Source organism: Pseudomonas sp. CVAP#3 (assembly GCF_018986375.1).
Taxonomy (GTDB): Bacteria; Pseudomonadota; Gammaproteobacteria; order Pseudomonadales; family Pseudomonadaceae; genus Aquipseudomonas; species Aquipseudomonas helvetica.
The window spans coordinates 1-56,552 of the sequence record NZ_JAHMSC010000022.1 but is presented as its reverse complement, the minus strand read 5'-3'; the positions used below and the strand labels follow the sequence as shown (position 1 = coordinate 56,552).

The following is a 56,552-nucleotide window of genomic DNA, read 5'->3' as shown; positions in this document are numbered from 1 at the left end:
GCATTTAGGGCCGCTCCGCGCCCCAGCGGGAGCAAGCTCCCTCGCCACAGATTTGATGTAGCACTCAGACTATGTGCTTTCATTTCCTGAACCCTCCCTGATCCCTCGATGTCGACTAGGCTCTAATCACTGCTTGATTGGCCTTGTGACGTTTTGTCCATTTTTTACCCGCGGGGGCGGGTGCCGCATCCTTTCCTGTCACTCGTCGACTATTCAAACAGAACCCTGGAGCCTGCCCACTGATTTGAGAGGTGCCCCATGAGTCTGCTGCTTGAACCGTATACTCTTCGTCAATTGACCCTGCTCAACCGCATCGCGGTGTCGCCGATGTGCCAATACTCCAGCGTCGATGGACTGGCCAATGACTGGCACCTGGTCCACCTCGGTAGCCGTGCCGTGGGTGGGGCCGGCCTGATATTTACCGAAGCCACGGCAGTCACCGCCGAGGGGCGGATCACCGCTCAGGACCTGGGCCTGTGGAACGACGAACAGATCGAACCACTGCAACGCATCACCCGCTTTATCACCGCCCAAGGCGCCGTTGCCGGTATTCAACTGGCCCACGCCGGACGCAAGGCCAGCACCCACCGGCCGTGGCTGGGCAAACATGGCAGTGTCAAACCGGCGGATGGCGGCTGGACCCCGGTCGGCCCTTCGCCGATCGCCTTCGACCCTCAACACACCCCCCCCACACCACTGACCGAAGCGCAGATCGCCGAGGTGATTCAGGCGTTTGTCGAGTCGGCCAAGCGTGCGCTGACCGCAGGCTTCAAAGTGGTTGAAGTGCATGCGGCTCACGGCTATCTGCTGCATCAGTTTTTGTCACCGTTGAGCAATCAGCGCCGAGATCAGTACGGCGGGTCTTTCGAAAACCGCATTCGTCTGGTGCTGCAAGTGACCGAGGCGGTGCGTGCGGTCTGGCCTGAAGAGTTGCCATTGTTCGTTCGCGTATCGGCTACCGATTGGGTCGAAGATGGCTGGAACCCGGATGAAACCGTGGAACTGGCGCGGCGCTTGAAAGCGTTGGGGGTCGATCTGATCGACGTGTCATCAGGCGGCACTGCGGCGAATGCGGAGATCCCGACCGGGCCGGGCTATCAGACGCGGTTTGCCGAGCGTGTGCGCAAGGAGTCAGGGATTGCCACTGGCACCGTCGGATTGATTACCGAACCTGCGCAAGCCGAACACATTCTGCGCACCTGTCAGGCCGACATTATCCTGCTGGCTCGCGAACTGTTGCGCGATCCCTATTGGCCACTGCACGCCGACGATGACCTGGGTGGTCGCAAAGCTATCTGGCCGGCGCAGTATCAACGGGCGACAAGCCGCGATCAGCCGATTCATGAGTCGGATTTGCGGGACTGAGTGACGCTACATGATCGTTCCCACGCGGGAGCGTGGGAACGATCAGTCCTTTAAGCAGCAGGCCAATCCGGGTACTTGCGCTTGTCCGGCGCTGGCGGGAAATACTGGTACAGCCAGGTTTCGCTCAACGTTCGGTCATGGGTGCGGATGAACAACCGCAGTTCTACCGGCGCCACGCTGTCATTGGTCGGGACCCAGTCAAAGGTGATTCGATAGCCTTTGATGTCATCCAGCGCCAGCACGTTGAAATCCTTGACCTGACCGCTCGACGCCGTGACCACCGGTTCGATGCCGGTGCCTTCAGGCAAGCGATCCAGTCCGCCGCCGGTAAAGTCGACCGCAAAACGCCGCGCCCAGACTTTCGGATAGTGCTCGCCGGGGGCCCAGCCTTCGACGAAGCCGCCCATGCCCGAACGCGTGGCATTGACCCGCGCCAGCGGCGTGCCTACCGGCGGCAGGGCACTCCAATAGAGCTTGTAGCCGTAGTTCAGCGAGTCGCCTGCGGCCACCGGTTTTTTCGGGGTCCAGAAGGCCACGATGTTGTCCAGGGTTTCGCCTGTGGTAGGAATTTCCAACAGATCGACAGAGCCTTCGCCCCAGGCAGTGGTCGGCTCGACCCACAGGCTCGGGCGCTTGCTGTACCAATCGACGGTGTCCTGATAGCTGTCGAATTCATGGTCGGTCTGCACCAGTCCAAAGCCTTTCGGGTCCGTGTCGGCGAAGGCGTTGAATTGCAGGGTCGCCGGGTTATTCAGCGGGCGGCAGATCCACTCGCCATTGCCACGCCACATCGCCAGCCGATCCGAGTCGTGGATCTGCGGGTGAAGGGTGTCGCACATGCGCCGCTCGTGAGTACCGCAGCTGAACATGCTGGTCATCGGCGCGATGCCGAGTTGCTCGATGGCCGTGCGCGCGTTGACGTGCGCGTCGATGGCCATCACCACCTGATTGGCCTGACAGTCAATGTCAAAGCGGTAGGCACCGGTGGCACTCGGTGAGTCGAGCAGGGCATAGACCACGAAACGGGTGCTGTCCTTGTCCGGGGTTTCGAACCAGAACTTGGTGAAGTCCGGAAATTCTTCGCGCTTCTTCGCGTAGGTGTCGATCGCCAGGCCACGGGCCGACAAACCGTACTGGCCAGTGTTATCCACAGCGCGGAAGTAGCTGGCGCCGAGGAACGACACCACGTCGTGTTTATCCAGCTCCGGGGCCTTGAACAGCTTGAACCCGGCAAAACCCAAGTCACCCTTGAGCTGCGCAGTATCAACGTTGGAGTTCTGGTAATTGAACAGCGAAGGGTGGAAATGCACTTCCCGCGCTTGACGGGTCTTGGGGTCGACGCTGTACATGCGCACCGGTTGCTTAAAGCCCATGCCGACATGGAAGAACTGCACGTCGAGTTGCCCGTTCAGGTCATTCCACAGCGAATGTCTGGCGTCGTACTGAATCGCGTTGAACTGCTGCGGCGTCATGTTCGCCAGCGTCGGCGGCAACACCTGCTTGGTGTCGGCATAACCACTGCTGGCCAGTTGCTTGGCTTGTGCCTGCAACGCCTCGAAGTCGAAGGTCTGGGCCTCGCCATCCGCCGTCCCGGCCCAGGCCCGAGCGGCCAGCAATCCAGTGGCCGAAAGGCCGGTGTAGGCAGCGATGGCCATGGAGGCTTTGAGCAAATTCCTGCGGTGCATAGGACAACCTGTGGTGGACGATCCCGCGGCGTTCCTGGCTGCGTTCTGGATCAAAATGTGTGGTTCGGACAAGCCTTCGGCCAAACGCGTCGGATTCTAAACAGATGCCCAATAAGATAAAGCGTTCGAAATAACTCGAAAATGATTAGTGTGCGCTTCCTGGAAAATTCCCACAGGCCGTGCCAGGGCTGCGTGTTACTCGCAACGCCAGGCGTGCAACTGCATGAGCTGGCCCCCGAGGATATTCAGCTGTCGTTCAAACCGACTTAGTGTTTCAAATAAGCGTTTTCATTTATTTGACTAATTACTCTAAAAACAGCTCGCAAACGTTTTTATTGTCCCTATTCTTAGGCTCATGACCGGCCTTTGCCCTTGAGGCCGGTAAACGTTCAGCAGCAGTCTGGCAGGTGCCGGTCGCTGCTGAAGAAGGAGCAGGGCGATGAGGTATCTGAAGTTTCAGTTCACGTGCAGAGGGACATCGTCCATGGCAAAAGCGCAAGGCATCATCGGGTTTTTGGGGCTTTTTCCAGGCTTGAGCATCTCGCGAAGGTCGCGCCGGCTCAGTTCAGAGGAGGTGAAACTCGTCGAGCAATACCGCGAGTTATCGGAGAGTGACCGCATTGCAATGCGCTATCTGGTGGACGCGATGCGCAGTGTTTCGCGGTTTTGAAGGCTGAGTTGGCCGCAGGAGTTGGATTCGTCCGACTCCTGCATTGCCATGCTCTTACAAACAGCTGATTCCGGGTTGGGGAACCTGACCTTCTTTGGCGTACCAGGTCAGTGGCGTCAGTGCATGTGCATAATCTCGAGTGGCGGCTGCCTGGTAACAGGCCAACGCACGCGGAATGTCAGCCTGACCCCATTTTCCGTCGGCGTAGCCACGGCCCAGGCCGTAGTAGGCCATACCAGAGTCGAACTGTTGGGCTGCCTGCTGCATGATCGTTTCGGATTTACGCGGATCAAGACAAGGCTTTTCGAAAACATCATCACCTTGGTTGCAATAGAAGTCTGACAGCAGGACTTTGGCTTGTGGATCAGATTCTGCGTAGGTCAGTAGCAGCTTTTCAATACGCGCTGGCTCCAGGGCCGGCGACATCCCGGAGTAACCCAGGATAATGGCCCGCGTAGCCCCGGCGGCGGAACCCTGTTCGGCGGCATGCAAGTCAATCTGCTGGGCCAGGACGAAGAAGTACTGGGTCAGTGGAAACTCCTCCCGCGAGCCGTAGCGTTCATAGATCGAGGCTTTGCGTACTTCGCGCTCCAGCGGTGTTTCGTTGGCAGGCACGTGCTCATTGAGCAAGTCTTCGACCGACCACTGTTCAATTTGCACCAGGTTCCAGCAGGTGTTTTTCTCGAATACGAAGGCCTGCAAGACATTGCCCAGTTCGTCGTGGACCGCCAACGTGACTTCATCGACCCAGAAGGTTTTCAAGCCGGCCTTGGCCTGCGCTTGGGGATCGAGCAGTGCCAGGGCATCGGGTTTCAAATCGAATAACTTGCGGCGGATCACGACCGGGTAGGACTTTTCGTCGTAAGCAGGGAGTTGTTCCGTCACCGGCGTGGCAGTGTAGGTTTTTTGCAGCTCGGGGCTGACGGAAAAGGCTTTGACGAAGGTCGGCAAATCCTCGGACGGGCAGGTTGGTTCAACGGCGTTGTTTGCATTCACCCACGTGCACCATAAGCACAGAAGGGTGAGTGGCAGATATTTGAGAAAGGCATGACTGTTCATTGAGGATCCATCGCTCTTAAAAGGGAAGTTACTGACTGTCTTGATCGCAATAGATCACCGAACCCAACGGGCTGTTGAGTGTTTTGATCAAGGTAGACGTCTTGGATGTTACAGGTGCTCATGCCCCAGAATTGCTCTTCCAGGGTCATCGCGATACAGGTGTTGGCAGTGAGTGCCAGCAGGGCAAACAAGCCGAACATGGAAAAAACGGTACGACGGGGCATTCACGCGTCCTTGCGAGGAGAGTCAAAGAGGATGTTGATCCAATCAAGCGCTTGTCAGTACGCAATAGTGTTCATGGATGGTGTTTAAGTCACTCTCAAATTGCTCGGTCAGCACGGCTCTCTGCACGATTTTCCCACTTGGCCTTCAAGGTATTCAAGTCGGTGGGTTTGCCAACGTCAGCATCGGCTATTCCTGCGTTGATCGCTTGCTGACGTATCAAATTCTCTTCCTGCTGCTCCAGTGCCTGGCGCAGATAGTCTTCTGCAAACGCGCTATTGCTTGGGATCATTCCCTCAATCGTTCGGTTCTTGGTGAAGGTTTGATCGCACGAATACCTGTGGCGAGGGGGCTTGTCGGAACGCCGCACGGCCCCGTTGGGCTGCGCAGCGGCCCCAAAACCTGCAATCGGGTTTCGTCCGAGACTCCGCGCTTGCCGGGTTTGCGACCGCTTCGCGCTCGAACGGGGGCAAGCCCCCTCGCCACAAAGAGTGCTCAGCCGCTGACGTGTTTAATCCTTCCCCAAAGCTTAGGTCCGAGGCTACGTTGCCTTGCGTCGCTGCCTACAACTTCACCAGAACTCCCCGGCTTGTACGCTTTGTTGCCCATCTCTATTGTTTCCGGGTCGCTGCTTATTCAGCGGCCGGGCCTGGAAACCCGTGAGCAAAAGGGCGCAACAGCGCGCCACATGACATACTGCGGCGTTTTTTTGTGCTCGCAGTTCTGCGTTATGGCGGCTGTGCGTGGGAGACCTTCGGGTCTGCCGGGTACCTTTTGCCTCGGTTTTCCAGCCCGCGTACAGCTGCCACCCTTTCGCCTGGAAACGAAAACGGCAGCTCCTCAACGCAAAAGGAGCATCACCATGTTCAAAGCCACGCCCAATCCACCCGAAACCGACCCCGTTTCCCCCTACGCCTCCCTCGATTCAAAAGAACTCCACGCCGCCGCGCACCGTGCGCTCGATCATTACCTGGTGTTGCCCGAGACCAAGACATTGTTAGCCGACCGACGCCCCGGCTGCATTTTCGTCATCGCCCCCGACGTCGACTCTGAAACCCTGCTGGCCCATGCCTGCGAGACCCTAGCGTCGGTGAATGTCATGGCCAGCGATCTGGCGTTCGAACTCGAAGGCCCCAAACGCAATACCGCGCTGGCAATTCAGCAGATGATTTCCCTGGCCGAGTTGGCGGTGAATCGGGTGCTGGATCACCTCGACCCACCGGACTCACCAAAGTAGCGGCCATCACACTGATCGTTCCCACGCTCCGCGTGGGAATGCAGCCCGTGACGCTCCGCGTCACTGGACGCGGAGCGTCCCCAGAGGCATTCCCACGCGGGAGCGTGGGAACGATCAAACATTGTCATCGCCAGTATTGGGAGCGCTACGCGCTCCAGCGGGAGCAAGCTCCCTCGCCACAGGTGTTTCGTTGCTACTTGAGATGCACTGCTTATAAAACGCAACGTACCCTCGGCTATACTCCCCTCCATTTGAACCGCCCCGAGGACTGACTGTGAAGAACTGGACGTTGCGCCAACGCATTTTGGCGAGCTTTGCGGTAATTATCGCCATCATGCTGCTGATGGTCATGGTCTCGTTCTCGAGTCTGCTGAAGATTGAATCCAGTGAGGAAACGGTCCAGACGGATGCCGTTCCGGGGCTGTATTACAGCTCGATGATTCGCGGCGCCTGGGTCGACACTTACGTTTTGACCCAACGGATCGTTGGCCTCTCGGAACATCGCGACATGAGTGCCGCTGACCTGGAGCTGTACAAGGGCGCCGAGGCGCACCTGAAAGACGAGATGGGCAACTATCGGAAAACGATCTTCACTGCCGAGGATCGGGCCGATTTCGAAGCGTTCGAGGCTCGTTATCAAACGTACAATCAGACGTTGGCTAAAGTCGTCGGTCTGTATCAGCAAAAACAATACGAACAGGCTCGTCTGGCGCTGGAGCAGGAGTTGACGCCCGCGTGGGTCGATGGCCGCAAGCAGTTGAATGTTGTGATTGATAGCAATCGTGATCAGTCCAATGCCGCTACCGAGGCCATCCGCCAAGCGGTCACAGCAGCAAAAGTCAGCATGGGCGTGTCTTTGCTGGTGGCGGTCATCGCTGCCGGTCTCTGCGGCCTGCTGTTGATGCGCGCGATCATGGCGCCGATGAACCGCATCGTGCAGATCCTCGACATCATGCGCACCGGCGATCTCAGCAGCCGCCTGAACCTGGATCGCAAAGACGAATTCGGTGCGGTGGAAACCGGCTTCAACGACATGATGACCGAGCTGACCTCGCTGGTGTCCCAGGCGCAGCGTTCCTCGGTACAGGTCACGACCTCGGTGACCGAAATCGCCGCCACCTCCAAACAGCAGCAGGCGACCGCCACTGAAACGGCGGCCACCACCACCGAAATCGGCGCCACTTCGCGCGAAATCGCTGCCACCTCGCGGGACCTGGTGCGCACCATGACGGAAGTCTCCACTGCCGCCGATCAGGCCTCGGTGCTGGCCGGTTCCGGTCAGCAGGGCCTGGCGCGGATGGAAGAGACCATGCACTCGGTGATGGGCGCGGCCGACCTGGTCAACGCCAAACTGGCGATCCTCAACGAGAAGGCCGGCAACATCAATCAGGTGGTGGTGACCATCGTCAAGGTCGCGGACCAGACCAACCTGCTGTCATTGAACGCCGCCATCGAGGCCGAGAAGGCCGGTGAGTACGGTCGCGGTTTTGCCGTGGTCGCCACCGAAGTTCGACGTCTGGCAGACCAGACCGCCGTCGCCACCTACGACATCGAGCAGATGGTTCGCGAGATTCAGTCGGCGGTGTCGGCCGGCGTCATGGGCATGGACAAATTCTCTGAAGAAGTCCGCCGTGGCATGTCCGAAGTGCAGCAGGTCGGTGAGCAGCTGTCGCAAATCATCCACCAGGTTCAGGCGCTGGCGCCGCGGGTGTTGATGGTCAACGAGGGCATGCAGGCCCAGGCCACGGGCGCCGAACAGATCAACCATGCGCTGGTGCAGTTGGGCGATGCCAGCAGCCAGACGGTCGAGTCCTTGCGTCAGGCCAGTTCCGCCATCGACGAGCTGAGCCAGGTGGCCGTGGGGCTGCGCAGCGGCGTCTCGCGATTCAAAGTCTGATGAGCGAACTCGTGGCGAAACGCGGCGCAGGCATGGCGCCCAGGCAGTCATTGTTTCTGGTGTTTCGTATCGGCGACGAGCGCTATGCATTGCAAGCCATTGAAGTGGCCGAGGTGCTGCCGCGTCTGCCGCTCAAGCCGATTGCCGGGACACCGTCATGGGTCGCGGGGGTGTTTGCCTATCGCGGCGCGGTGGTGCCGGTGATCGATGTCGGCGAGCTGGCATTCGGTCAGCCGGCCCAGGCGCGCACCAGCACTCGATTGGTGCTGGTGCATTATCAGCCGGATGACGCCACGCCCGGGCAATTGCTCGGGCTGATTCTTGAGCAGGCGACCGATACCCTGCGTTGCAACCCGGCGGACTTCCAGCCCTATGGTCTGGATAACCGTCAGGCGCCGTATTTGGGGCCGGTGCGTGAAGACGCCCAAGGGCTGCTGCAATGGGTGCGTGTCGCAGACTTGCTGGACGCCCAGGTGCGGGCGCTGCTGTTCCCGTCGCCGCCGCTGGACCTGGCGATGCTTGAGGAGCGCCCATGAGCAGCGACCAGCGCTTTTTCGATTTCCTCAAAGAGCGTATCGGCCTGGACGTGAACTCTGTCGGTCCGGCGATCATCGAGCGGGCCGTGCGCCAGCGCATGACCGCGCAGCAGGTGGAAACGGCCGACGAGTACTGGCTGCGGCTGCAAGGCTCGGCAGACGAACAACAGGCATTGATCGAAGGCGTGATCGTCCCGGAAACCTGGTTTTTCCGTTACCCGGAATCCTTTGCCACGCTGGCCAGGCTGGCGCTCAAGCGCCTGGCGGAGATCAAGGGTATGCGTGCGCTGCGGATTCTCAGCCTGCCGTGCTCGACTGGCGAAGAACCGTATTCGATTGCCATGGCGTTATTCGATGGCGGGCTTGCGCCGCACCAGTTCAAGGTCGACGGGGTGGACGTCAGTCCGCTGTCGGTCGAGCGAGCCAAGCGTGCGCTGTACGGCAAGAACTCCTTTCGTGGGCAGCAAACCGATTTCCGCGAGCGCTACTTCAGCATCGAAGACGACGGCTATCGCGTCAGCGACCGGGTACGCGAACAGGTGCGTTTGCAGGTGGGCAACCTGCTGGCCCCGACCTTGCTGGCCAATGAGCCAGCCTACGATTTCGTGTTTTGTCGCAACCTGCTGATCTATTTTGATCAGCCTACCCAGCAGCAGGTTCTGGAAGTGCTCAAACGCCTGACCCACGTGGACGGCGTGCTGTTTATCGGCCCGGCCGAAGGCAGTTTGCTGGGGCGTCTGGGGATGCGTTCGATCGGTATCCCACAATCCTTCGCCTTCAGCCGTCACAGCGAGCCTGAACCCGCACCGCCCCCCGTGTTGAGTGCACCGCCGTTGCCCCTGAGTTTGCCGGTGCGCAGCGTTCCAGCACCCGCGTTGCGCAGCCGACCTTTTGCCGCCGTTGCACCGGCGCCGCGTGCGAGCCTTGAGAAAGCACCGAATACCGATGCGGCCGCGCTGCTGGCAAGCATTGCAACCCTCGCCAACGAAGGTAAAAGCCTCGAAGCGCGGGCCGCCTGTGAGGAGTACCTGCGCAACCATGAGCCGGTGGCGCAGGTGTTTTACTGGCTGGGGCTGCTCAGTGATGTCGCCGGCAACGTGCTGGAAGCCCAGGGCTTTTATCGCAAGGCGCTGTATTTGCAGCCGCAGCATCCCGAAGCACTGATGCACCTGTCGGTGTTACTGGCGTCCCAGGGGGATGCGTCCGGCGCCCGTCGATTGCAGCAACGCGCTGCTCGTAATGAGCGCACCGCTGACAGTGAGCGTAAACGATGACCGGTACTGTTTCGCTGAACGTGACCCATGAAGATGCCCAGGCTATCGACGACTGCTGGAACCGTATCGGTATCCACGGCGACAAGTCCTGCCCGCTGCTGATCGAGCATGTTCACTGTCGCAATTGCGCGGTGTATTCCGCGGCGGCGACACGTTTGCTGGATCGCTACGCCTTGCAGCAGGACGACCGCGCGCAAGTGTCCACTGCCGTTGAAGCGGACGTGGTCACGCGCTCGCTGTTGATGTTCCGCCTCGGCGAAGAATGGCTCGCCCTGGCCACCCGCAGCCTGGTGGAAGTGGCGCCGATGCAGGCGATTCATTCGCTGCCGCATCAGCGTTCGCGAGCGCTGCTGGGGGTGGCGAATGTGCGTGGCGCGCTGGTGGCGTGCCTGTCGCTGGTGGAATTGCTCGGGCTGGAAGCGACCACAGGTGTTGCCTCGGGCGTGCGGATTATGCCGCGCATGTTGATCATTGCTGCTCACGGCGGCCCGGTGGTGGTGCCGGTGGATGAGGTGGACGGGATTCATGCCATTGATGAGCGGATTCTCGACGCCGCGTCCCGGTCAGGCGAGCAGGCCAGCGCCAAATACACCCGTGGCGTATTGCAATTCAGAGGTCGCAGCCTGCGCTGGCTGGATGAAGAGCAGTTGTTGTCCGCCGTGACCCGGAGCCTGACATGACCCCCGATCAAATGCGCGACGCGTCACTGCTGGAACTCTTCAGTCTTGAAGCCGAGGCCCAGACCCAGGTGCTCAGCGCCGGGTTGCTGGCGCTGGAGCGTGACCCGACCCAGGCCGATCAGCTGGAAGCCTGCATGCGCGCCGCGCATTCGCTCAAGGGCGCGGCGCGGATCGTCGGTGTGGATGCTGGAGTCAGCGTTTCTCATGTGATGGAAGATTGCCTGGTCAGCGCGCAGGAGGGTCGACTTTTTCTGCGCCCCGAACACATTGATGCGCTGCTGCAAGGCACGGACTTGCTGATGCGCATCGCCACGCCAGGCAGTGCCAACGTGGGGTCAGGCGACATCGAAGCCTACGTGGCGCTGATGGGGTGTTTGCTCGATCCCCTGGCGGTTGCAGCACCTGCCGTGGCTCAGCCCTCATTGCCGCCCGAGCCAGCGGCACCGCAAGTCGAGCCGCCGGACCTGGTGTCGGAACTCGAGTCGTCGCTGGCGGCCTCGGTCGAGGCGTCGCGTAAAGCCAAGCGCGTCACCGAAGGCGGCGAGCGGGTGTTGCGGGTGACCGCCGAGCGCTTGAACAGTCTGCTCGATCTGTCGAGCAAGTCGCTGGTGGAAACCCTGCGTCTCAAGCCTTACCTGGCAACAATGCAGCGTCTCAAACGCACGCAGAGCAACAGTCTGCGCGCCCTGGAAAACCTCAACGTTCACCTCAAAGAGCAAGACCTGGGCCTTGAAGCCCTGGAGGCGCTCGGCGATGCGCGGCGGCTGTTGGCCGAGTCGCAGCAGTTGCTGGCTGAGAAAACCGCTGAGCTTGATGAGTTTGCCTGGCAGGCGAGTCAGCGCGCTCAGGTGCTGTATGACACGGCGCTGGCCTGTCGCATGCGGCCGTTTGCCGATGTGCTGACCGGGCAGGCGCGGATGGTTCGCGATCTGGGACGTAGTCTGGGCAAGCAAGTGCGGCTGGAAATCGAGGGTGAAAAGACCCAGGTCGACCGCGACGTGCTGGAGAAACTCGAAGCGCCGCTGACCCATTTGTTGCGCAATGCGGTAGACCACGGCATCGAAACACCCGAGCAACGCCTGCTGGCCGGCAAGCCTGCCGAAGGGCTGATTCGCTTGCGCGCGTCCAACCAGGCCGGGCTGCTGTTGCTGGAATTGAGCGACGATGGCCATGGCGTGGACCTGGAACAAGTGCGCGCCAGTATCGTCGAACGTCAACTGTCACCGGCCGAGACCGCGGCGCAGCTCAGCGAAGAAGAGCTGCTGACATTCCTCTTCCTGCCGGGCTTCAGCCTGCGCGACAAGGTTACCGAGGTGTCCGGTCGTGGCGTAGGCCTGGATGCGGTTCAGCACATGGTCCGCCAGTTACGCGGCGCCGTGGTGCTGGAGCAGAAGGCCGGCGAGGGCAGTCGTTTCCAGCTTGAGGTGCCGTTGACGTTGTCGGTGGTGCGCAGTCTGGTGGTGGAAGTAGGCGAGGAGGCGTATGCCTTTCCACTGGCGCACATCGAGCGCATGTGCGATTTGGCGTCGGACGACATCGTCCAGGTGGAAGGTCGTCAGCACTTCTGGCACGAAGGTCGACACGTTGGCCTCGTCGCGGCCAGCCAGTTGCTCAACCGCCCGGCGAGTCAGAACAGCCCGGCGACCCTTAAAGTCGTGGTTATCCGTGACCGCGACACGGTGTATGGCGTGGCCGTCGAGCGTTTTATCGGCGAGCGCACGTTGGTGGTGCTGCCGCTGGATGAGCGGCTGGGCAAGGTCCAGGACATTTCTGCCGGGGCCTTGCTCGATGACGGGTCGGTGGTGTTGATCGTCGACGTCGAAGACCTGCTCCGTTCGGTGGACAAACTGCTCAATACCGGTCGCCTGGAACGGATCGCCCGGCACAGCCAACAGGCCGCCATCGTTGCGCGCAAACGTATTCTGGTGGTCGATGACTCGCTGACGGTTCGAGAGTTGCAACGCAAGCTGCTGCTCAATCGGGGTTATGACGTGGCCGTTGCGGTTGATGGCATGGACGGCTGGAACGCGCTGCGTGCCGAGGATTTCGACCTGCTGATTACCGACATTGATATGCCGCGCATGGACGGGATCGAACTGGTTTCGTTGTTGCGCCGTGACAATCGGCTGCAATCGCTGCCGGTGATGGTGGTGTCCTACAAGGATCGTGAAGAAGACCGTCGTCGTGGACTGGACGCTGGAGCCGACTACTATCTAGCCAAGGCCAGCTTTCATGACGATGCGCTGCTCGATGCAGTGGTTGAGCTCATAGGAGGAGCGCGGACATGAAGATCGCTATCGTCAACGATATGCCCATGGCCGTGGAGGCCCTGCGTCGAGCCTTGGCGTTCGAGCCGGCGCATGAGGTGGTCTGGGTTGCCAGAAACGGCGCCGAGGCGGTGCAACGTTGCGCCGAGTTCACCCCGGACCTGATCCTGATGGACCTGATCATGCCGGTCATGGATGGCGTCGAAGCCACGCGCCGGATCATGGCCGAGACCCCATGCGCTATCGTCATTGTCACGGTGGACCGGCAGCAGAATGTCCATCGGGTGTTCGAGGCCATGGGCCACGGCGCGCTGGATGTGGTCGATACCCCGGCCCTCGGCGCGGGCGATCCGAAAGAAGCCGCAGCGCCACTGCTGCGCAAGATCATGAATATCGGCTGGCTGATCGGCGAACGCGGTAACCGCGTGCAATCAGCGCCGGCCCTTCCTCGTATTTTCGGGCAACGCCAGAGCCTGGTGGCCATCGGTTCTTCTGCCGGCGGGCCGGCGGCGCTGGAAGTCTTGCTCAAGGGCCTGCCGCGTGATTTTGCGCCGGCCATCGTGCTGGTTCAGCACGTTGACCAGGTGTTCGCGGCCGGTATGGCTGAATGGCTCGGCAGCGCCAGCGGTCTGGACGTGCGCCTGGCTCAGGAAGGCGAGCCGCCGCAAAGCGGGACGGTGTTGCTGGCGGGCACCAATCACCACATTCGTTTATTGAAGAACGGTACGCTGGCCTACACCGCCGAGCCGGTCAACGAGATCTATCGCCCCTCGATCGACGTTTTTTTTGAAAGCGTGGCCACTTACTGGAACGGTGATGCAGTCGGTGTACTGCTGACTGGCATGGGGCGCGATGGTGCTCAGGGACTTAAATCGATGCGCCAACAAGGCTACTTGACCATTGCTCAGGATCAGCGCAGCAGTGCGGTATATGGCATGCCGAAAGCGGCCGCCGCCCTCGACGCCGCTGTAGAAATTCACCCGTTGGACAAGATAGCGCCACGATTGCTGGAGATCTTTGCAAAATGACTCATCATTGCAGCTGTACTTGCCTTATTCAGGTGCCCGCACATGGATGATTTACAGCTCGACGCCTTTAAAACCGATGAAAACGCCGCGATGGTCCTGCTAGTCGACGACCAGGCAATGATCGGCGAAGCCGTACGCCGCGGGCTGGCGAACGAGGAGAACATCGACTTCCATTTCTGCGCGGATCCGCACCAGGCCATCGCCCAGGCGATTCGCATCAAACCGACAGTGATCCTGCAGGACCTGGTCATGCCGGGTCTGGACGGCCTGTCGCTGGTGCGCGAATACCGCAACCACCCGGCGACCAAGGACATTCCGATCATTGTGCTGTCGACCAAGGAAGACCCACTGATCAAGAGCGCGGCGTTTGCTGCGGGAGCCAACGATTACCTGGTGAAGCTGCCGGACAACATCGAACTGGTCGCGCGCATTCGTTATCACTCGCGCTCCTACATGACCCTGATCCAGCGCGACGCGGCCTACCGGGCGCTGCGGGTCAGTCAACAACAGCTGCTCGACACCAACCTGGTGCTGCAACGCCTGATGAACTCCGACGGCCTGACCGGGCTGTCGAATCGCCGCCATTTCGATGAATACCTCGAGCTGGAATGGCGTCGGGCCATGCGTGACCAGGCGCAACTGTCGTTGTTGATGATCGATGTCGACCACTTCAAGTTGTACAACGACAACTTCGGCCATCTGGAGGGCGACGAAGCCCTGCGCAAAGTCGCCACGGCGATCCGCGACGCCAGCAGCCGGCCTTCCGATCTGCCGGCGCGCTATGGTGGTGAAGAGTTCGTCCTGGTATTGCCCAATACCTCGCCGGGCGGGGCACGCCTGGTCGCTGAAAAACTCCGGCAGACCGTGGCCGGAATGAACATCCCGCATGTTGTTCCGGCCGAAGGTGCGAGCCTGACCATCAGCATTGGCCTCTCCACCATCACCCCGCAGCCGGGCAGTGATTACCGTCAATTGATCTCGGCGGCGGACAAGGGGTTGTACCTGGCGAAGAACAATGGGCGTAATCAGGTCGGCATCGAATGAACCAGCACGTTCATTCGCCGTTAAAGCCGCCAGGCGGGCTGCCGTGACAGCGTGATTACGTTATACTCGCCGGCTTTCAAAAGTTCGCCAACGAGTGCTGCCCGCCATGGAAATCAACCCGATCCTTAACAGTATCAAGGACCTGTCCGAGCGCTCCGAAACTATTCGGGGGTATCTTTGACTACGATCAAAAGCATGAGCGTCTGACCGAAGTCAATCGCGAGCTTGAAGATCCGAATGTCTGGAACAACCCGTCGTACGCTCAGGAACTGGGCCGCGAGCGGTCTCTGCTGGCGCAGATCGTCGAAACCCTCGACCAGATGCACAGCGGCCTTGCCGACGCCAAAGACCTGCTGCTGATGTCCGCAGAGGAAGAAGACCAGGCCGCCGTCGATGACGTCGCTGCCGAAGTCGAGCGTCTGCGCGAGGCCCTGGAAAAACTCGAATTCCGTCGCATGTTCAGCGGTGAAATGGACGCCAACAACGCCTACCTGGACATCCAGGCCGGCTCCGGCGGTACCGAGGCCCAGGACTGGGCCAACATCCTGCTGCGCATGTACCTGCGTTGGGCGGACAAACGCGGTTTCGACGCGACCATCATGGAACTCTCCGCCGGTGAAGTCGCCGGGATCAAGGGCGCGACCGTGCACATCAAGGGTGAATACGCCTTTGGCTGGCTGCGGACCGAGATCGGCGTGCACCGTCTGGTGCGCAAGAGCCCGTACGACTCCGGTAACCGTCGCCATACCTCGTTCTCGGCCGTGTTCGTGTCGCCGGAAATCGATGACAACATCGAAATCGACATCAACCCGTCGGACCTGCGCATCGACACCTACCGCTCCTCGGGCGCCGGTGGTCAGCACGTAAACACCACCGACTCGGCCGTACGTATCACCCACGTACCGACCAACACCGTGGTCAGCTGCCAGAACGAACGTTCCCAGCACGCCAACAAAGACACCGCGATGAAAATGTTGCGGGCGCGCTTGTACGAGCAGGAAGTGCAGAAACGCAACGCTGCTTCCCAAGCCCTGGAAGACACCAAGTCGGACATCGGCTGGGGTCACCAGATTCGCTCGTATGTGCTCGACCAGTCGCGAATCAAGGATTTGCGTACTAACGTCGAACGCAGCGACTGCGACAAGGTGCTCGACGGCGACATCGACGAATACCTGGTGGCGAGCCTGAAACAAGGGCTGTAAACCGCCAGTCAAGACCTTAAGTCCCCTGTCATCGGCGGGGGCAACGAACCTGTGATGGAAAATTTAAAGACATGAGCGACCTAGAACTCGATCCGCAAGCCCTGCAACAGGAAGAAAACTCCCTGATCGCCCTGCGCAAGGAAAAGCTTGCTGCCGAGCGCGCCAAGGGCCAGGCCTTCCCGAATGACTTCCGCCGCGACGCCTACTGCGAAGACTTGCAGAAGCAGTACGCTTCCAAGACTAAGGAAGAGCTGGCAGAGGCTGCGATCCCGGTCAAGGTTGCCGGCCGTCTCATGCTCAACCGTGGCTCGTTCATGGTGATCCAGGACATGTCCGGGCGCATTCAGGTTTACGTCAACCGTAAAACCCTGTCCGAAGAAACCCTGGCCGCCGTGAAAACCTGGGACCTGGGCGACATCATCGCCGCCGAAGGCACCCTGGCCCGTTCCGGCAAGGGCGACCTGTACGTTGAAATGACCAACGTACGTCTGCTGACCAAATCCCTGCGCCCGTTGCCGGACAAGCACCATGGCCTGTCCGACACCGAGCAGCGCTATCGCCAGCGTTACGTTGACCTGATCGTCAACGAAGACGTGCGCCAGACCTTCCGCGTGCGTTCGCAAGTGATTGCGCACATTCGCAGCTTCCTGATGAAGCGCGACTTCCTGGAAGTCGAAACGCCGATGCTGCAAACCATCCCGGGCGGTGCGGCGGCCAAGCCGTTCGAGACTCACCACAATGCGCTGGATATGCAGATGTTCTTGCGTATCGCGCCGGAGCTGTACCTCAAGCGTCTGGTGGTAGGTGGTTTCGAGAAAGTGTTCGAGATCAACCGCAACTTCCGTAACGAAGGTGTTTCGACTCGTCACAACCCTGAATTCACCATGTTGGAGTTCTACCAGGCCCACGCCGACTACGAAGACAACATGGACCTGACCGAAGAACTGTTCCGTGAACTGGCGCAACTGGTTCTGGGCAGCACCGACGTGCCGTACGGCGACAAGGTGTTCCACTTCGGCGAACCGTTCGTGCGTCTCTCGGTGTTCGACTCGATCCTCAAGTACAACCCCGAGCTGACCGCTGACGACCTGACTGACATCGACAAGGCTCGCGCCATCGCCAAGAAGGCTGGCGCCAAAGTGTTGGGCTTCGAAGGTCTGGGCAAGCTTCAGGTAATGATTTTCGAAGAGCTGGTCGAGCACAAGCTGGAGCAACCGCACTTCATCACCCAGTACCCGTTCGAAGTATCGCCGCTGGCCCGCCGCAACGACGAGAACCCGAACGTCACCGACCGTTTCGAGTTGTTCATTGGTGGCCGCGAAATCGCCAACGCCTACTCCGAGTTGAACGACGCGGAAGACCAGGCCGAGCGCTTCATGGCTCAGGTGGCCGACAAGGACGCCGGTGACGACGAAGCCATGCACTACGATGCTGACTTCGTACGCGCGCTGGAGTACGGCATGCCGCCGACCGCCGGTGAAGGTATCGGTATCGACCGACTGGTGATGCTGCTGACCAACTCACCGTCGATTCGCGATGTGATCCTGTTCCCGCACATGCGGCCGCAAGCGTAAATGTTTCAATTAAAAAGCCGCCTATAACAGGCGGCTTTTTATTGCCTGTCTGGTACAAACGTATCAATTGGTTACTTTTGACGTTAGAGAGGAATATCTGTCGTGAATCGTGCATTGGCTCAAGAAGGAGCAGCTGGCATCGCCACTGCAGTTGCTGAAAGCGTTCAGTATCAGGGACGGAAAGCCAGCCGACAGGGCAGTGAGCAGCGTCGACAGGAAATTCTCGATGCAGCGATGCGCATCGTCGTACGCGACGGTGTTCGTGCGGTACGTCACCGCGCCGTGGCCGCCGAAGCGGGTGTGCCGCTGTCGGCGACCACTTACTATTTCAAGGATATCGATGACCTGCTCACCGATACATTCGCTCAATACGTCGAACGTAGCGCCGCCTACATGGCCAGGTTGTGGGCCAATAACGAAGGCTTGTTACGCGAGATGGTCATCAGCGGCGACGGCAGCCCCGAGTGCCGCTCACAGTTGGCTGACGACATCGCACGGCTGATGGCGGACTATGTTCACCGGCAATTGATCAACCGCCGAGAGCACCTGATGGCCGAGCAGGCTTTCCGCCAGGAAGCGTTGCTCAACCCGCGCCTGGCGCTGCTGGTGCGCTCGCATCAGCAAATTCTCTTGCAGGGCACTTGCCAGCTTTTCCAGGTATTGGGTTCGCGAGAGCCGCAGCAGGATGCCAAAGTGTTGACGGCGATTATCGGCCGGATGGAATATCAGGGCCTGCTCAACGACGCAGAGCCCGAGGCCGAACAAGAGATGCTCGGCATTCTGACGCGATATATGCACCTGGTGCTGGCGTCGGCCTGACCCTGTGGGAACGAGCCTGCTCGCGATAGATCGTTCCCACGCTCTGCGTGGGAATGCCGCCATGGACGCTCCGCGTCCGCTTCGGCTGTGACGCAGAGCGTCACGGGATGCATTCCCACGCAGAGCGTGGGAACGATCAAATCCTGTGGGAACGATCAAAACACGCAACGCGCAATGGTTATCAACGGGAGCAACCGGTGGACGAATACCAGCAGACGATACGCACCTTGTCCGATCGCATAGTGCTGGCGCAGACGCCGATTCGGGTACTCGATGCGGTCAAGTGGGACGACAACATCCGCAAGGGTTTCCTCAAGGCCAAAGGCAAGGAAATGCCGGCGGTGGATCGCGACTACTACCTCAACCGGCCACTGTCCTTTGACTCCAGCAAAGTGAAGCTGGAATTCCAGAACATCGAGCGCGACATCACCCGTCAGCTCGGCCAGTTCAACCCGGTCGGGCAGATCATGCGTCGCATGTGCAAGGAATACCGCATGGTGGTGCGGATGCTCGAGGCGCGTGGCACCGAAGATTTCGGGTTGATCTCCCAGGAGCTTTACGGCGCCGCGTCCGATGCATTCCACGCCGGTGACCCGACGCTGGCCGACCTTGGCCTGATGATGTCCGACTACCTGAACAACATCGATGGCCGGGGCGACCTCAAGGACGAACCGAAGATCCTCACCGCCAAGGAAGCCGTGCACTTGCTGCAAACCCGTTTGAACAAGGTCTTTGGCGAAGCCGAGGAAACCATTCGGGTGTTCGAGTCCGACGGTATTGTCGCGGATGCGGCGGCTGGTGCCGACTACATCAAGATCCGCGCTGACGCGATGTTCAACGAACGTGACGTACGTGCCCTGGAAGTCCATGAAGGGCTGGTGCATGTCGGCACCACGCTTAACGGTCTGAACCAGCCGATCTGCACCTTCCTCTCCAAAGGTCCACCGTCGTCGACTGTGACCCAGGAGGGACTGGCGATCCTGATGGAAATCATCACCTTTGCGTCCTACCCGAGTCGCTTGCGCAAACTGACCAACCGTACCCGGGCGATTCACATGGCCGAGGAGGGCGCGGACTTCTTGCAGATCTTCGAGTTCTTCCGCGCTCAAGGCTTCGAGATGGCTGAAAGCTATAGCAATGCCAGCCGGGTTTTCCGTGGTTCGATACCCAATGGCCTGCCATTCACCAAGGACTTGTCCTACCTCAAGGGCTTTATCATGGTTTACAACTACATTCAGTTGGCCGTGCGTAAAGGCAAGCTTGAGCAGATCCCTTTGCTGTTTTGCGGCAAGACCACCCTGGAAGACATGCGCACCCTGCGTCAGTTGGTGGATGAAGGCCTGGTGGAACCACCCAAGTACCTGCCGGACCAGTTCCGTGACATGAACGCCTTGTCGGCCTGGATGTGTTTCTCCAACTTCCTCAACCACCTGAGCCTGGACCGGATCGAAGCGGATTATTCGAACATTTTGTAATGCCGTCGAAAGATCTTCTAAGCAAAAGCCCCTGAATCGTGAGATTCAGGGGCTTTTGTTGAGCCGGATTACCGATCAGGCCGCTTCGATCTTGCGGCGGTTCTGCTCGAGCTTGTTCAGGTACAGCTGCACGTTCTCTTGCTCTGCCTGGGTGGTGAACAAACCCAGTTTGCTGCGACGCCAGAGAATGTCGTGAGCACTGGTGGCCCATTCTTCGCTGCACAGGTAATCGACTTCGCGGGTGTAGAGACCGCCACCGAGGTGTTCGCCCATGTCCTTCAGGCTCTGTACACCTTCAAGCAGGCACCAGGTGCGGCTGCCATAGGTGGTGGCCCAGCGTCGGGCAATTGCCGTCGGCAGCCAGTCGAACTTGTCGCGAATCAACGCGCTCAAGGCCTGTGGCGTGGTCATGTCTTCGCCGCCCGGCAGGGTCGCTTGCGCGGTCCAGCTCGGCTTCATTTCCTTGAAGTACGGTGCCAGCTGCGCCATGGCCGACTCGGCCAGTTTGCGGTAGGTGGTCAGTTTGCCACCGAACACCGACAGCAGCGGTGCTTCTTCTGCGCTGCCAGACAGCGCCAGGGTGTAATCGCGGGTCACGGCTGAAGGATTGTCGGATTCGTCGTTGCACAGCGGACGAACGCCGGAATAGGTGTGCAGGATGTCGCTGCGGCTGATTTGTTTCTTGAAGTGCGCGTTGACCACTTTCAGCAGGTAATCGGTCTCGCCTTCGGTGATGGCGACTTTCGCTGGATCGCCGGTGTACTCACGGTCCGTGGTACCAATCAGGGTGAATTGATTGAGGTATGGGATGGTGAACACGATGCGTTGGTCTTCGTTCTGCAAGATATGCGCGTGTTCGCCTTCGTACAGCTTCGGCACGATCAGGTGGCTACCCTGAATCAGACGGATGCCGTAAGGCGATTCCATCTTCAGGTCATCACGAATGAACTTGGCGACCCATGGACCGGCGGCATTCACCAGCGCCTTGGCGCGGATCGAGAACAGGCGGCCATCGGTGCGTTCCAGGTTCAGTTCCCACAGGCCTTTGCTGCGACGGGCGCTGACACAGCGGGTCTGGGTGTGAACGTGGGCGCCTTTTTCGCGGGCAGTCATGGCATTGAGCACCACCAGACGGGCGTCGTCGACCCAGCAATCGGAGTATTCGAAGCCTTTGGTGATTTCGCTTTTCAGCGCGCTGTCGGCACCGAACTTCAGGCTTTTGGAGCCGGCGAGTTTTTCCCGCTTGCCAAGATGGTCATAAAGGAACAGGCCTGCACGGATCATCCACGCCGGGCGCAGGTGCGGACGGTGTGGCAACACGAAGCGCATTGGCTTGACGATGTGCGGGGCCTTGGCCAACAGCACTTCACGCTCGGCCAAGGCCTCGCGCACGAGGCGGAATTCGTAGTGTTCGAGGTAGCGCAGGCCGCCGTGGATCAGCTTGCTGCTGGCGGACGAGGTATGACTGGCCAGATCGTCCTTTTCGCAAAGGAACACCGAAAGACCGCGACCGGCGGCATCCGCTGCAATCCCCACACCGTTTATCCCACCACCAATGACGGCGATATCGTAGACCTCGGCAAGAGGGGGCATAGGTAAGGTTGAAGTGGGCATCGGCTGGCCTCGGGGTACTTTCTATATTTGAATTCGAACATTAATGTTCATTTGCGAAAATAGTAGCGCATAAATCCAGGCGCAACCAGTCGGCTTCGATTGAAAATTCTGATCGAAGAGAGGGGAAAGGAAAATTTTCGAACATTTAGCAAGCGTGTGTCGCTTTTGTGGCGAGGGAGCTTGCTCCCGCTGGGGCGCACAGCGGCCCTAAAGCCTGAATCTGCGATTTGTCAGGCGCACCGCATCAAGCAATTTACGACTGCTGCGCCCGAGCGCGGACCGACCGGCGGGAGCAAGCTCCCTCGCCACGGGGGAGCTTGCTCTTGAGATAGGGGTTTAAACGACTTCCAGCCGAATCTTGTGCTGGCTCAGCAGTTGCGCCAATGCCGGAACCGGCGCGTGGTCGGTCACCAGGCAGTCGATCAGGCTGATCGGTCCCAGGCGGACCATGGCGTTGCGGCCGAACTTGCTGGAGTCTGCTGCCAGCAGGACTTGCCGGGCGTTGGCGATGATCGCCTGGGAGACCCGTACTTCCTGGTAGTCAAAGTCGAGCAGGCTGCCGTCTTCATCGATACCGCTGATACCGACCAGTGCAAAGTCGACCTTGAACTGGTTGATGAAGTCGACGCAGGCCTGACCGACTACGCCGCCATCACGGCGCACGTTGCCACCGGCCAGCAGGACTTCGAAGTCATCCTTGGCGCTGAGGATCGAGGCGACGTGCAGGTTATTGGTGATCACCTTGAGATGGCTGTGATTGAGCAGCGCCCGGGCAATGGATTCGGTGGTGGTACCGATATTGATGAACAGCGAGGCGTGATCGGGGATTTGTGCGGCGATAGCTTCGGCGATACGCTGTTTCTCATCGCGCATCTGATCGGCACGCATGGCGTAGGCGGTGTTTTCGACACTTGAATCGTAAGCGGCGCCGCCATGATAGCGACGCAGCAAATTCACTTCCGCCAATTGATTGATATCGCGGCGGATGGTCTGCGGTGTAACCACAAATAGTTGAGCCATTTCCTCGATGCTGACGTAGCCGCGTTCGCGGACCAGTTCGAGGATTTGCTGCTGACGGGGAGGCAGATTCATAGGGCTTCCTTTGGGCTGCCGTGCAAAATTTGCCCATGATGCCGTACGAATCACCTCCCTACCAGTTACATACCGATACGAATCCGCTACTTGGCCTATTCAGCGCCTTCGTGCGGTTCCCAGTCGCGGGTGCGGCTGACGGCTTTTTTCCAGCCGGCGTAGAGTTTTTCCTTCGTGGTTTCGTCCAGTTGCGGGTCGAACTCGCGCTCGATCACCGCCTTGCCGCGCAGTTCGTCCAGGCTGCCCCAGAAACCGCAGGCCAGGCCGGCCAGGTAGGCGGCACCGAGTGCAGTGGTTTCACGCATTTGCGGGCGCTCGACCTTGGTGCCGAGGATGTCCGCCTGGAATTGCATCAGGAAGTTGTTCGCAACCGCACCGCCGTCTACGCGCAGAGCCTTGAGACGTTCGCCTGAGTCGTGTTGCATGGCATCGAGTACGTCGCGGGTCTGGTAGGCAATCGACTCCAGTGCTGCGCGAATGATGTGATCGACGCGTACGCCACGAGTCAGGCCGAACAGTGCGCCGCGGGCATACGGGTCCCAGTACGGAGCGCCGAGGCCGGTGAAGGCGGGTACCAGGTACACGCCGTTGCTGTCCTTGACCTTGTTGGCGAAGTATTCGGTGTCGTGAGCGTCGTTGATGATCTTCAGCTCGTCGCGCAGCCACTGAACGGTGGAGCCGCCGTTGAACACTGCGCCTTCCAGTGCATAGGCCACTTCGCCGCGTGGGCCGCAGGCGATGGTGGTGAGCATGCCGTGCCGGGATTTAACCGCCTTGTCGCCGGTGTTCATCAGCAGGAAGCAGCCGGTGCCGTAGGTGTTTTTCGCCTGGCCCGGTTCAACGCACATCTGGCCGAATAGCGCGGCCTGTTGGTCGCCGGCAATACCGCCGATGGCGATGCCGCTCTTGGTGTGGCCATAGATTTCCGATGACGACTTGACCTCCGGGAGCATCTCGCGCGGGATGTCCAGCACTTCGAGCATCTTCGCGTCCCACTCCAGGGTGTGGATGTTGAAGAGCATGGTGCGCGAGGCGTTGGTGTAGTCGGTGACGTGGGTCTTGCCGCCGGTAAATTTCCAGATCAGCCAGCTGTCGACGGTGCCGAACAGCAGCTCGCCTTTGCGTGCGCGTTCGCGGCTGCCTTCGACGTTGTCGAGGATCCACTTGAGTTTGGTGCCGGAGAAGTACGGGTCGGTGACCAGGCCAGTGGTTTCGCTGATGTACTGCTCGTGGCCGTCGCGCTTGAGTTGCTGGCAGATCTCGGTGCTGCGGCGGCACTGCCAGACGATTGCGTTGTAGATCGGCCGGCCAGTGGTCTTGTCCCAGACCACAGTGGTTTCACGCTGGTTGGTGATGCCGATGGCCGCTACCTGATCGTGATGCAGGCCGGCTTGCGCCAGGGCTTCGACCATTACGGCGCTTTGGGTAGCGAAGATTTCCATCGGGTCGTGTTCGACCCAGCCGGCCTGCGGGTAATGCTGGGCGAATTCACGTTGCGCAGTGCAGACCACGTTGGCGTCACGGTCGAAAATGATCGCCCGGGAGCTGGTCGTACCCTGATCGAGGGCAATGATGTAGTTCTTATTCTGAATGTCGGTCATGTCGATTGCCTTGGACGAAATAAAGGAGTGGGTTGGGGCGCGTGATCAATGGTGGGCAGGATCACGCGCCGCCGCTTTCAGGAGATTCGTGCTTTGCCGTCAATGGCGGGTTCTGCATCCTTTGTAGCAGGTATGGCGATCGGTAGATGACGGGCAATCAGCCCGCGATAGGCCGCAGCGCCGAGGCAGGCACCCAGGATCGGTGCAAAAATCGGAATCAGGAAGTACGGAATATCACGGCCGCCAGTGAGGGAAATTTCACCCCAGCCAGCGAAGAAAGTCATCAGCTTAGGACCGAAGTCTCGCGCGGGGTTCATCGCAAAACCGGTCAGCGGGCCCATCGAGCTACCAATAACGGCGATCAGCAGGCCGATCAACAGTGGCGCCAACGGGCCTTTAGGCAGGCCATTGTTGTCGTCGGTCAGGGACATGATCACGCCCATCAGGATTGCGGTGATGATCACCTCCACCAGAAACGCCTGGGCTGTCGACAGGGCAGGGTTCGGGAACGTGGAGAACACCGAGGCCAGTTCGAGGCTGGCTTGTGTGCCACGAACCATCTGGTGAGTTTGTTCGAAATCGAAGAACAGGTTGCTGTAAAGCGTGTAAACCAACAACGCTGCGCAGAAGGCGCCAGCGACCTGGGAGAAGATGTAGAGCGGCAGTTTACGCTTCTCGAAATCAGCGAATATGCACAGCGCGATGCTGACGGCCGGGTTCAGGTGAGCGCCGGAAACGCCTGCGGTCAGGTAGATCGCCATGCTGACGCCGATCCCCCAGATGATGCTGATTTCCCAAAGTCCAAAGCTGGCACCCGCGACTTTTAGCGCGGCAACACAGCCAGTACCAAAAAAAATCAATAAGGCAGTACCCAGGAACTCGGCCATGCATTGGCTCGAGAGCGATGGTTGTTGCGATGCAGTTGTCATTGAAAACCTCGTTTTTGTTGTTGTTGGGCGCTCTTCTCGAAATGGTCGGAGCGCGATTTTCACCGAGGCAGGATCCCCATCCTGGTCTCGGTCTGCTGCCAAGTACTACGCAGAAACGTTTATGCATTATTCAGATTCGAAAAAATATAGACAAGAAATGCTGATGTCAAAGGTCGAAAGTGAACCATCGGTCATATTTAAACTATTGGTCAGCTGAATGATCATTTGGATGGCCCTGGGAGATGGCTGGATTTTGTCCTGCGTTTGCCTGTTCCTGAGCGGGCAGGGGCCAGTAATAGAGCCTTTTGCTCGGTGATGGCCTAGAATCCAGCGCAGTATTTTTCTGCTATCGCCAGGCTTGGAGCTGCCATGACCCCCGCATTGGATCTGTTGAAAAAAGTTCGTGCCGAACATCGCGTGCACAGTTATGAACATGATCCGAAGGCTGCGTCCTACGGTCTGGAGGCAGCGGAAAAGCTCGGGCTGGATCCGGTGCAAGTGTTCAAGACGCTGCTGGCCGCGAGTGAGAAGGGTGAATTGCTGGTGGCCGTCGTACCGGTCGTCGGAAGTCTGGACTTGAAAGCGCTGGCGCATGCGGCCGGGGTGAAGAAAGTCGAAATGGCTGATCCCGCGGCTGCGCAACGGGCGACCGGTTACTTGCTGGGGGGCATCAGTCCATTGGGGCAGAAGAAGCGTTTGCGCACGTTCATCGATAACAGTGCGCAGCCTTTCGCGAGCATTTACGTCAGTGCGGGTCGACGCGGTCTTGAGGTCGAGTTGGCGCCGACGGTGCTGGCCGAGCACACCCAGGCCAAATTCGCCGATATCGGCCGGGCCTGACTGCCACGCTGTATGGTGAAAATCGGCAGGTTCTGTCTCTGGTTGCCGGGTAATGGCTGATGCATGCTCGCCTTCGCCTAACAAGAAGGAGAACACTCATGCAGCTAGCGTTTCATCAGGTCGACGCGTTCAGTGACCAACCGTTCAGTGGCAATCCGGCAATGGTCTATCGGCTCGACGCCTGGCTCGCTGATGAGCTGATGCAAAAAATCGCTGCCGAGCACAACCTTGCTGAAACTGCGTTTGTGGTGCGTGAGGCGCAAGGCTGGCGTATCCGCTGGTTCACGCCGACCACCGAAGTGCCGTTGTGTGGCCATGCGACACTGGCCAGTGCTTATGTGTTGTTCGAGGTCTACAAAGAACCCGTCGAACGCCTGGATTTCATCAGCAAGTCGGGCCCCTTGAGTGTGAGTCGGGAAGGCGAACGGTTATGGCTGGACTTTCCGGCGATTGAACCGGGCAAAGTAGACGTGACCCTCGATGTGCAGCGGGCGCTGGGCGTGCAGGCGGTTGAAGTGCTGGGTTCCAATGAATTGTTCGTGGTGCTGGAGTCGGAGCAGGCGGTGATTGATTGCCAGCCGGACATGGTCGCGCTGGCGAAGTTGCCTTGGCCCGGCGCGATCGTGACCGCGCCTGGCTCACGGCATGATTTCGTCTCGCGGTACTTCGCGCCTGCGATCGGTATCAACGAAGACCCGGTCACCGGCTCGACTCATTGCAGTCTGATTCCGTACTGGTCGCAGCGTTTGGATAAATCGAGCCTGACGGCGTATCAGTGTTCGGCGCGGGGCGGGGCATTGTTTTGCCGCCTGGAAGGGGATCGGGTGAAAATCGGTGGTAACGCGACGCTGGTGGCCAGCGGGACGCTGATGGTGGGTTAATTCATCATCAGTATGTGAGTGCGGGAGCCGGCGTTTGTGGGAGCTGGCTTGCCTGCGATGGCATCAACTCGTTTCGGCACTAAACCGAGTCGCCTGCATCGCGGGCAAGCCCGGCTCCCACAAAAGCCGGTTCCCACAAAAAAACGCTTCCACATTAGTCCGTATTGTTCAATACGCAGCGCTGTACCGACGAACCCCGGACTCTACCGCCGGAATGTGCGCTGCCGTGCTGCCGGAGGCCTGGAACAGCACCAGGTGTTCGGCGGCCACGCGAATGCCGACATCGGCGCCGACCAGATGGTCGGCATGGCTCGGGAAGATCGATTCCAGTTGGCAGCCGGTCGGTAACTGCAGGCGATATAACGTCGATGCACCGAGGAAGGTCTTGCCAACGATCCGTGCCTTCAGTGAGCTGTCGGGCGCGTAAACGATATCGTCGGGGCGCAGCAACACATCCACCGCGCCACCGCTAGGCCAGGTGTACGCGCGATTACCGCGCAGCACACCCAGTTCGGTCTGCACCGATTCCGGGGTCTGCAGCTGACCGCGAATGAAATAACCCTGACCGATAAAGCTCGCCACAAACGGTGTTTGCGGTTCGTGGTAGAGGTTGTAAGGCGTGTCCCACTGCTCCAGTCGACCCTCCTTGAACACGCCAACCTGATCGCTGACGGCAAAGGCTTCTTCCTGGTCGTGAGTCACCAGAATCGCACTGGTGCCACGGGCCTTGAGGATGTCCCGGACTTCATGGCTGAGCTTGCGGCGTAATTCGCCATCGAGGTTGGAGAACGGTTCGTCGAGCAGCAGCAGTTGCGGCTCCGGTGCTAATGCCCGGGCCAGTGCAACACGCTGTTGCTGGCCGCCGGAAAGCTCGTGCGGGAAGCGCTTGCCGAGGTGCTTCAGGTTGACCAGTTCAAGCATCTCTTCGGTGACTCGGTCTTTCTGTGGATGCTTGCGAATGCCAAAAGCGATGTTCTCGGCCACGCTCAGGTGCGGGAACAGCGCGTAGTCCTGGAACACCATGCCGATTCGGCGTTTCTCCGGCGCGAGGGTGAAACCGGCGCTGGAGATGGTTTCACCGGCCAGCTGGATTTCCCCTTCGTGAACCGGTTCAAAGCCTGCAATCGCCCGCAGAGTTGTGGTCTTGCCGCAGCCGGACGAGCCGAGCAGGCAACCGATGTCACCGGCATTGAGGTGCAGGTTGAGGTTCTGGACGACCCGCTGGTCTTGATAGCCGCAGGCCAGATTACGCAGGTTCAGCAGTAATGAATGACTCATGCGTGGTGATATGAAGGCGGAACGAGAAACTCGAGCAGAGCCTTTTGCGCATGCAGGCGGTTCTCGGCCTGATCCCAGGCAACCGAACGCGGGTCGTCGAGCAGGTCGAGGCTGATTTCTTCACCGCGGTGGGCGGGCAGGCAGTGCATGAACAACACATCCTCGGCGGCCAGATCGAGCAAGGCACGATTAACCTGGAACGGTGCGAACAGCTTGAGGCGCTTGGCGGTTTCTTCTTCCTGGCCCATGGAGGTCCAGACGTCGGTGCTGACCAAATGAGCGCCGCGTACCGCTTCCCGAGGATCGCGGACGATAGTCACCCGATCACCGGCCTTGGCCACGAACTCAGGGTTTGGCTCATAGCCTTCAGGGCAGGCGATGCGCAACTGGAAGTCGAACTGGATGGCGGCTTCTATATAGCTGTTGCACATGTTGTTGCCGTCGCCAATCCAGGCCACGGTCTTGCCCTGGATCGAGCCGCGATGTTCGAGGAAGGTTTGCATGTCGGCCAGCAACTGGCACGGGTGCAGGTCATCGGACAGGCCGTTGATGACGGGCACGCGCGAGTTGGCGGCGAATTCGGTCAGCGTGCTGTGGGCAAAGGTACGGATCATCACCGCATCGAGCATGCGCGACATGACGATGGCGCAGTCGCCGATCGGTTCGCCGCGACCCAGTTGGGTGTCACGGGGCGACAGGAAAATCGCCTGGCCGCCAAGCTGGATCATGCCGGCTTCAAACGACAGCCGGGTGCGCGTCGAGGATTTCTCGAAGATCATCCCGAGTACGCGATTTTTCAACGGCTCGAACAGTACGCCGCGGTTACGCAGGTCTTTGAGCTCAATGCCTCGACGGATCACGCTGACCAGCTCTTCGGGCGTGCAATCCATCAGGGAGAGAAAGTGCCTTGCGCTCATCATTGACTACCTTTTTGCAACAGACCGCAGATACTCAAAGCCTTGTTTAACTGAAAAACGGGCGAGACCTGCGGCGTAAGCCGCACGAGGCGACGAAATAGGGGAAGGCGCGATCTTATAATTAAATGTCGCGTCTTACCAATAGGGCTACGGTTTTTAGGGGATTTCAGAGAGGCTACGGGATAACCGCAGTAGCGCTTTTGAAGCCTGTTTCCTGACAGCAGCAACCCCTTTGTACACTGCCCTCGCGCGCCTTGGCAATCAAGCGGGGCGGGCAAAGCACGGTCTCGGTCGGTTTCTGACCTGTCGGACAGGGTAGTTGCAGGCAGGATCCAGCCTGCCTTCGCTTGAAACATTTGCTAATGCAAAGTGCTGGGTTATAACTAAGTCACGAGTGACACAGGAAGCCTTTGGGATGGAATCGAAAGAACAGCAATTGTTAGAGCTGCTAGGTCTCACGGCGCGCACCCTGACTCACCTGACTGCTTCCATAACCTCAATGTCCTTTGAGTTGATGCGCAGCGAGGATGAGGTGACCAAGGCTGCAGGTCGACGGATGATCGACCGCATGGCCACCGTCAGCACCGGGCTCGACGAGCACTGGTGCCTGATTGGCGAACTCACGGGCGTGCACATTGCCCAGGAACAGATCGAAACCATCCAGGAAATCCAGCTTCAAGCGCCCTCCAGGCTTCCCCAAGGCTAATATCGGCGGGCCTGATGGGCCTCGATTCACAAGACGAACGTCGCTGGCGCAGCGCTCGGTCACAGCCCATAGTTTTGTTCCCGCAACCTGATGCCGGTTGCCTCGAATAAAACAGAGAATGGCCATGACCAAGACTCTTCATCACCGTGCCTGCCACCTGTGTGAAGCCATTTGCGGCTTGACCATCGAAACCACTGCAACCGAAGACGCTGGCGTGCAAATCACCTCGATCAAGGGTGATCCGCAGGACAGCTTCAGTCGCGGTCATATCTGCCCCAAGGCCGTGGCGCTGCAAGATATCCAGAACGATCCCGACCGCCTGCGACAGCCGATGCTGAGGGTCGGCAGCGAGTGGCAAGCGATCGCCTGGGACGAGGCATTTGCACTGGTGGCCGAACGCCTGTCGGCGATTCAGGAGCGTCATGGCCAGAACGCCGTCGCGGTTTATCAGGGCAATCCCAGCGTGCACAACTATGGGTTGATGACCCACAGCAATTACTTCCTCGGTTTGCTGAAAACCCGCAATCGTTTCTCTGCAACCTCGGTCGATCAATTACCTCAGCATCTCACCAGCCATTTGATGTACGGCCACGGTTTGCTGCTGCCGATACCGGACATCGATCACACCAATTTCATGCTGATCCTGGGCGGTAATCCACTGGCCTCCAACGGCAGCATCATGACTGTACCGGATGTCGAAAAGCGCTTGAAGGCGATTCAGGCCCGAGGCGGCAAAGTGGTGGTGGTCGATCCGCGTCGCAGCGAAACGGCAGCGATTGCCGATCAGCATGTGTTCGTCCGCCCGGGTGGTGATGCGGCCCTGTTATTCGGGTTGCTCAATACCGTGTTCGCCGAGGGCTTGAGCCGCGACAGTCATTTGCCGGTAGACGGGCTGGAGGAGGTTCGTCAGGCCGTCGCATCCTTTAGTGCCGAGGCCATGAGCCCGCTGTGCGCCGTGCCGGCCGAGCAGATTCGTCAGTTGGCGCGAGACTTCGCCAGCGCGAAAACTGCCGTGTGTTATGGCCGTATGGGCGTTTCGACCCAGGCGTTCGGCACCTTGTGTCATTGGCTGGTGCAACTGATCAATCTGGTCACCGGCAACCTGGATCGGGTCGGCGGCGCGCTGTGCACCGAGCCTGCGGTCGATCTGGTGGCGTCCACATCGGGCGGGCATTTCAATCGCTGGCAAAGCCGCGTGTCTGGCCGTCCGGAATACGCCGGTGAGTTGCCGGTGTCGGCGCTGGCCGAAGAGATGCTCACCGAAGGCGAAGGGCAGGTGCGGGCGTTGATTACCGTGGCGGGTAACCCGGTGTTGTCGACGCCTAATGGCCGGCAGTTGGAGCAGGCACTGGATGGGCTGGAGTTCATGCTCAGCATCGACCTGTATATCAACGAGACCACGCGTTATGCCGACTTGATTCTGCCGTCGACTTCGGCGCTGGAAAACGATCACTACGACACCACGTTCAATATGTTCGCGGTGCGCAACGTCAGCCGTTTCAACCGGGCAATCCTGCCCAAGCCCGACGGTGCGCTGCACGATTGGGAGATTTTCGTCGGCCTGGCCCAGGCCTTTGCGGCGAAAACCGGCAAAGAACTGAAGCCGACGATGCCCCCGGCGAAGATGATCGACCTCGGTTTGCGAGCCGGGCGCTATGGTGATGCGTCGCCGCACAAACTGTCGGTGGCGAACTTGTTCGATCATCCTCACGGGGTCGATCTGGGCGCTCTTCAGGCAAACCTGGCGCCGCGTCTGAAAACCGCCAACCAGCGTGTGCAGGCGGCGCCACCGGCGATCCTGGCTGACCTCGCGCGATTTGCCGCATTGCAGGCGCCGGCTACCGATGAGCTATTGATGATCGGCCGCCGCCATGTGCGCAGCAATAACTCGTGGATGCACAACTACCACCGTCTGGTAAAAGGCAAACCGCGTCATCAGTTGCTGATGCACCCGGACGATCTTTCCAGTCGCGGGCTAAGCGATGGCCAACGGGTGCGGGTCAGTTCACGGGTCGGGGTGATCGAAGTCGAAGTGCTGAGCAGTGTCGAGATGATGAAAGGCGTGGTCAGCCTGCCGCACGGTTGGGGCCATGCCCGGCCGGGAGTGCAGATGGCCATTGCCATGGGCCAACCAGGCTCCAGCGCCAATGACCTGACCGATGAGCGCCAGATCGATGAGTTGTCCGGAAATGCGGCGCTTAATGGTGTGCCGGTGACCGTCGCGGCAGCGTAAACATGTCTGTCGGGGAGACCGAGCATGGCGCTCGGCTTTCCGTTACAATGCGTCACCGTGCCGACAACTGAGTCGGAAAGTTCAGCCGAGGTGCTCCATGGATATCATCGAAACTATTAAAGAGCAGATTGCTAACAACACCATTCTGCTTTACATGAAAGGCTCGCCGAATGCCCCACAGTGTGGCTTCTCCGCGAAAGCCGCTCAGGCCGTCATGGGCTGTGGTGAGAAGTTCGCTTACGTGGACATCCTGCAGAACCCGGAAATCCGTGCCAACCTGCCAAAGTACGCCAACTGGCCAACCTTCCCGCAATTGTGGGTTGCTGGTGAGCTGGTCGGTGGTAGCGACATCATGACTGAAATGGCCGCTGACGGTTCGTTGCAGGCCCTGATCAAAGACGCTGCGGCCAAAGCTGCTGCTGGCAAGACCGAAGCCTGATTTATAGGCAGAAGCGGCCGTCCGGCCGCTCCTGCTGGTAATAAAAAGCCCCGCCTCTCGTAAGAGGGCGGGGCTTTTTATTGAGCCGAGATCAGAGCTGTAGAACTTACTCGTCGCCCATCTGCGATTGCAGATAGTTCTCAAGACCGACTTTATCGATCAGGCTCAGTTGAGTTTCCAGCCAGTCGATATGTTCTTCTTCGGATTCGAGAATATCTTCGAGCAGTTCACGGCTGCCGAAGTCCCCGACGGTTTCGCAGTGAGCGATAGCCACTTTGAGGTCGGCATGGCCGGTACGCTCGATGCTCAGGTCGCACTCAAGCATTTCCTTGGTGTGCTCGCCGATGTGCAGCTTGCCCAGATCCTGGACGTTTGGCAGGCCTTCGAGGAACAGGATGCGCTTGATCAGCTTGTCCGCGTGTTTCATCTCGTCGATGGATTCGTGGTACTCGTGCTTGCCGAGCTTGTTCAGGCCCCAATCTTCATACATGCGCGCATGCAGGAAATACTGATTGATTGCGACCAGCTCATTGCCAAGAATCTTGTTGAGGTGCTGGATAACCGTGATGTCGCCTTTCATGTGGGGTCCTGCCCTTTAATTACCCTGTAGGCGGCGAAGTTTGAGCCGGGCAGTTGTTAGTGTCAAATCTAAGTTATTGAATACTATATTAAAATTAATCGGAATAAGAATGTTTGTGTTCCGCATCCTAGCGCTAAGCGATTGAATTGCAGACATAAAAAAACCGGACGCTAAGTCCGGTTCTTTCGAATGTTCTATTTACGCTGCCGAAAATTCTACAGGGTAGGGGATCGCCGCCTGGCTTAATTGCAACTCGGCCAGGGTTTCGCGCACCACTTGTTTGGCAAGGCAGGCGCATTTTCCACATTGGCCGGCAACGCCGGTAGCTTGGCGTACCTCGCGGTAGCTGCAGCAACCTTCATAGATCGCATCGCGGATTTTTCCGTCGGTGACACCAGTGCAAAGGCAGACATACATAAATTGAGAACCGTCGTGGGTTATGGCTCGGTTGCGACGGATCTTAATGTTAACGAGAATGATTGTCAAAGTGGTTTCGACACGCTTTGCGCCAGAACAGCGACAGCCTGACGAACGGCATAATGTGCCCGGGACAGTGTCATCAAGCCTGCGCCGAGGTTTTTGATGTCGTTGTAAAAAGCGCTAAGGACAGGCGAAAAACGCGGTGTATGATGTGCGGTCTTTGCGAAGGGCACTCGAGTCATGAACCTGTCGTTTATTCGCGACAGACTGGTTCGATGCCGTTCTTCACGCCACCACACCAGGAGATATCCAATGAGCGTACTCGTAGGCAAACAAGCCCCTGACTTCACCGTACCGGCCGTACTCGGCAATGGCGAAATCGTTGACAGCTTCACCCTGTCCTCGGCCATCAAAGGCAAATACGGCCTGGTGTTCTTCTACCCACTGGACTTCACCTTCGTCTGCCCGTCCGAGCTGATCGCTCTGGACCACCGCATGGCTGACTTCAAGGCTCGCAACGTTGAAGTGATCGCTGTTTCGATCGACTCGCACTTCACTCACAACGCCTGGCGCAACACCCCGATCAATGCCGGCGGCATCGGTCAGGTTCAGTACATCATGGCTGCTGACATGAAGCACGACATTGCCAAGGCCTACGACGTTGAGTCCGAAGGCGGCGTGGCTTTCCGTGGCGCATTCCTGATCGACGACAAAGGTGTTGTTCGCTCGCAGATCGTCAACGACCTGCCACTGGGCCGTAACATGGAAGAGCTGATTCGCCTGGTCGACGCCCTGCAATTCCACGAAGAGCACGGCGAAGTTTGCCCGGCCAACTGGAAAAAAGGCGACAAGGGCATGACTGCTTCGCCAGAAGGCGTTGCGGCTTACCTGACCGAGAACGCTGGCAAGCTGTAAGCCACGCGTCAGGCATAAAAAACCGGCCGCTGAGGCCGGTTTTTTTATGGGCGGGATAAATCCTGCGACTGAATCAGTCGTTGAAATCTTCCCAGCCGCCCATTTGTTTCCAGCGATTGACGATGCCGCAGAACAGCTCGGCAGTCTTCTCGGTGTCGTAGCGAGCCGAGTGGGCCTCGCGACCGTCGAAGTCGATATCGGCAGCCTGGCACGCCTTGGCCAGGACCGTTTGACCATAAGCCAGACCGGCCAGTGTCGCGGTGTCGAAGCTGGAGAACGGGTGAAACGGATTGCGCTTCATGTCCAGGCGCGTAACGGCGGCATTGAGGAAGCCCAGGTCAAAGCTGCTGTTATGGCCGACGAGGATCGCCCGTTTGCAGCCGTTGGCTTTCAGCGCCTTGCGTATGCCACGGAAGATGTCGGTCAGTGCCGCTTCTTCACTCACGGCCATGCGCAGGGGATGATCGAGCTTGATCCCGGTGAACTCCAGCGCCGCGGCTTCGATGTTGGCGCCTTCGAACGGTTCTACACGGAAGAAATAGGTGTGATCGGGGTACACAAAACCTTTTTCGTCCATGCTGATGGTCGTGGCGGCAATTTCCAGCAAGGCGTCAGTGGCACAGTTGAAACCACCGGTTTCAACGTCGACGACAACGGGCAAGTATCCACGGAACCTGGCTGCCATCGGGTGACGTGAACCACCTCCGCCTGAACTTTCCTGTTCGTCGTCGAAATGGTCTTCACTCACGCGTGTTCCTCCAGCAGGCGCCAGCGCAGTTTTTCACCGGCGCGCAGCGGGATGACAGTCAGCTCGCCGAACGGCAGGCTGGTTGGGGCGGTCCATTCTTCGCGGACCAGGGTAATGCGGTCGGTGTTCGCCGGCAGGCCGTAGAAGCGCGGGCCGTTGAGGCTGGCGAAGGCTTCGAGCTTGTCCAGCGCATTACGCTGTTCAAAGGCTTCGGCGTACATCTCGATCGCGGCATAAGCGGTGTAGCAACCGGCACAGCCACACGCGGCTTCTTTGGCGTGTTGGGCGTGCGGGGCCGAGTCCGTGCCCAGGAAGAACTTCTCGCTGCCGCTGGTAGCGGCGTCAAGCAGGGCGACCTGATGCGTATTGCGCTTGAGAATCGGCAAGCAATAGAAGTGCGGACGAATCCCGCCCACCAGCATGTGGTTGCGGTTATACAGCAAGTGGTGAGCGGTGATGGTTGCGCCAACGTTGGCCGAAGCCTCGTTGACGAACTGCACGGCATCGCTGGTGGTGATGTGTTCGAACACCACTTTGAGCGTTGGAAAACGCTCCACGACCCGACGCATGTGCTCGTCGATGAAGATTTTTTCGCGGTCGAAGACATCGACGTCGCCGCGGGTGATTTCACCGTGAATCAACAAGGGCATCCCGGCCTCGGCCATGGCCTCGATCGCGGGGAAGATCTTGTCGATGCTGGTAACACCGGAGTCCGAGTTGGTGGTCGCGCCAGCCGGATACAGCTTGGCGGCGTGAACGAAACCGCTGGCCTTGGCCTCGCGAATTTCATCGGGTGTAGTCCGGTCGGTCAGGTAGAGCACCATCAGCGGTTCGAAACGGCTGCCGGCCGGGCGCGCAGCGAGAATGCGCTGGCGATAGGCGTCGGCTTCAGCGGCGTTACGCACCGGTGGTACCAGGTTAGGCATGATGATCGCGCGACCAAAGGTGCGCGCGACATCCGCGACAGTATTGGGCAACACAGCACCATCGCGAAGATGAATATGCCAGTCGTCGGGACGCAGCAGGGTCAGGCGGTCGGACATTGGGGATTCCAGGCGGGTCAAACTCAAGGGAATGCTACCGGAAAAGACTCATCCAGGCACTCGCTATCAAGTTTTGCAGCAAGCTTCCGATATGACAAAGGTATGCCGTAATTATATGTATCGGTCTTTTTGTTGTAGAAGCCAGTGGAGCCTCCCGTGCGCCAGCGTTATTTAGCCTTGCTCAGCGTGTTTGCCAGCCTTCCTGCGATGGCGCTCACTTTCCAGACGCGTCTGGAGAGCATCGAGTGGACGGTCGAAGGCGACAAGTTCGAATGTCGCCTGAGCCAGCCGATTGCCGATTTCGGTTCGGGCGAGTTCGTGCGGCGCGCAGGCGAGCAGGCCACCTTTCGTCTGAAGGCCTACAACCCGATGATCAGCGGCGGCTCGGCGACGTTGCTGGCCGCCGCTGCGCCTTGGCAGCCGGGGCGCGGCGATATCAATCTGGGGGCGGTCAAGGTTGGCAGCGGTGATGTGCTGTTCAACAGTTCGCAGCTCCAGGCTGGACGCCTTATCGGTGGTTTGATGGACGGTCGCAGTCCGCTGATTCGCCATTATTCGCGCGATGGCGGTGTGTCGGAAGTCCGTTTGTTGCCGGTCAGTTTCAGCAAGGCCTACGCCGATTATCAGGCGTGTGTCGCCAAGTTGCTGCCGATGAATTACGAGCAGGTTAAGCAGGCTGAGGTTGGTTTTCCGGGTGGTGGTATCGATCTGGATGCGCAGGCCAAGGCCAAGCTGCAGGTCATGCTGAACTTCATGAAGGCCGACCCGACGGTCAATCACATTGAACTTGACGGCCATTCCGATAACAGTGGCAATCGCCTGACCAACCGTGATCTGTCTCGGCGCAGGGCGCTGGCGGTGATGGACTTCTTCAAGGCCAATGGCATTCAGGAGTCGCAGATCACGATGCGTTTTCACGGCGAACGCTATCCGTTGGCCCCTAACACCAACACCGCCAATCGGGCCAGGAATCGCCGGGTCAACGTTCATCTTGAGCGCGTTGCACCCACCGATAAACCGGCTCCGCAAGTCAGCTCGGCAAGCAGTGCCGCGACGACCTCCTGAACCGGCTGAAATCGTCGCCCGCTCGACATAATCTGTCGCTTCGTCATCATAAGCTGTCGCGCCTCTGTAATTTATCCTCTCGCAGCGGTAGACTTCTCGGCTTTCCGTAGAACCCCGTGGAGTGATGGCATGGCGGACGTAAACAAGGTCGTTCTGGCGTATTCCGGCGGCCTGGACACTTCGGTGATCCTCAAGTGGCTGCAGGATACTTATAACTGTGAAGTGGTGACCTTTACCGCTGACCTGGGTCAGGGTGAAGAGGTCGAGCCGGCCCGCGCCAAGGCACAAGCCATGGGCGTAAAAGAAATCTACATCGACGATCTGCGCGAAGAATTCGTGCGTGATTTCGTTTTCCCGATGTTCCGTGCCAACACCGTTTACGAAGGCGAGTACCTGCTGGGTACTTCCATCGCTCGTCCGTTGATCGCCAAACGCCTGATCGAAATCGCCAACGAAACCGGCGCTGACGCCATTTCCCATGGCGCGACCGGCAAGGGCAACGACCAGGTTCGTTTTGAACTGGGCGCCTATGCACTCAAGCCGGGCGTGAAAGTGATCGCCCCTTGGCGCGAGTGGGACCTGCTGTCCCGCGAGAAGCTGATGGATTATGCGGCGAAGCACGCGATCCCGATCGAACGTCACGGCAAGAAAAAATCCCCGTACTCGATGGATGCCAACCTGCTGCACATCTCCTATGAAGGCGGCGTGCTGGAAGACACCTGGACCGAGCACGAAGAAGACATGTGGCGCTGGACCGTCTCCCCGGAGAACGCTCCCGACAAGCCGCAGTACCTGGAACTGACTTACCGCAACGGCGACATCGTTGCACTGGACGGCGTCGAAATGACTCCGGCTACCGTGCTGGCGACCCTGAACCGTATCGGTGGCGAGCACGGCATCGGCCGTCTGGACATCGTCGAGAACCGTTACGTCGGCATGAAGTCCCGTGGTTGCTACGAAACCCCTGGTGGCACCATCATGTTGCGCGCTCACCGGGCGATCGAATCGATCACCCTGGATCGTGAAGTAGCTCACCTCAAAGACGAGCTGATGCCTAAATACGCCAGCCTGATCTACACCGGTTACTGGTGGAGCCCTGAGCGTCTGATGCTGCAACAGATGATCGATGCTTCCCAGGCGCATGTGAACGGTGTGGTTCGCCTGAAGCTGTACAAAGGCAACGTGATCGTCACCGGTCGCAAGTCTGACGAATCGTTGTTCGACGCCAACATTGCTACCTTCGAAGAAGATGGCGGCGCTTACAACCAGGCTGATGCAGCCGGCTTCATCAAGCTGAACGCTCTGCGTATGCGCATTGCCGCAAACAAAGGCCGCAAGCTGTTCTGATGTTGTTGGCATGATCAACGATTGTGGCCCCGTTTGTAACGGGGCCACAATGTGATCGAAGCATTCGTGTGTGGTTTGTCTCCTGAGTCTGCGTCACCTGGTCTTGGTTATTAACTTCCTGGATTGTCTGTTCCCCCCCCCTTCTGTTCTGTCAGTGCTGGCTGACGACGGTCACTGCCAAAGTACTCAAGTTATAACTCATGTAAAAAGACTCTTTGGGCTCCAGGGATCTTGCATCTGATTTTTTGAGTGCTCTTTCGTTAATCAAATGTTCCGACTCACCGCTTGTCAGGAATACGATCACTTCACGGTCATGGTGTTTCCTTGAATAGAGCGCGTTCATCAAACTGCCGACATCTTTCTTTTTGCGAATCCATCGTGCATCAATGATCTGCATGCCGTGTATCGACGCAGGTAAAGACACTGGCTGTTGGGTTGTAAGGTTCGTGATGAAGGTTATATAGGCGGGTGGAGCGGGCGCGCTCTGAAGTAGATAGTCGGGTTTATGTCCTTTGATTGAGTTGGGTTGATTCTCCTCTTCAGCGGGGTCGTTGAGGGAGGTGTTTCTGTTTTTTTCTGGTCGAGCAGCATCGTCGATGACTTTTACAAACTGTTTGCTCTTTTGAAAATCAGAAGGTGCATACAGTGATTTGTAGTTAAAGTTGAGTGTGATAAAAAATAAAAAGAGCAGGTAAAAGGGGAAGCTGATCAGAAACCAGATGTACGTCTGGCGCTCCTCGTTGTCAAGAAAGGGCAACGATACGGCTGCCGAAGTTTCGGAGAGCGTCGCAAATATCGCAATTATGGTCATCGGGTTGGATATTTTTTTTTGAGTTTTTGTCATTTTGATTGCTCGTTAAATAGTGATCTATAGTGATTCCTTGTGGGTGAAAATGTTAAGTGGTCGTGGTGGTTCGGTATTGATTTATTAGTTTTTGTAAAGGGTTTATGGGGCGGTCGACTTTGCAGTTTTATCACTATTTTTAACGGATCAATAGCCTTGTTTTAGGGTGATTCATGTAAGCGGGTGAAAGCGGGTTGTTTTTTTTGATAATAGACTCATGTTTCATTAATGACCGGGATAGAGTGTGTATTGTCAGCTGGTTTCTTAGATGCCCACAGAAAAAATACCGGTGACCAGAGGGCGGAAGCCTCGAATAAACTTTAAGCGACATTGTTTTTTATGAAATCCTGTAGGGGGAATCCTTGTTGTTTGTAGGGATTGTCTCTCGGTGTAGGTGGTTGGGGTGGGCAGCATCCCAAGGTCGAAACGACTACGCTATTGTGCGGGCTCTAAAAATTCGAACAGCGAAATTGGACTTGCCCATGAATAAAGTGCTGATCGTGGATGATCACCCCGTCATTCGTCTTGCTGTACGTATGCTAATGGAGCGTCATGGCTACGAAGTCATTGCCGAAACGGACAATGGTGTCGATGCCTTGCAACTTGCCCGTGAACAGATGCCGGATATCGTAATACTGGATATCGGTATTCCGAAACTGGATGGCCTGGAAGTTATTGCACGCTTGACCTCGACCACCATGCCTTTGAAAGTGCTGGTCTTGACGTCGCAGGCCCCCGGTCACTTTTCAATGCGTTGCATGCAGGCAGGGGCCGCCGGGTATGTCTGCAAACAGCAGGACCTCACCGAGTTGCTCAGTGCAATCAAGGCTGTATTGTCAGGATATAGCTACTTTCCGAATCAGGCGTTGCACTCGGTTCGCTCAAGTTTGGGGAACGCGAGTGAAGCAGACATGGTGGATCGTCTGTCAGGAAGGGAGATGATGGTTTTACAACAGTTGGCCCGAGGAAAGACCAACAAGGAAATTGCCGATGGAATGTTCCTCAGCAACAAAACCGTGAGTACTTACAAAACGCGTCTGCTATTGAAGCTCAATGCCCGCTCGCTGGTAGACCTGATCGAGCTTGCACAGCGTAATGGTCTGGTTTGAATCTCTCGGGGCGAGTAGTGATTTGTGCATGGAAAGCGTCTGAAGGTAAGCGGAGTCTGATCGGATTTTGAGTCGCCGGATGGCTTGCCCTGATGTCCCCGCCGCGCCGGACTCATTGATGAATCAGAGAGCATTGCCCAGCGGTTGAGGGAGTGCTGAAAAGCCTCCATTTCGGGAGGCTTTCAGGTGTTAAAGGTCAAAATCGTAATCGGCCAGTTGCTTTTGCAAGCGGCGCTCCTCCAGGAGATTATCGATGGTGCGACGTTTGCTCAGGTTGGTCTTTGCTACCTCTACCACAGGCTCGGCATCATCGGCCTCAACAGAGATGAAGTCGTCTTCTGTGTCCAGTTGTTCTTTGCCAGTGCTCATAAGGTTAACTCCAGGCTAAGAATGCCATTGGCGCTTCTTATATCGACATTCTCCCGGCGGGTAAAAAAGATTTTTTCAATCGGTAAATCAATAAATCTAATAGAACCTCAATCGTCGGAGGTCTTTTGCTTGTATTCGCACAGGTCTTCGATACGGCAGCTGCCACAACGGGGCTTGCGAGCCAGGCAAACATAGCGTCCGTGGAGGATCAGCCAGTGATGGGAGTCGAGCAGATACTCCTTGGGAACAAACTTCATCAGTTTTTTTTCCACCTCGACGACATTCTTGCCTGGCGCTAACCCTGTGCGGTTGCTGACCCGGAAAATGTGCGTGTCGACGGCCATCGTCAGCTGACGAAAAGCCGTATTGAGCACCACGTTCGCGGTCTTTCTACCGACCCCGGGCAGCGCTTCCAGCTCCTCACGGGTTTGCGGTACTTCGCCACCATGAAGCTCTACCAGCATTCGGCAGGTTTCGATGACGTTTTTTGCCTTGCTGTTGTACAGGCCGATGGTCTTGATGTACTCGGACAATCCTTCTACACCCAGCGCATACATCACTGCCGGAGTATTGGCCACCGGAAACAGCTTGGTGGTGGCCTTGTTGACGCCTACGTCCGTGGACTGCGCGGAAAGGATCACGGCGATCAGCAATTCGAAGGGTGACGAGTAGGCCAGTTCGGTTTTCGGTTCCGGATTGTCTTCGTGAAGCCGACGGAAAATTTCCAGGCGTTTTGCGGCATTCATGGGCAGAGCAGTTCCTTGAAGGCGGTCAGTGTGAGGTCGAGGCGCCAGGCCAGGCTTGTTTGGCGGCTATGAGCAGTCCCAGCAGGATAAACCCGCCGGGGGCGAGGATGGCTAGTCGTATGCCGCCATCAGCGGCAAACAGCCAGCCTTGCCCGCTGGAATCAATAATTCCGGTCAACCAGGACACATGGCTGGCGAATGACCCATTGCCAAGGGCTTCTCGCAACACGCCCAGTACAACCATCAGCCCAAAAAACAGGCTGGACAGGCGAATCCGGTCGATCATGCTGGCCAGGCTAAAAAAGCCGCTGTGCTCCAGCACAATGCACTGCAGGGCAATCAGTCCGGCATACATTCCCAGTTGCTGATGCAGTTCAAAGGCCCAGGCCTGTAATGCCAATGTTGCCAGGCTGGTCAATGTGGCGGCGAGTGCAATGCAGGTGATCAACTGCAGGGACGGGACGATCCGCGGCCGCAATACACTCATCTTCAGGCCGTAAACACCAATGACCAGCAGCGATAACAGCGACAGACCCAAGGCTTTTACCAAGGAGTCACTGGCGCCGATCAACGGGGTCAATATCAGCGAGTTCTGCAGCATCGAGGACTGCTTCATTGTCCGCTCCCGATCAGTTGTGGCTGATGCTCGTCGAAATAGCGTAACGCATCATGGATCGCGCTGATCACCGCCCTGGAAGTGACGGTTGCGCCGATCAACTGGTCGAATTGCCCCTGATCTTTTTTCAGCGCCCAGCCACTGTCACCAGGGTCGTTGCGCGACTTGCCGAAAAAGCCCTGAAGCCAGGGATTGGGCTGGTCGGCGATTCTCCCGCCCAGTCCGGGTGTTTCCGATTGCTTGAGGGTTTTGACTCCCAGCAACTTGCCGTTGATGTCGATCACGATCAGCAGTTCGATCGCATTTTCGTAACCCGTCACCTGGCTGCGTAATATCACTGCATTGGGTTTTCCGGCTGCTGTGGTCAGGTAACCGCCCAGTAAGGTGCTGTTGCTCAGCGCGATATCCTTGAGTTCGAGTGGTTGGTCCAAAGGCTGATTGTCGTAGCTGCCGGCTGGCAGCATGTCGAACAGCTTGCGGCTTTCGATCAAGCGCTGTTCAGCCGAGATCTGCGGTGCGGTGGCGTGTTGCAGGAAAAATGTAGCACCTGCACCCAATCCGGCCACGACCACCAGCATCAGCACACTGAAATTCCGGTTCATGGCGTACGAGGCTCTGATTGTGCAGCAGCGAGGCGTTCCAGGGCCGGTACGCAGAGATTCATCAGCAGCACCGCAAAGGCCACCCCATCGGGATAGCCGCCCCAGGTTCGAATCAGGTAGGTCAGCAGACCGACGCCCGCGCCGAACATCAGGCGGGCTTTGGGACTCTTCGCTCCCGACACCGGTTCGGTCACGATAAAGAATGCCCCGAGCATGCTCGCACCCGTCAGCAAGTGAAAGAGCGGGGAGCCGTGGGAGTCCGAACCCGATCCGTTCCAGCACAGCAGACTGATGACGAACAGACTGCCGAGCATGCCGACCGGCGCATGCCAGCTGAACACCCGCTGCTGTAACAGGAACGCGCCGCCCGCGAGAAAGGCCAGATTCACCCATTCGACACCTTTACCACCCACGTGGCCAAACGCCGGGTTGCCGGCGAAGAGTTCGTCCATGGTCAGGCTTTTGTTGATTCGCAGGCTATCCAGCGCCGTGGCCGTCACCCAGGCGTCGGGCTGCTCGATACCGCTGAAATTGAAACCGAAAATCTGTTGCAGGCCGGCGAGTAGATTCATCCCGTGGGACGTCGGCCAGTGGGTCATCTGTCGCGGGAAACACACCAGTACCAGAGCAAAACCGAGCATGGCCGGATTGAACGGGTTTTTGCCGACGCCGCCATACAGGTGCTTGCCGAAAAACATCGCGAATGCCGCAGCGCTGACCGTCAGCCACCATGGACAGTAAGGTGGTAACGCCAGTGCCAGCAACGTGGCGCTGACCAACGCGCTGCCGTCGCTTATCGCAGGCTTGAGCGGGTACTTGCGCAAGCGCAACACCAGCGCTTCAACGGCTAATGCGCTGCCGCAGGCCAGCAGCAGGTTGATCAGAACGCCCCAGCCAGATAACCAGAACAACACCAGCATGCCTGGCACGGTAGCCAGTAAAACCCGCTTCATCGCCTGTTGCAGGCGATCATCGACTGGTTCAAGGGATGACATAGGCGTTTACCTGGCGCTCGGCTTCGCAGAGCCGTTCGCGGGCCTTGGCCAGCAGCTCCGACGGCGTATCAGGACGCCGCTCGAGCTTGCTGACATCGGCGCGGGCATAAGCCAGCTCGGTTTTCAGTTGCCGCAGTTGAGCGTCGATGGGACGTTTTTCGACGCGTACCAGATCGGGGGCCGGTTTTTCGCTGGCTCCCTCGGCAGCGTGCAGCGCCTGCTCCGCTTGAGCCAGGGCTGCGCTGAGCGCTTCCAGTTGCTCGGCCGGTGCTTCGCTGGCCTGGGCTTTTTTCAGCTCGGCGCGACGCATCGCCAGCTGGATTTTCGCGCGTTTGAGTTCGGTATCGTCGGCCGGCACCGTCGGTTGCACCGGTGCTGACGGGACTGTGCTTTCGAGCTGCGCCAGGGCCTGCTCGGCGGCTTCGAATTGCTGCTGCAAAATGATCAGCTGCGACTGCTGTTCAAAGGTCGGAGGATGCCCAAAAGCTTTCAGCGATTTGTTCAGTTGCGCGCGGCTCATCGCCACATCGATCTTGGCTTTTTTCAGCGCGGCATCGGCGGCAGCGGCTTTTTGTGCCTGAACCCGGGCAATGGCGTCCTGCAGCGGGGTATTGCTGGTATCGCTGTGTTGAGCGGCTTTTTGCGCGCGGGCCAGTCGTTCGGCGTGCTTTTGCTCTTCCTCACGACGCAGGCGTGCATTGCGCTGTTCGAAGCGCTGCCTTGCGTGATCGCGTTTGGCGGTGCGTGCCTGCAGTTCTTCGGGCGTGAACGCCAGACCACCGATAATCGGCAGCACCTGGGTCGAGGGTAAAGGATGCATTTCAATGCAATCCACCGGGCAGGGGGCTACACACAGATCGCAGCCGGTGCATTCGTCGATAAGCACCGTGTGCATCAGTTTTGCCGCGCCGACAATCGCGTCTATCGGGCAGGCCTGAATGCACTTGGTGCAGCCGATGCATTCGGCTTCACGGATAAATGCAATTTGTGCCGGTGCCGAACCACGGCTGGTGTCCAGTTCCAACACCGGGATTTTCAGCAGTTCGGCCAACGCTGAAATGGTCTCGTTGCCGCCTGGCGGGCACTTGTTGATTGCCTCGCCATTGGCAATGCCTTCAGCGTAGGGCTTGCATCCGGGGTGGCCGCATTTGCCGCATTGGGTCTGCGGCAGGAGTGCGTCGATACGTTGAATCAGACTCATGTTTTGATCAGTCCGCTGAAGCCGAGAAATGCCACTGCGACCAGTCCGGCGCTGATCAGGTCGATCGGCAGGCCACGAAAGGGCAGGGGCACATCGTTATTGAGAATGCGCTGGCGCAGGTCGCTGAACAGACTCAGCACCAGCCAGAAACCCAGCCCGGCGCCAAGACATAGCGCTACGTGATAGCCAAAGCCTTTGTCACTCTGCATGCCGAACAGGCTCAGCCCCAGCACGCCAGCGTTGCCCAGCAACAACGGCCACAAGCCGTTGAACGGCAACTCTGGCAGGGCACGCGTCAGCAGATTCAACACCGGGGTAATCAGCAGTACGCTCAAGGGCAAAAACACAAACAGGTACAAGGACGTCAGCCCAAGCGGTATCAGCAACCAGTGATAGGCCGCGTAACCCAGAACGCCGCTGAGCAACATCAGGCAGGTGGTTGCAATGCCGAGGGCATGAACCTGACGGCGCTCGATGGCAGGCTCATGCGTCGATTGCATCAACGGATCGACACCCAGCGGCCAGTGCACGATGAAGTTATTGATCAGGGCGGTGCTGATGAGCGTGAGCAGAATGTCGGTCATGGGCGTGCCGGGTTGAGCGAACGGGCCTGTGCATAAAGATTAGGCATTATCCGGCAAGCAGATATGAAAATCCCACCGCCGCGAGTCAACGCGACGGTGGGATCGGTTCAGTCAGGCAACTTACTTGATGCGCTGACCCGGCTTGGCGCCGCTGTCCGGGCTCAACAGGTAGATTTCTTCGCCGCCAGGGCCTGCCGCCATGACCATGCCTTCGGAGATCCCGAAGCGCATTTTGCGTGGCTTGAGGTTGGCGATCATCATTGTCAGGCGACCTTCAAGCTTGGCCGGGTCTGGATACGCGCTCTTGATGCCGGAGAACACGTTGCGTTGCTCGTCACCGATGTCCAGGGTCAGGCGCAGCAGCTTGTCTGCACCTTCCACGGCTTCGGCTTTGAGAATCAGCGCCACCCGCAGGTCAACCGCGGCAAAGGTATCGAACTCGATCTCTGGCGACAGCGGATCCTTGGCCAGTTCGCCATTCCCTTGTGGGGCGGCATCGCCGGTGTCGGTCTGGCTGGCGGCAAGGTCTTCTTTTGAAGCGTCGGTCATGGCCTGCACCTTGACTGGGTCGATGCGCGTCATCAGCGGTTTGAACTCGTTCAGCTGATGGTTGCTGAGCAGGGTTGCGTGATCGTTCCAGGTCAGCGGTGCGACGTTGAGGAACGCCTCGGCATCGGCGGCCAGCAACGGCAGCACAGGCTTGAGGAAGATCACCAGTTGGCGGAACAGGTTGACGCCCAGGGCGCAGATCGCCTGGACTTCGTCTTGCTTGCCTTCCTGCTTGTTCAGCGACCATGGCGCCTTATCGGCGATCCAGGCGTTGGCGCGGTCGGCCAGACCCATGATTTCACGCATGGCACGGGCGAAGTCGCGAGCCTCGTAAGCCTCGGCGATGCTTGGCGCAGCGGCCAGGAACGCTTCGGTCAGTTCTGGCGCGGCATTCCCGGCCACCAGCACACCGGCGTTGCCTTTGTGGATGAAGCCTGCGCAGCGGCTGGCGATGTTGACGACTTTGCCGACCAGGTCGGAGTTGACCTTCTGCACGAAGTCTTCGAGGTTCAGGTCCAGGTCGTCGACGCCACGGCCGAGTTTGGCGGCGTAGTAGTAACGCAGGTATTCCGGCGACAGGTGGTCCAGGTAGGTCCGGGCCTTGATGAAGGTGCCGCGGGACTTGGACATTTTCTGACCGTTGACGGTCAGGTAGCCGTGTACGTTGATACCGGTCGGCTTGCGGTAGCCCGCGCCTTCGAGCATGGCTGGCCAGAACAGCGCGTGGAAATTGACGATGTCCTTGCCGATGAAATGGTACAGCTCGGCAGTGGAGTCCTTGGCCCAGTACGCGTCGAAGTCCAGTTCAGGACGACGTGCGCAGAGGTTCTTGAAGCTCGCCATGTAGCCGATTGGCGCGTCCAGCCAGACATAGAAGTACTTGCCTGGCTCGTCGGGGATTTCGAAACCGAAATACGGCGCATCGCGGGAGATGTCCCACTGTTGCAGGCCGACATCCAGCCACTCGGCGATCTTGTTCGCGACTGCGTCTTGCAGGGTGCCGCTGCGGGTCCATTCCTGCAGCATCTGCTGGAAGTCCGGCAGCTTGAAGAAGAAGTGCTGGGAATCCTTGAGCACCGGGGTGGCGCCCGAGATCGCCGACTTCGGATCTTTCAGGTCGGTCGGCGCATAAGTGGCACCGCATTTTTCGCAGTTGTCGCCGTACTGGTCTTCAGTGCCGCATTTCGGGCAGGTGCCCTTGATGAAGCGGTCGGCCAGGAACATTTTCTTTTCCGGGTCGAAATACTGGGTGATCGAGCGCGTGGCGATGTGCCCGGCGTCACGCAGCTTCAGGTAGATCTGGCTCGACAGCTCACGGTTTTCTTCAGCGTGAGTGGAGTGGAAGTTGTCGAAGTCCACCAGGAACTCGGCAAAGTCGGCGCTGTGTTCAGCCTGGACGTTGGCGATCAGTTGTTCCGGGGTGATACCTTCTTTTTCTGCGCGCAGCATGATGGCCGAACCGTGGGCGTCGTCCGCGCAGACATACGTGCATTGATTGCCGCGATGCTTCTGGAAGCGCACCCACATATCGGTCTGGATGTACTCAAGCATATGGCCAAGGTGGATTGAACCATTGGCATAGGGCAGGGCGCTGGTGACGAGGATCTTGCGTGGCTCGGACATGGGGCTCGGCTACTTGATGAAACGGAGGTCGGCCACTATAAAGCGCCGGCGCATATTTTTCACCCTTCAGGCCTGTTTCCGGATACATCGGCTGCGAAAACCTGTGGCGAGGGAGCTTGCTTCCGCTGGGTGGCGAAGCCGCCCCAAATCAGGCGACGCCGAGCTGGCAGTACCACCGCGTCAATGATGTACGGCTGCTGCGCACCCGAGCGGGAGCAAGCTCCCTCGCCACAAATGAGTGTCCGGCGTAGGATACCCGTCTGATTTTCCAGCCTTGTTATCGGAGTTGCCCATGAGCGCCGTCAATCGCGCAGCGGTGGAAGCCGTCCTTCGTCAGTACACCGACCCTTACTTGAACCAGGATCCGGTCAGCGCCGGTTGCCTGCGCAGCATCGACATTCAGGGCGACCGCGTCAGCGTTCAGCTGGAACTGGGCTACGCCGCCGGCCTGTTCAAGAGTGGCTGGGCGCAAATGCTGCAAATGGCGATCGAAGGACTGGAGGGCGTGACCTCGGCCAAAGTCGACATCACCACCGTGATTGCCGCGCACAAGGCGCAGGCGCAGATCCCGGGTTTGGCCAACGTCAAGAACGTGGTCGCGGTGGCGTCCGGCAAGGGCGGCGTGGGCAAATCCACCACCGCCGCCAACCTTGCGCTGGCGCTGGCCCGCGAAGGCGCCAAGGTCGGGATCCTCGATGCCGATATCTACGGCCCGAGCCAGGGCATCATGTTCGGCATCCCGGAAGGCACCCGACCGAAGATCAAGGACCAGAAGTGGTTCGTGCCGATCGAGTCGCATGGCGTTGAAGTCATGTCCATGGCGTTTTTGACCGACGACAACACGCCGATGGTCTGGCGTGGCCCGATGGTCTCCGGCGCCTTGCTGCAACTGGTGACGCAGACCGCCTGGAGCGAGCTGGATTATCTGGTGATCGACATGCCGCCGGGCACCGGCGACATTCAGTTGACCCTGGCGCAAAAAGTCCCGGTGGCGGGTGCGGTGATTGTCACCACACCGCAGGATCTGGCATTGCTGGACGCCCGCAAAGGCGTGGAGATGTTCCGCAAGGTCAACATTCCAGTGCTCGGCGTGGTGGAAAACATGGCCGTGCACATCTGCTCCAACTGCGGTCATGCCGAGCACCTGTTCGGTGAAGGCGGCGGCGAGAAGCTGGCCAGTCAATATGGTGTCGAACTGCTGGCATCGCTGCCGCTGTCGATGTTGATCCGCGAGCAGGCCGATGGCGGCAAGCCAACGGTGATCGCCGAACCGGACAGCCAGATCGCCATGGTCTACCAGGAACTGGCCCGTCACGTGGGCGCGCGGATTGTCTTGCAGGAAGCCGCCACGCCAGCGATGCCGAACATCACTGTCAGTGACGATTGATATCTGTCAGATTGACGCTGATTAAATGTGGGAGCAGCCGGGCGGCGCTCCCACAGTTGTTTTGTGTATGGCTTAGATGCGCAAACCGCCATCCATCTCCAGGATCCGGCCGGTGTAGTAGTCGTTCTCGAAGATGTAGGCCGCCGAATGGGCAATTTCTTCGGGCTTGCCCATGCGCTTGAGCGGAATCCCGGAGGTCATTTTCTCCAGCGCTTCAGGCTTCATGCTCAGGGTCATTTCGGTCTCGATGAAGCCCGGCGCAATACCGGCCACGCGAATGCCGTAGCGCGCGAGTTCCTTGGCCCAGGTCACGGTGGCCGCAGCAACCCCGGCCTTGGCGGCGGAGTAGTTGGTCTGGCCGACGTTGCCGGCGCGGGAAATTGAGGAGATGTTGACGATCGCGCCGCTGGTCTTCAGCTCGATCATTTTCGCTGCCACTTCCCGGGTGCAAAGGAACACTCCGGTCAGGTTGACGTCGATCACGGCCTGCCACTGGGCCAGGCTCATTTTGGTCATTTCGCCGTCCTTGACCTTGATCAGCAGGCCATCGCGCAGAATCCCGGCGTTGTTGATCAGGCCGTGGATCGCGCCGAAGTCTTCGGCAACCTGGGCGACCATGTGAGTCACCTGTTCTTCATTGGCGACGTTGCACAGATAAGCGCGAGCCTCGACACCGGCGGCTTTGCAGGCGGCGACGGCCTGGTCCAGCTTTTCCTGGTTGAGATCGACCAGTGCCAGTTTTGCGCCCTTGGCGGCGAAATACTCGGCCATCGAACGGCCTAAACCCTGGCAACCGCCCGTGATAATGATTACTTTGTCAGTGAGTTTCATTCGCATGCCCCCAATGGCAGGTCAGAGTGGTTTCCTTTTAGAGAGCCTCTCGATCTGCACCTGATGTGGCCTGGCTGCACACGAGAATTGCCCCGATGGCATTGCTGGAACTTTGATCCAGGTGCCTGTCCGTTTTTTTGACGGATTCTATATAAGGAGTCATAAATTGAGCGTTGAAGCTGCCAAGCATGCCCGAGAATTGCTACTCAAGGAATACCGCGGAGTGCTCTCGACGCACTCCAAGGCAATGCCCGGTTTCCCGTTCGGCTCAGTGGTTCCTTATTGCCTGGACGAGCAGGGCCGGCCGCTGATCCTGATCAGCCGGATCGCCCAGCACACCCACAATCTGCAAAAAGACCCCAAATGCTCATTGCTGGTGGGTGAGCGCGAGGCTGAAGACGTGCAGGCCGTTGGTCGCCTGACCTACCTGGCCGAAGCGGAAAAAATCCAGGATCAGGCCGCCATCGATGCCGCCGCAGAGCGTTATTACCGCTATTTCCCGGACTCGCAGAACTATCACAAGGCACATGATTTCGATTTCTGGATACTCAAACCGGTTCGTCATCGCTACATCGGCGGTTTCGGTGCGATTCACTGGGTCGACCAGTTGACCCTGGCCAACCCGTTTGCCGGCAAGGCCGAAGTGAGCATGGTCGAACACATGAACGCCGATCATGCCAAGGCCATCGCTCATTACGTCGACCTGGCCGGTTTGCCGAAAACTTCACCTGCTCAATTGGCGGGTATCGACAGCGAAGGGATGCACCTGCGCATTGGTCAGGGGCTGTACTGGTTGCCGTTCCCAGAGGTTTGTAATACGCCGACACAAGTACGCGAAGCCTTGGTTTTACTGGCTCACGCCGAGCATTGGCCGAAAAATGCGATAGCCGACGCTTGAAATCACGAAACGGCGACGTCATCTAAGTTCTACTTGCAAGGCATTCTTGCGTTGAGGAACCATTTGATGCGCCCTTTTTTGTTGCTCTTTCTGCTGTTCCCGGTGTTGGAGCTGTTCGTATTCGTCAAGGTCAGCGCGGCCATCGGGTTTTTCCCGGCGCTGCTGCTGATCATTCTCGGCTCGATGCTCGGCGTGTTCGTGCTGCGTATCGCCGGTCTGGCCACCGCATTGCGCGCTCGTGAGAGCCTGAACCGCGGTGAATTGCCAGCCCAGACCATGCTCGAAGGCCTGATGCTGGCGTTGGGTGGCGGTCTGTTGATCCTGCCAGGTTTCATCAGCAGCGTGATCGGCCTGATCATGACGTTGCCGCTCACCCGTCGGCTGCTGGCCAACACGATGCGCAAGCGCGCCGAAGAACAGGCTATTCGTCAGCGTGCCTTTGCCGACGATCTGCAACCGCGTGGCGGCCCGGCTCCGCGCCAACCGCTGGGCCGTGAGCCGAACGTGATCGAAGGCGAGTTCGAGCACCGCGATTCCAAGTAACTCCTTTAGCGACACGGCACCTTCGGGTGCCGTGTTCGTTTCTGTGGCCAGTAATGTAAAAAAATTCACTGCCCAGCCCTTGTAATAAGCTTATGCGCCCTTATGTAACGGTCACCGCAAGGTTTCTGGTGGTGACCACCAGACAGACTTCCGCGGTTCGCTTGGCGAACCGCAACCGGCAACGCCGGAATTTAACCTGCCGGGATTACACCGGCCGCTGAAAACCACAATTAGGAGAGATCGACAATGAAGCTTCGTCCTCTGCATGACCGCGTCGTCATCCGTCGCAGCGAAGAAGAAAAGAAAACTGCTGGCGGTATCGTTCTGCCAGGTTCGGCTGCCGAAAAAGCCAACAGCGGTGAAGTCCTCGCTGTCGGTACCGGCCGCGTGCTGGACAACGGTGAAGTGCGTGCGCTGGCCGTGAAAGTGGGTGACAAGGTTGTGTTCGGCCCGTACTCCGGCAGCAACACTGTGAAAGTCGACGGTGAAGACCTGCTGGTAATGGCTGAGAACGAGATTCTCGCTGTTATCGAAGGCTGATTTGCGCTCAATTTCCCGCTACTACAAAAGTATTTAAGGAATATCGATCATGGCTGCTAAAGAAGTTAAATTCGGCGATTCCGCCCGTAAGAAAATGCTCGCCGGTGTCAACGTCCTGGCTGACGCAGTAAAAGCGACCCTGGGCCCTAAAGGCCGTAACGTGATCATCGAGAAGAGCTTCGGCGCTCCGACCATCACCAAGGACGGCGTTTCCGTAGCCAAAGAAATCGAACTGAAAGATCGTTTCGAAAACATGGGCGCGCAGCTGGTCAAAGACGTTGCCTCCCGTGCCAACGATGACGCAGGCGACGGCACCACCACCGCTACCGTTCTGGCTCAATCGATCGTCAACGAAGGCCTGAAAGCCGTCGCTGCCGGCATGAACCCGATGGACCTGAAGCGCGGCATCGACAAAGCGACCATCGCTATTGTCAAAGAGCTGAAAGCCCTGTCCAAGCCATGCGCTGACACCAAGGCAATCGCTCAGGTCGGCACCATCTCGGCCAACTCCGACAGCTCCATCGGCGACATCATTGCCGAAGCCATGGAAAAAGTCGGTAAAGAAGGCGTGATCACCGTTGAAGAAGGCTCGGGCCTGGAAAACGAACTGTCGGTTGTAGAAGGCATGCAGTTCGACCGTGGCTACCTGTCCCCGTACTTCGTCAACAAGCCAGAGACCATGACCGCCGAACTGGACGGTCCGCTGATCCTGCTGGTCGACAAAAAGATCTCGAACATCCGCGAAATGCTGCCAGTGCTGGAAGCCGTTGCCAAAGCCGGCCGTCCTCTGCTGATCGTTGCCGAAGACGTTGAAGGCGAAGCCCTGGCGACTCTGGTTGTGAACAACATGCGCGGCATCGTTAAAGTGGCTGCCGTCAAAGCCCCAGGCTTCGGCGACCGTCGCAAGGCCATGCTGCAGGACATCGCTGTCCTGACTGGCGGTACCGTTATCTCCGAAGAGATCGGTCTGAGCCTGGAAAGCACTACCCTGGAACACCTGGGTAATGCCAAGCGCGTGATCCTGTCCAAAGAAAACACCACCATCATCGACGGTGCTGGCGTTGAGGCTGACATCCAGGCTCGCGTTGTTCAGATCCGTCAACAAGTGGCTGACACTTCGTCCGACTACGACCGTGAAAAACTGCAAGAGCGTCTGGCCAAGCTGTCCGGCGGCGTTGCAGTGATCAAGGTTGGCGCTGGTTCCGAAGTTGAAATGAAAGAGAAGAAAGCCCGCGTTGAAGACGCCCTGCACGCTACCCGTGCAGCCGTTGAAGAAGGTGTGGTACCTGGCGGTGGCGTGGCACTGGTTCGCGCTCTGCAAGCGATCTCCGAGCTGAAAGGCGACAACGATGACCAGAACGTAGGCATCCAGTTGCTGCGTCGCGCTGTTGAAGCGCCACTGCGTCAGATCGTTGCCAACTCCGGCGACGAGCCAAGCGTTGTAGTCGACAAGGTCAAGCAGGGCAAGGGTAACTACGGTTACAACGCTGCTACCGGCGAATACGGCGACATGATCGAAATGGGTATCCTGGACCCGGCCAAAGTGACCCGTTCGGCTCTGCAAGCGGCTTCGTCGATTGCCAGCCTGATGATCACCACCGAAGCCATGATCGCCGAGATCAAGGAAGACGGTCCAGCTGGCGGCGGCATGCCAGACATGGGCGGTATGGGCGGCATGGGCGGCATGATGTAAGCCAGCCTTACCCCGTACGATAAAAACCCCGCTGGCGTAAGCCAGCGGGGTTTTTTATTTTCTGTGAAGATGATCGTTCCCACGCTCTGCGTGGGAATGCAGCCCGGGACGCTCTGCGTCCCTGACAGGGTTTGGATCAACAGATCTATCCCTGAGCCACTCTTGGCCTTAAGCTGCGCGGGCCAAGACGGCCGTTACTGTGTACGGAGCAAGTGCCCATGCGAATTCTATTGGTTGAAGACAACCGCGACATCCTCGCCAATCTGGCCGATTACCTGGGGCTTAAAGGCTATACCGTGGATTGCGCGCAGGACGGTTTGTCAGGTCTGCACCTGGCGGCCACCGAGCATTACGACCTGATCGTGCTCGACATCATGCTGCCCGGCATCGATGGTTACACCCTGTGCAAACGCCTGCGCGAAGATGCCCGGCGCGATACCCCAGTGATCATGCTGACTGCCCGTGACCAACTGGATGACCGGCTGCAGGGCTTCAAGTCCGGTGCCGATGATTACCTGGTCAAACCGTTTGCCCTGTCTGAACTGGCGGCGCGCATCGAGGCGGTCATGCGCCGTACCCAGGGTGGCGGTCGCCGTGCCCTGCAGGTTGGCGATCTGAGCTACGACCTCGACACGCTGGAAGTGACCCGCGAAGGTCGCCTGCTGAAACTCAACCCGGTAGGCCTCAAGCTGCTGGCGGTGTTGATGCAGAAAAGCCCACACGTCTTGCGTCGCGAAATACTCGAAGAAGCCCTTTGGGGCGATGACTGTCCGGACAGCGACAGCTTGCGCAGTCACGTCCATCAGTTGCGTCAGGTGATCGACAAGCCGTTCGCCAAACCATTGCTGCAAACCGTGCACGGCGTCGGCTATCGCCTGGCCGAGGGACGTGATGGAGTTTAAGCAGAGCCTTGCTCAGCGGATCATTATTGCCTTTGCCTTGATGAGTGCGTTGGTGGCGGGGGCATTCGCCATAGGCATCGTGGCGACCGTGCATCTGGTCGAAGAAAAGCTGATTTCTTCAGGCCTGGGTGGCGATTTACAGCGTTTGCTGTTGATGGACAGTATGGCCGACTGGAGTCACCGTCCCGAGCCCGATCAGTTGTTCTACTTCAGTGGCGGCCCTGGCGACTTTGACTTGCCCAGGGACCTGCGGCATCTGAATGCGGGCTTTCATGAAGTATTTCGCGAGCAGCTGTCATACCACGCGCTCGTCGAGATCGTTGACGGCCGCCGCTACGTCCTGATGCAGGATCAAAGCGATTTCGAAGAGCGCGAGCGAGTGCTGTTTGCCGTGGTACTGGTGGGGTTTGTATTAAGTCTGGCATTGGCGGTGTTCCTTGGCTGGGTGCTCGCGCGCAAGGTCATGGCGCCGGTGGTCCGGCTGGCGCGCCAGGTGCGTCACCGCGATCAACTGCTCGGCCTGGCACCGCCCCTGGCGCCGAACTATGCCGCCGATGAAGTCGGTGAACTGGCCGTCGCCTTCGACGCCACGCTGGGCCGATTGCGCCAGGCGCTGAGTCGCGAACGGCTGTTCACCAGCGACGTCAGTCACGAACTGCGCACCCCGTTGATGGTATTGGCCAGCTCCTGCGAACTGTTGCTGGAGAACCCGGACCTCGATCAGCGCAGTCGCAACCAGGTCGAGCGGATCGCTCGTGCCTGTGAAGAGATGCGCGAACTGGTCCAGACCTTCCTGATGCTCGCCCGGGCCCAGCGCGAAGATGCCAGCATGTCGCCGCAACAGACCTTGGGGCAGGTGGCCGAGGACTTGCTCGGCCTGTGGCGCGAGCCGATCGAAGACAAGGGTCTCACGCTGTTTTATGAACCCGGCAACCCGACGGATACGCGCTATAACGCGACATTCCTGCACGCGGTCATGGGGAACCTGTTGCGTAATGCCTTGCACTACACCGATAGCGGATTTATTCGCCTGACCATTCTGCCCCGCGGTTTTCTGGTCGAAGACAGCGGCGTCGGTATTCCTGAAGAGAAGCGTGAAGCGATGTTCGAGCCGTTTGTACGCGGTGGCGAGAAGCGTGGGGATGGGCTTGGGCTGGGTCTGTCGCTGGTGCAGAGGATTTGTGAAAACCAGGGCTGGAGCGTCAGTCTCAGCACCATGGAGCCCAACGGCTGCCGCTTTCATGTCGCGCTGGGCAAGCCGGACGCCTGATGCCACGGTCGCGACCGTAGAAGCAGAGTTCAAACAGGCGGATTTTCGGGTCCATGACCCGCCAGCAAGCGGCTTCGCATGACATGAAACAGCTGCGCCGCCACTCGTCGTGGGGCTCGGCGGATTGGGCGAAGCTCATCTATTTTTATAAGAAGGCGTTTGGCAGTTCTATCAAAGGTTTGTAGCGATGAAACTAGAAATTGCTAGGGGGCTATTTTTGGCAGGAGCCTTGGCAGTTGTTTCATTGGCGGTGGTCGGCCTGGAGCAGCCACGTACGCAAGTTCTCAGTGCAAAGAATGGCGGCGTGCATTGCCCGCTACCACGGACTGCGAAGTCATCCACGGTGACCCACTCCGAAAATGATGAGCTGTTCTTGTTCATGCTTGGCATGACTCAGGGAATGAAACACCAGAGTTGAAACCCCTCAGCCCACATCAAAGGCCTCGCATACGCGTAATGCTGTTCACTTAAGCCGATGTTTCAGGCACATCCGCGGTTGTGGCGAGGGAGCTTGCTCCCGCTGGGGCGCGAAGCGGCCCTGAATTGGGCCTGCTACGCAGTCCAGCGG

Annotated in this window: 55 protein-coding genes and 1 pseudogene; 32 read left to right on the top strand and 24 right to left on the bottom strand. The window is 58.6% G+C overall.

Annotated features, from left to right (window positions below; all coding sequences use genetic code 11):
• Positions 1-258: 258 nt before the first annotated feature.
• Entirely contained in the window at positions 259-1,365 is a 1,107-nt protein-coding gene (locus KRR23_RS25945; RefSeq protein ID WP_216744770.1) for an NADH:flavin oxidoreductase/NADH oxidase, read from the top strand.
• Positions 1,366-1,415: 50 nt separating this feature from the next.
• On the opposite strand, the gene KRR23_RS25940 is transcribed toward KRR23_RS25945, so the two are convergent.
• Positions 1,416-3,050, bottom strand: a complete 1,635-nt coding sequence (locus KRR23_RS25940; RefSeq protein WP_216744769.1) for a glucan biosynthesis protein D — start codon at positions 3,048-3,050, stop codon at positions 1,416-1,418.
• A gap of 484 nt (positions 3,051-3,534) precedes the next feature.
• On the opposite strand from KRR23_RS25940, the gene KRR23_RS25935 reads away from it, so the two are divergent.
• Entirely contained in the window at positions 3,535-3,720 is a 186-nt protein-coding gene (locus tag KRR23_RS25935; RefSeq protein WP_216744768.1) for a hypothetical protein, read from the top strand.
• A 54-nt stretch (positions 3,721-3,774) separates the two neighbouring features.
• On the opposite strand, the gene KRR23_RS25930 is transcribed toward KRR23_RS25935, so the two are convergent.
• The 3 genes from KRR23_RS25930 to KRR23_RS25920 form a co-directional block, all read right to left on the bottom strand.
• Entirely contained in the window at positions 3,775-4,716 is a 942-nt protein-coding gene (locus tag KRR23_RS25930; protein WP_216744767.1) for a hypothetical protein, read from the bottom strand.
• Between the two features lie 59 nt (positions 4,717-4,775).
• Positions 4,776-5,003, bottom strand: a complete 228-nt coding sequence (locus KRR23_RS25925) for a hypothetical protein (RefSeq protein WP_216744766.1) — start codon at positions 5,001-5,003, stop codon at positions 4,776-4,778.
• 95 nt (positions 5,004-5,098) lie between these two features.
• Positions 5,099-5,293, bottom strand: coding sequence for a hypothetical protein (locus KRR23_RS25920; RefSeq protein WP_216744765.1), 195 nt, complete (start codon positions 5,291-5,293; stop codon positions 5,099-5,101).
• Between the two features lie 570 nt (positions 5,294-5,863).
• Here KRR23_RS25920 and KRR23_RS25915 point away from each other — a divergent pair.
• The 12 genes from KRR23_RS25915 (at position 5,864) to KRR23_RS25860 (ending at position 20,034) form a co-directional block, all read left to right on the top strand.
• The gene (locus KRR23_RS25915; protein WP_216744764.1) at positions 5,864-6,238 is read left to right on the top strand and encodes a DUF6124 family protein; all 375 of its coding nucleotides are present in this window, start codon (positions 5,864-5,866) and stop codon (positions 6,236-6,238) included.
• Positions 6,239-6,512: 274 nt separating this feature from the next.
• Entirely contained in the window at positions 6,513-8,135 is a 1,623-nt protein-coding gene (locus KRR23_RS25910; protein WP_216744763.1) for a methyl-accepting chemotaxis protein, read from the top strand.
• The gene (locus KRR23_RS25905; protein WP_103319577.1) at positions 8,135-8,671 is read left to right on the top strand and encodes a chemotaxis protein CheW; all 537 of its coding nucleotides are present in this window, start codon (positions 8,135-8,137) and stop codon (positions 8,669-8,671) included. Before KRR23_RS25910 ends, KRR23_RS25905 begins: the two co-directional genes overlap by 1 nt.
• The gene (locus tag KRR23_RS25900) at positions 8,668-9,945 is read left to right on the top strand and encodes a protein-glutamate O-methyltransferase CheR (protein WP_216744762.1); all 1,278 of its coding nucleotides are present in this window, start codon (positions 8,668-8,670) and stop codon (positions 9,943-9,945) included. Before KRR23_RS25905 ends, KRR23_RS25900 begins: the two co-directional genes overlap by 4 nt.
• Positions 9,942-10,625 carry a chemotaxis protein CheW gene (locus tag KRR23_RS25895; protein WP_216744761.1) on the top strand — a complete coding sequence of 228 codons (684 nt, stop codon included), beginning with the start codon at positions 9,942-9,944 and terminating at the stop codon, positions 10,623-10,625. The genes KRR23_RS25900 and KRR23_RS25895 overlap by 4 nt, the downstream gene beginning before the upstream one ends.
• Positions 10,622-12,913: a hybrid sensor histidine kinase/response regulator gene (locus KRR23_RS25890; protein WP_216744760.1), complete on the top strand. Its 2,292-nt coding sequence runs from the start codon at positions 10,622-10,624 to the stop codon at positions 12,911-12,913. The genes KRR23_RS25895 and KRR23_RS25890 overlap by 4 nt, the downstream gene beginning before the upstream one ends.
• The gene (locus tag KRR23_RS25885) at positions 12,910-13,920 is read left to right on the top strand and encodes a chemotaxis response regulator protein-glutamate methylesterase (protein WP_216744759.1); all 1,011 of its coding nucleotides are present in this window, start codon (positions 12,910-12,912) and stop codon (positions 13,918-13,920) included. The genes KRR23_RS25890 and KRR23_RS25885 overlap by 4 nt, the downstream gene beginning before the upstream one ends.
• Before the next feature lie 42 nt (positions 13,921-13,962).
• On the top strand, positions 13,963-14,964 hold the full coding sequence (locus KRR23_RS25880) for a PleD family two-component system response regulator (RefSeq protein WP_216744758.1): 1,002 nt from the start codon (positions 13,963-13,965) through the stop codon (positions 14,962-14,964).
• Positions 14,965-15,070: 106 nt separating this feature from the next.
• Positions 15,071-16,166 (top strand): peptide chain release factor 2 gene (gene prfB / locus KRR23_RS25875; RefSeq protein ID WP_102667242.1). Its coding sequence is split into 2 segments (ribosomal slippage): positions 15,071-15,142 and positions 15,144-16,166, totalling 1,095 coding nucleotides; the frame shifts between segments, so codons are not numbered across the junction.
• Between the two features lie 71 nt (positions 16,167-16,237).
• A complete protein-coding gene (lysS, locus tag KRR23_RS25870) occupies positions 16,238-17,740 on the top strand; it encodes a lysine--tRNA ligase (RefSeq protein WP_216744757.1) in 1,503 nt (500 codons plus the stop codon).
• A 114-nt stretch (positions 17,741-17,854) separates the two neighbouring features.
• Positions 17,855-18,559 carry a TetR/AcrR family transcriptional regulator gene (locus tag KRR23_RS25865; protein ID WP_054598170.1) on the top strand — a complete coding sequence of 235 codons (705 nt, stop codon included), beginning with the start codon at positions 17,855-17,857 and terminating at the stop codon, positions 18,557-18,559.
• Between the two features lie 197 nt (positions 18,560-18,756).
• Positions 18,757-20,034, top strand: coding sequence for a flavohemoglobin expression-modulating QEGLA motif protein (locus KRR23_RS25860; RefSeq protein WP_019692051.1), 1,278 nt, complete (start codon positions 18,757-18,759; stop codon positions 20,032-20,034).
• Between the two features lie 75 nt (positions 20,035-20,109).
• Here the strand turns inward: KRR23_RS25860 and glpD are convergent, their stop codons facing one another.
• The 4 genes from glpD to KRR23_RS25840 form a co-directional block, all read right to left on the bottom strand.
• Positions 20,110-21,648, bottom strand: coding sequence for a glycerol-3-phosphate dehydrogenase (gene glpD, locus KRR23_RS25855; RefSeq protein ID WP_216744756.1), 1,539 nt, complete (start codon positions 21,646-21,648; stop codon positions 20,110-20,112).
• Positions 21,649-21,984: 336 nt separating this feature from the next.
• A complete protein-coding gene (locus KRR23_RS25850) occupies positions 21,985-22,740 on the bottom strand; it encodes a DeoR/GlpR family transcriptional regulator (RefSeq protein ID WP_054593817.1) in 756 nt (251 codons plus the stop codon).
• A gap of 95 nt (positions 22,741-22,835) precedes the next feature.
• Positions 22,836-24,341 carry a glycerol kinase GlpK gene (gene glpK / locus KRR23_RS25845; RefSeq protein WP_216744755.1) on the bottom strand — a complete coding sequence of 502 codons (1,506 nt, stop codon included), beginning with the start codon at positions 24,339-24,341 and terminating at the stop codon, positions 22,836-22,838.
• Positions 24,342-24,418: 77 nt separating this feature from the next.
• On the bottom strand, positions 24,419-25,270 hold the full coding sequence (locus KRR23_RS25840) for an MIP/aquaporin family protein (RefSeq protein ID WP_216744754.1): 852 nt from the start codon (positions 25,268-25,270) through the stop codon (positions 24,419-24,421).
• A 369-nt stretch (positions 25,271-25,639) separates the two neighbouring features.
• Between KRR23_RS25840 and ybaK the strand changes: the two genes are divergently transcribed.
• On the top strand, positions 25,640-26,110 hold the full coding sequence (gene ybaK, locus KRR23_RS25835; protein WP_216744753.1) for a Cys-tRNA(Pro) deacylase: 471 nt from the start codon (positions 25,640-25,642) through the stop codon (positions 26,108-26,110).
• Positions 26,111-26,208: 98 nt separating this feature from the next.
• Positions 26,209-26,991, top strand: a complete 783-nt coding sequence (locus tag KRR23_RS25830; RefSeq protein ID WP_216744752.1) for a PhzF family phenazine biosynthesis protein — start codon at positions 26,209-26,211, stop codon at positions 26,989-26,991.
• 168 nt (positions 26,992-27,159) lie between these two features.
• Here the strand turns inward: KRR23_RS25830 and KRR23_RS25825 are convergent, their stop codons facing one another.
• On the bottom strand, positions 27,160-28,269 hold the full coding sequence (locus tag KRR23_RS25825; RefSeq protein WP_216744751.1) for an ABC transporter ATP-binding protein: 1,110 nt from the start codon (positions 28,267-28,269) through the stop codon (positions 27,160-27,162).
• Entirely contained in the window at positions 28,266-29,186 is a 921-nt protein-coding gene (argF, locus tag KRR23_RS25820) for an ornithine carbamoyltransferase (RefSeq protein ID WP_216744750.1), read from the bottom strand. The genes KRR23_RS25825 and argF overlap by 4 nt, the downstream gene beginning before the upstream one ends.
• 415 nt (positions 29,187-29,601) lie before the next feature.
• Between argF and KRR23_RS25815 the strand changes: the two genes are divergently transcribed.
• From KRR23_RS25815 to grxD, 3 genes are all read left to right on the top strand, one after another.
• Positions 29,602-29,892, top strand: coding sequence for a hypothetical protein (locus KRR23_RS25815; RefSeq protein ID WP_216744749.1), 291 nt, complete (start codon positions 29,602-29,604; stop codon positions 29,890-29,892).
• A 124-nt stretch (positions 29,893-30,016) separates the two neighbouring features.
• Positions 30,017-32,125, top strand: a complete 2,109-nt coding sequence (locus KRR23_RS25810) for a molybdopterin oxidoreductase family protein (RefSeq protein ID WP_216744748.1) — start codon at positions 30,017-30,019, stop codon at positions 32,123-32,125.
• Between the two features lie 97 nt (positions 32,126-32,222).
• Entirely contained in the window at positions 32,223-32,564 is a 342-nt protein-coding gene (gene grxD, locus KRR23_RS25805; RefSeq protein WP_019693361.1) for a Grx4 family monothiol glutaredoxin, read from the top strand.
• Between the two features lie 106 nt (positions 32,565-32,670).
• On the opposite strand, the gene bfr is transcribed toward grxD, so the two are convergent.
• Entirely contained in the window at positions 32,671-33,144 is a 474-nt protein-coding gene (gene bfr / locus KRR23_RS25800) for a bacterioferritin (RefSeq protein ID WP_054593808.1), read from the bottom strand.
• Positions 33,145-33,342: 198 nt separating this feature from the next.
• Positions 33,343-33,561 (bottom strand): bacterioferritin-associated ferredoxin, encoded by a 219-nt coding sequence (locus KRR23_RS25795; protein ID WP_019693359.1) that lies wholly within the window; start codon positions 33,559-33,561, stop codon positions 33,343-33,345.
• Between the two features lie 315 nt (positions 33,562-33,876).
• On the opposite strand from KRR23_RS25795, the gene KRR23_RS25790 reads away from it, so the two are divergent.
• Positions 33,877-34,479 (top strand): peroxiredoxin, encoded by a 603-nt coding sequence (locus KRR23_RS25790; RefSeq protein ID WP_019693358.1) that lies wholly within the window; start codon positions 33,877-33,879, stop codon positions 34,477-34,479.
• Between the two features lie 73 nt (positions 34,480-34,552).
• Here the strand turns inward: KRR23_RS25790 and rnt are convergent, their stop codons facing one another.
• Both rnt and pyrC read right to left on the bottom strand, forming a co-directional pair.
• Entirely contained in the window at positions 34,553-35,227 is a 675-nt protein-coding gene (gene rnt / locus KRR23_RS25785) for a ribonuclease T (RefSeq protein WP_103315097.1), read from the bottom strand.
• Complete coding sequence (gene pyrC, locus KRR23_RS25780; protein ID WP_216744747.1) at positions 35,224-36,270, bottom strand: dihydroorotase; 1,047 nt, start codon at positions 36,268-36,270, stop codon at positions 35,224-35,226. Before pyrC ends, rnt begins: the two co-directional genes overlap by 4 nt.
• Before the next feature lie 156 nt (positions 36,271-36,426).
• On the opposite strand from pyrC, the gene KRR23_RS25775 reads away from it, so the two are divergent.
• The gene (locus KRR23_RS25775) at positions 36,427-37,335 is read left to right on the top strand and encodes an OmpA family protein (protein WP_216744746.1); all 909 of its coding nucleotides are present in this window, start codon (positions 36,427-36,429) and stop codon (positions 37,333-37,335) included.
• Between the two features lie 129 nt (positions 37,336-37,464).
• A complete protein-coding gene (locus KRR23_RS25770) occupies positions 37,465-38,682 on the top strand; it encodes an argininosuccinate synthase (protein ID WP_019693354.1) in 1,218 nt (405 codons plus the stop codon).
• Positions 38,683-38,833: 151 nt separating this feature from the next.
• Here KRR23_RS25770 and KRR23_RS25765 read toward each other — a convergent pair whose 3' ends face one another.
• Positions 38,834-39,526, bottom strand: coding sequence for a hypothetical protein (locus KRR23_RS25765; protein ID WP_216744745.1), 693 nt, complete (start codon positions 39,524-39,526; stop codon positions 38,834-38,836).
• A gap of 482 nt (positions 39,527-40,008) precedes the next feature.
• Between KRR23_RS25765 and KRR23_RS25760 the strand changes: the two genes are divergently transcribed.
• Positions 40,009-40,635 carry a response regulator transcription factor gene (locus KRR23_RS25760; RefSeq protein ID WP_054593803.1) on the top strand — a complete coding sequence of 209 codons (627 nt, stop codon included), beginning with the start codon at positions 40,009-40,011 and terminating at the stop codon, positions 40,633-40,635.
• A gap of 189 nt (positions 40,636-40,824) precedes the next feature.
• Here KRR23_RS25760 and KRR23_RS25755 read toward each other — a convergent pair whose 3' ends face one another.
• From KRR23_RS25755 to metG, 8 genes are all read right to left on the bottom strand, one after another.
• A complete protein-coding gene (locus tag KRR23_RS25755) occupies positions 40,825-41,004 on the bottom strand; it encodes a PA3496 family putative envelope integrity protein (RefSeq protein ID WP_019693351.1) in 180 nt (59 codons plus the stop codon).
• 107 nt (positions 41,005-41,111) lie between these two features.
• Positions 41,112-41,750 (bottom strand): endonuclease III, encoded by a 639-nt coding sequence (gene nth / locus KRR23_RS25750; protein ID WP_216744744.1) that lies wholly within the window; start codon positions 41,748-41,750, stop codon positions 41,112-41,114.
• Between the two features lie 25 nt (positions 41,751-41,775).
• The gene (locus KRR23_RS25745; RefSeq protein WP_216744743.1) at positions 41,776-42,366 is read right to left on the bottom strand and encodes an Rnf-Nqr domain containing protein; all 591 of its coding nucleotides are present in this window, start codon (positions 42,364-42,366) and stop codon (positions 41,776-41,778) included.
• A complete protein-coding gene (locus tag KRR23_RS25740; protein WP_216744742.1) occupies positions 42,363-42,968 on the bottom strand; it encodes an RnfABCDGE type electron transport complex subunit G in 606 nt (201 codons plus the stop codon). The genes KRR23_RS25745 and KRR23_RS25740 overlap by 4 nt, the downstream gene beginning before the upstream one ends.
• Complete coding sequence (locus tag KRR23_RS25735) at positions 42,965-43,963, bottom strand: RnfABCDGE type electron transport complex subunit D (protein ID WP_216744741.1); 999 nt, start codon at positions 43,961-43,963, stop codon at positions 42,965-42,967. Before KRR23_RS25735 ends, KRR23_RS25740 begins: the two co-directional genes overlap by 4 nt.
• Positions 43,950-45,164 (bottom strand): electron transport complex subunit RsxB, encoded by a 1,215-nt coding sequence (rsxB, locus tag KRR23_RS25730; protein WP_216744740.1) that lies wholly within the window; start codon positions 45,162-45,164, stop codon positions 43,950-43,952. The genes KRR23_RS25735 and rsxB overlap by 14 nt, the downstream gene beginning before the upstream one ends.
• Entirely contained in the window at positions 45,161-45,748 is a 588-nt protein-coding gene (locus KRR23_RS25725) for an Rnf-Nqr domain containing protein (protein WP_216744739.1), read from the bottom strand. The genes rsxB and KRR23_RS25725 overlap by 4 nt, the downstream gene beginning before the upstream one ends.
• 120 nt (positions 45,749-45,868) lie before the next feature.
• Positions 45,869-47,920, bottom strand: coding sequence for a methionine--tRNA ligase (metG, locus tag KRR23_RS25720; RefSeq protein ID WP_216744738.1), 2,052 nt, complete (start codon positions 47,918-47,920; stop codon positions 45,869-45,871).
• A gap of 292 nt (positions 47,921-48,212) precedes the next feature.
• Between metG and apbC the strand changes: the two genes are divergently transcribed.
• Positions 48,213-49,307 (top strand): iron-sulfur cluster carrier protein ApbC, encoded by a 1,095-nt coding sequence (gene apbC, locus KRR23_RS25715; RefSeq protein WP_216744737.1) that lies wholly within the window; start codon positions 48,213-48,215, stop codon positions 49,305-49,307.
• A gap of 72 nt (positions 49,308-49,379) precedes the next feature.
• Here the strand turns inward: apbC and KRR23_RS25710 are convergent, their stop codons facing one another.
• The gene (locus tag KRR23_RS25710; protein WP_216744736.1) at positions 49,380-50,138 is read right to left on the bottom strand and encodes an SDR family oxidoreductase; all 759 of its coding nucleotides are present in this window, start codon (positions 50,136-50,138) and stop codon (positions 49,380-49,382) included.
• Between the two features lie 166 nt (positions 50,139-50,304).
• On the opposite strand from KRR23_RS25710, the gene KRR23_RS25705 reads away from it, so the two are divergent.
• From KRR23_RS25705 to KRR23_RS25670, 8 genes and pseudogenes are all read left to right on the top strand, one after another.
• Positions 50,305-51,036, top strand: a complete 732-nt coding sequence (locus tag KRR23_RS25705; RefSeq protein ID WP_216744735.1) for a HugZ family protein — start codon at positions 50,305-50,307, stop codon at positions 51,034-51,036.
• A 66-nt stretch (positions 51,037-51,102) separates the two neighbouring features.
• Complete coding sequence (locus KRR23_RS25700) at positions 51,103-51,579, top strand: FxsA family protein (protein ID WP_216744734.1); 477 nt, start codon at positions 51,103-51,105, stop codon at positions 51,577-51,579.
• 246 nt (positions 51,580-51,825) lie between these two features.
• Positions 51,826-52,119, top strand: a complete 294-nt coding sequence (locus KRR23_RS25695; protein ID WP_008032125.1) for a co-chaperone GroES — start codon at positions 51,826-51,828, stop codon at positions 52,117-52,119.
• 49 nt (positions 52,120-52,168) lie between these two features.
• Entirely contained in the window at positions 52,169-53,812 is a 1,644-nt protein-coding gene (gene groL, locus KRR23_RS25690; protein ID WP_216744733.1) for a chaperonin GroEL, read from the top strand.
• Between the two features lie 218 nt (positions 53,813-54,030).
• Positions 54,031-54,714, top strand: coding sequence for a two-component system response regulator ColR (colR, locus tag KRR23_RS25685; protein ID WP_054593790.1), 684 nt, complete (start codon positions 54,031-54,033; stop codon positions 54,712-54,714).
• Positions 54,704-55,984 carry a HAMP domain-containing sensor histidine kinase gene (locus tag KRR23_RS25680; protein ID WP_216744732.1) on the top strand — a complete coding sequence of 427 codons (1,281 nt, stop codon included), beginning with the start codon at positions 54,704-54,706 and terminating at the stop codon, positions 55,982-55,984. The genes colR and KRR23_RS25680 overlap by 11 nt, the downstream gene beginning before the upstream one ends.
• A gap of 53 nt (positions 55,985-56,037) precedes the next feature.
• Positions 56,038-56,169: pseudogene (locus KRR23_RS25675) on the top strand (InaA protein); the annotation flags it as partial.
• A 2-nt stretch (positions 56,170-56,171) separates the two neighbouring features.
• The gene (locus KRR23_RS25670; RefSeq protein ID WP_216744731.1) at positions 56,172-56,402 is read left to right on the top strand and encodes a hypothetical protein; all 231 of its coding nucleotides are present in this window, start codon (positions 56,172-56,174) and stop codon (positions 56,400-56,402) included.
• Positions 56,403-56,552: the final 150 nt, after the last annotated feature.

Excerpts from the sequence above, each read along its gene's own strand:
- KRR23_RS25945 (WP_216744770.1), top strand. The coding sequence starts at position 259 with ATGAGTCTGCTGCTTGAACCGTATACTCTTCGTCAATTGACCCTGCTC.
- KRR23_RS25940 (WP_216744769.1), bottom strand. The coding sequence starts at position 3,050 with ATGCACCGCAGGAATTTGCTCAAAGCCTCCATGGCCATCGCTGCCTAC.
- KRR23_RS25935 (WP_216744768.1), top strand. The coding sequence starts at position 3,535 with ATGGCAAAAGCGCAAGGCATCATCGGGTTTTTGGGGCTTTTTCCAGGC.
- KRR23_RS25925 (WP_216744766.1), bottom strand. The coding sequence starts at position 5,003 with ATGCCCCGTCGTACCGTTTTTTCCATGTTCGGCTTGTTTGCCCTGCTG.
- KRR23_RS25920 (WP_216744765.1), bottom strand. The coding sequence starts at position 5,293 with ATGATCCCAAGCAATAGCGCGTTTGCAGAAGACTATCTGCGCCAGGCA.
- KRR23_RS25915 (WP_216744764.1), top strand. The coding sequence starts at position 5,864 with ATGTTCAAAGCCACGCCCAATCCACCCGAAACCGACCCCGTTTCCCCC.
- KRR23_RS25905 (WP_103319577.1), top strand. The coding sequence starts at position 8,135 with ATGAGCGAACTCGTGGCGAAACGCGGCGCAGGCATGGCGCCCAGGCAG.
- KRR23_RS25900 (WP_216744762.1), top strand. The coding sequence starts at position 8,668 with ATGAGCAGCGACCAGCGCTTTTTCGATTTCCTCAAAGAGCGTATCGGC.
- KRR23_RS25895 (WP_216744761.1), top strand. The coding sequence starts at position 9,942 with ATGACCGGTACTGTTTCGCTGAACGTGACCCATGAAGATGCCCAGGCT.
- KRR23_RS25890 (WP_216744760.1), top strand. The coding sequence starts at position 10,622 with ATGACCCCCGATCAAATGCGCGACGCGTCACTGCTGGAACTCTTCAGT.
- KRR23_RS25885 (WP_216744759.1), top strand. The coding sequence starts at position 12,910 with ATGAAGATCGCTATCGTCAACGATATGCCCATGGCCGTGGAGGCCCTG.
- KRR23_RS25880 (WP_216744758.1), top strand. The coding sequence starts at position 13,963 with ATGGATGATTTACAGCTCGACGCCTTTAAAACCGATGAAAACGCCGCG.
- lysS (WP_216744757.1), top strand. The coding sequence starts at position 16,238 with ATGAGCGACCTAGAACTCGATCCGCAAGCCCTGCAACAGGAAGAAAAC.
- glpD (WP_216744756.1), bottom strand. The coding sequence starts at position 21,648 with ATGCCCACTTCAACCTTACCTATGCCCCCTCTTGCCGAGGTCTACGAT.
- KRR23_RS25850 (WP_054593817.1), bottom strand. The coding sequence starts at position 22,740 with ATGAATCTGCCTCCCCGTCAGCAGCAAATCCTCGAACTGGTCCGCGAA.
- glpK (WP_216744755.1), bottom strand. The coding sequence starts at position 24,341 with ATGACCGACATTCAGAATAAGAACTACATCATTGCCCTCGATCAGGGT.
- KRR23_RS25840 (WP_216744754.1), bottom strand. The coding sequence starts at position 25,270 with ATGACAACTGCATCGCAACAACCATCGCTCTCGAGCCAATGCATGGCC.
- ybaK (WP_216744753.1), top strand. The coding sequence starts at position 25,640 with ATGACCCCCGCATTGGATCTGTTGAAAAAAGTTCGTGCCGAACATCGC.
- KRR23_RS25830 (WP_216744752.1), top strand. The coding sequence starts at position 26,209 with ATGCAGCTAGCGTTTCATCAGGTCGACGCGTTCAGTGACCAACCGTTC.
- KRR23_RS25825 (WP_216744751.1), bottom strand. The coding sequence starts at position 28,269 with ATGAGTCATTCATTACTGCTGAACCTGCGTAATCTGGCCTGCGGCTAT.
- argF (WP_216744750.1), bottom strand. The coding sequence starts at position 29,186 with ATGAGCGCAAGGCACTTTCTCTCCCTGATGGATTGCACGCCCGAAGAG.
- KRR23_RS25815 (WP_216744749.1), top strand. The coding sequence starts at position 29,602 with ATGGAATCGAAAGAACAGCAATTGTTAGAGCTGCTAGGTCTCACGGCG.
- KRR23_RS25810 (WP_216744748.1), top strand. The coding sequence starts at position 30,017 with ATGACCAAGACTCTTCATCACCGTGCCTGCCACCTGTGTGAAGCCATT.
- grxD (WP_019693361.1), top strand. The coding sequence starts at position 32,223 with ATGGATATCATCGAAACTATTAAAGAGCAGATTGCTAACAACACCATT.
- bfr (WP_054593808.1), bottom strand. The coding sequence starts at position 33,144 with ATGAAAGGCGACATCACGGTTATCCAGCACCTCAACAAGATTCTTGGC.
- KRR23_RS25795 (WP_019693359.1), bottom strand. The coding sequence starts at position 33,561 with ATGTATGTCTGCCTTTGCACTGGTGTCACCGACGGAAAAATCCGCGAT.
- KRR23_RS25790 (WP_019693358.1), top strand. The coding sequence starts at position 33,877 with ATGAGCGTACTCGTAGGCAAACAAGCCCCTGACTTCACCGTACCGGCC.
- pyrC (WP_216744747.1), bottom strand. The coding sequence starts at position 36,270 with ATGTCCGACCGCCTGACCCTGCTGCGTCCCGACGACTGGCATATTCAT.
- KRR23_RS25770 (WP_019693354.1), top strand. The coding sequence starts at position 37,465 with ATGGCGGACGTAAACAAGGTCGTTCTGGCGTATTCCGGCGGCCTGGAC.
- KRR23_RS25765 (WP_216744745.1), bottom strand. The coding sequence starts at position 39,526 with ATGACAAAAACTCAAAAAAAAATATCCAACCCGATGACCATAATTGCG.
- KRR23_RS25760 (WP_054593803.1), top strand. The coding sequence starts at position 40,009 with ATGAATAAAGTGCTGATCGTGGATGATCACCCCGTCATTCGTCTTGCT.
- KRR23_RS25755 (WP_019693351.1), bottom strand. The coding sequence starts at position 41,004 with ATGAGCACTGGCAAAGAACAACTGGACACAGAAGACGACTTCATCTCT.
- nth (WP_216744744.1), bottom strand. The coding sequence starts at position 41,750 with ATGAATGCCGCAAAACGCCTGGAAATTTTCCGTCGGCTTCACGAAGAC.
- KRR23_RS25745 (WP_216744743.1), bottom strand. The coding sequence starts at position 42,366 with ATGAAGCAGTCCTCGATGCTGCAGAACTCGCTGATATTGACCCCGTTG.
- KRR23_RS25740 (WP_216744742.1), bottom strand. The coding sequence starts at position 42,968 with ATGAACCGGAATTTCAGTGTGCTGATGCTGGTGGTCGTGGCCGGATTG.
- KRR23_RS25735 (WP_216744741.1), bottom strand. The coding sequence starts at position 43,963 with ATGTCATCCCTTGAACCAGTCGATGATCGCCTGCAACAGGCGATGAAG.
- rsxB (WP_216744740.1), bottom strand. The coding sequence starts at position 45,164 with ATGAGTCTGATTCAACGTATCGACGCACTCCTGCCGCAGACCCAATGC.
- KRR23_RS25725 (WP_216744739.1), bottom strand. The coding sequence starts at position 45,748 with ATGACCGACATTCTGCTCACGCTCATCAGCACCGCCCTGATCAATAAC.
- metG (WP_216744738.1), bottom strand. The coding sequence starts at position 47,920 with ATGTCCGAGCCACGCAAGATCCTCGTCACCAGCGCCCTGCCCTATGCC.
- apbC (WP_216744737.1), top strand. The coding sequence starts at position 48,213 with ATGAGCGCCGTCAATCGCGCAGCGGTGGAAGCCGTCCTTCGTCAGTAC.
- KRR23_RS25710 (WP_216744736.1), bottom strand. The coding sequence starts at position 50,138 with ATGAAACTCACTGACAAAGTAATCATTATCACGGGCGGTTGCCAGGGT.
- KRR23_RS25700 (WP_216744734.1), top strand. The coding sequence starts at position 51,103 with ATGCGCCCTTTTTTGTTGCTCTTTCTGCTGTTCCCGGTGTTGGAGCTG.
- KRR23_RS25695 (WP_008032125.1), top strand. The coding sequence starts at position 51,826 with ATGAAGCTTCGTCCTCTGCATGACCGCGTCGTCATCCGTCGCAGCGAA.
- groL (WP_216744733.1), top strand. The coding sequence starts at position 52,169 with ATGGCTGCTAAAGAAGTTAAATTCGGCGATTCCGCCCGTAAGAAAATG.
- colR (WP_054593790.1), top strand. The coding sequence starts at position 54,031 with ATGCGAATTCTATTGGTTGAAGACAACCGCGACATCCTCGCCAATCTG.
- KRR23_RS25680 (WP_216744732.1), top strand. The coding sequence starts at position 54,704 with ATGGAGTTTAAGCAGAGCCTTGCTCAGCGGATCATTATTGCCTTTGCC.
- KRR23_RS25670 (WP_216744731.1), top strand. The coding sequence starts at position 56,172 with ATGAAACTAGAAATTGCTAGGGGGCTATTTTTGGCAGGAGCCTTGGCA.